This window comes from Neogemmobacter tilapiae (genome assembly GCF_014652215.1).
GTDB classification, from domain to species: Bacteria; Pseudomonadota; Alphaproteobacteria; order Rhodobacterales; family Rhodobacteraceae; genus Neogemmobacter; species Neogemmobacter tilapiae.
The window spans coordinates 55,261-111,665 of sequence record NZ_BMYJ01000006.1 but is presented as its reverse complement, the minus strand read 5'-3'; the positions used below and the strand labels follow the sequence as shown (position 1 = coordinate 111,665).

56 protein-coding genes, 1 tRNA gene and 1 pseudogene (2 of these 58 only partly in view) are annotated in these 56,405 nt (G+C 62.2%); 25 read left to right on the top strand and 33 right to left on the bottom strand.

Annotation, left to right across the window (positions count from 1 at the left end; genetic code table 11):
* From IE095_RS11015 to IE095_RS11005, 3 genes are all read left to right on the top strand, one after another.
* Window positions 1-467: the 3' portion of a phosphoadenylyl-sulfate reductase gene (locus tag IE095_RS11015; protein ID WP_189411712.1), read on the top strand. 301 nt of this gene lie to the left of the window's left edge; only the last 467 of its 768 coding nucleotides appear in the window; its start codon lies off the left edge, out of view; it ends in the stop codon at window positions 465-467.
* Window positions 464-871 carry a DUF934 domain-containing protein gene (locus IE095_RS11010; RefSeq protein WP_189411711.1) on the top strand — a complete coding sequence of 136 codons (408 nt, stop codon included), beginning with the start codon at window positions 464-466 and terminating at the stop codon, window positions 869-871. Before IE095_RS11015 ends, IE095_RS11010 begins: the two co-directional genes overlap by 4 nt.
* Before the next feature lie 68 nt (window positions 872-939).
* Entirely contained in the window at window positions 940-1,746 is an 807-nt protein-coding gene (locus IE095_RS11005; RefSeq protein ID WP_189411876.1) for a ferredoxin--NADP reductase, read from the top strand.
* 68 nt (window positions 1,747-1,814) lie between these two features.
* Here IE095_RS11005 and IE095_RS11000 read toward each other — a convergent pair whose 3' ends face one another.
* Window positions 1,815-2,486, bottom strand: a complete 672-nt coding sequence (locus IE095_RS11000) for a hypothetical protein (protein ID WP_189411710.1) — start codon at window positions 2,484-2,486, stop codon at window positions 1,815-1,817.
* Between the two features lie 198 nt (window positions 2,487-2,684).
* On the opposite strand from IE095_RS11000, the gene infC reads away from it, so the two are divergent.
* The gene (gene infC, locus IE095_RS10995) at window positions 2,685-3,233 is read left to right on the top strand and encodes a translation initiation factor IF-3 (RefSeq protein ID WP_308428896.1); all 549 of its coding nucleotides are present in this window, start codon (window positions 2,685-2,687) and stop codon (window positions 3,231-3,233) included.
* Window positions 3,234-3,290: 57 nt separating this feature from the next.
* Here infC and IE095_RS10990 read toward each other — a convergent pair whose 3' ends face one another.
* The 7 genes from IE095_RS10990 to IE095_RS10960 form a co-directional block, all read right to left on the bottom strand.
* Window positions 3,291-4,259, bottom strand: a complete 969-nt coding sequence (locus tag IE095_RS10990) for a molybdopterin-binding protein (RefSeq protein ID WP_189411709.1) — start codon at window positions 4,257-4,259, stop codon at window positions 3,291-3,293.
* Window positions 4,256-5,233, bottom strand: coding sequence for an XdhC family protein (locus tag IE095_RS10985; RefSeq protein ID WP_189411708.1), 978 nt, complete (start codon window positions 5,231-5,233; stop codon window positions 4,256-4,258). The genes IE095_RS10990 and IE095_RS10985 overlap by 4 nt, the downstream gene beginning before the upstream one ends.
* 170 nt (window positions 5,234-5,403) lie before the next feature.
* Window positions 5,404-7,341, bottom strand: a complete 1,938-nt coding sequence (locus IE095_RS10980) for an OmpA family protein (protein ID WP_189411707.1) — start codon at window positions 7,339-7,341, stop codon at window positions 5,404-5,406.
* A gap of 96 nt (window positions 7,342-7,437) precedes the next feature.
* Window positions 7,438-8,673, bottom strand: a complete 1,236-nt coding sequence (locus IE095_RS10975; protein ID WP_189411706.1) for a vWA domain-containing protein — start codon at window positions 8,671-8,673, stop codon at window positions 7,438-7,440.
* 65 nt (window positions 8,674-8,738) lie between these two features.
* A complete protein-coding gene (locus IE095_RS10970; protein ID WP_189411705.1) occupies window positions 8,739-9,626 on the bottom strand; it encodes an AAA family ATPase in 888 nt (295 codons plus the stop codon).
* Between the two features lie 56 nt (window positions 9,627-9,682).
* Window positions 9,683-11,098, bottom strand: coding sequence for a hypothetical protein (locus tag IE095_RS10965; RefSeq protein WP_189411704.1), 1,416 nt, complete (start codon window positions 11,096-11,098; stop codon window positions 9,683-9,685).
* Entirely contained in the window at window positions 11,098-11,958 is an 861-nt protein-coding gene (locus IE095_RS10960; RefSeq protein WP_189411703.1) for a glycosyltransferase family 32 protein, read from the bottom strand. Before IE095_RS10960 ends, IE095_RS10965 begins: the two co-directional genes overlap by 1 nt.
* Before the next feature lie 116 nt (window positions 11,959-12,074).
* Between IE095_RS10960 and IE095_RS10955 the strand changes: the two genes are divergently transcribed.
* Both IE095_RS10955 and IE095_RS10950 read left to right on the top strand, forming a co-directional pair.
* On the top strand, window positions 12,075-14,354 hold the full coding sequence (locus IE095_RS10955) for a glycosyltransferase family 2 protein (protein ID WP_229804721.1): 2,280 nt from the start codon (window positions 12,075-12,077) through the stop codon (window positions 14,352-14,354).
* The gene (locus IE095_RS10950) at window positions 14,355-15,389 is read left to right on the top strand and encodes a glycosyltransferase family 2 protein (RefSeq protein WP_189411702.1); all 1,035 of its coding nucleotides are present in this window, start codon (window positions 14,355-14,357) and stop codon (window positions 15,387-15,389) included.
* 18 nt (window positions 15,390-15,407) lie between these two features.
* On the opposite strand, the gene IE095_RS10945 is transcribed toward IE095_RS10950, so the two are convergent.
* The 3 genes from IE095_RS10945 to IE095_RS10935 all read right to left on the bottom strand — a co-directional run bounded on the left by IE095_RS10945 (window position 15,408) and on the right by IE095_RS10935 (window position 18,471).
* On the bottom strand, window positions 15,408-17,489 hold the full coding sequence (locus IE095_RS10945) for an RCC1 domain-containing protein (protein ID WP_189411701.1): 2,082 nt from the start codon (window positions 17,487-17,489) through the stop codon (window positions 15,408-15,410).
* A 236-nt stretch (window positions 17,490-17,725) separates the two neighbouring features.
* Window positions 17,726-18,118: a lysozyme inhibitor LprI family protein gene (locus IE095_RS10940; protein WP_229804719.1), complete on the bottom strand. Its 393-nt coding sequence runs from the start codon at window positions 18,116-18,118 to the stop codon at window positions 17,726-17,728.
* Window positions 18,115-18,471, bottom strand: coding sequence for a GFA family protein (locus tag IE095_RS10935; protein ID WP_189411700.1), 357 nt, complete (start codon window positions 18,469-18,471; stop codon window positions 18,115-18,117). The genes IE095_RS10940 and IE095_RS10935 overlap by 4 nt, the downstream gene beginning before the upstream one ends.
* A 99-nt stretch (window positions 18,472-18,570) precedes the next feature.
* On the opposite strand from IE095_RS10935, the gene pyrC reads away from it, so the two are divergent.
* The 15 genes from pyrC (at window position 18,571) to IE095_RS10860 (ending at window position 33,277) form a co-directional block, all read left to right on the top strand.
* The gene (pyrC, locus tag IE095_RS10930; protein WP_189411699.1) at window positions 18,571-19,611 is read left to right on the top strand and encodes a dihydroorotase; all 1,041 of its coding nucleotides are present in this window, start codon (window positions 18,571-18,573) and stop codon (window positions 19,609-19,611) included.
* A 10-nt stretch (window positions 19,612-19,621) separates the two neighbouring features.
* A complete protein-coding gene (locus tag IE095_RS10925; protein ID WP_189411698.1) occupies window positions 19,622-20,302 on the top strand; it encodes an orotate phosphoribosyltransferase in 681 nt (226 codons plus the stop codon).
* A gap of 193 nt (window positions 20,303-20,495) precedes the next feature.
* Window positions 20,496-21,998 carry a replicative DNA helicase gene (locus IE095_RS10920; protein WP_189411697.1) on the top strand — a complete coding sequence of 501 codons (1,503 nt, stop codon included), beginning with the start codon at window positions 20,496-20,498 and terminating at the stop codon, window positions 21,996-21,998.
* A 177-nt stretch (window positions 21,999-22,175) separates the two neighbouring features.
* Window positions 22,176-24,803 carry a DNA gyrase subunit A gene (gene gyrA / locus IE095_RS10915; protein WP_229804743.1) on the top strand — a complete coding sequence of 876 codons (2,628 nt, stop codon included), beginning with the start codon at window positions 22,176-22,178 and terminating at the stop codon, window positions 24,801-24,803.
* A complete protein-coding gene (locus IE095_RS10910; protein WP_189411696.1) occupies window positions 24,803-25,000 on the top strand; it encodes a hypothetical protein in 198 nt (65 codons plus the stop codon). The genes gyrA and IE095_RS10910 overlap by 1 nt, the downstream gene beginning before the upstream one ends.
* Window positions 25,001-25,051: 51 nt before the next feature.
* Window positions 25,052-25,402, top strand: a complete 351-nt coding sequence (locus tag IE095_RS10905; protein ID WP_189411695.1) for a DUF6614 family protein — start codon at window positions 25,052-25,054, stop codon at window positions 25,400-25,402.
* 73 nt (window positions 25,403-25,475) lie between these two features.
* Window positions 25,476-26,522: an alanine racemase gene (gene alr / locus IE095_RS10900; protein ID WP_189411694.1), complete on the top strand. Its 1,047-nt coding sequence runs from the start codon at window positions 25,476-25,478 to the stop codon at window positions 26,520-26,522.
* Window positions 26,519-27,301 carry an MlaE family ABC transporter permease gene (locus tag IE095_RS10895; RefSeq protein WP_189411693.1) on the top strand — a complete coding sequence of 261 codons (783 nt, stop codon included), beginning with the start codon at window positions 26,519-26,521 and terminating at the stop codon, window positions 27,299-27,301. The genes alr and IE095_RS10895 overlap by 4 nt, the downstream gene beginning before the upstream one ends.
* Window positions 27,298-28,044 carry an ABC transporter ATP-binding protein gene (locus IE095_RS10890; RefSeq protein WP_189411692.1) on the top strand — a complete coding sequence of 249 codons (747 nt, stop codon included), beginning with the start codon at window positions 27,298-27,300 and terminating at the stop codon, window positions 28,042-28,044. Before IE095_RS10895 ends, IE095_RS10890 begins: the two co-directional genes overlap by 4 nt.
* Window positions 28,045-28,069: 25 nt before the next feature.
* Entirely contained in the window at window positions 28,070-28,429 is a 360-nt protein-coding gene (locus IE095_RS10885; protein ID WP_189411691.1) for an ADP-ribosylation/crystallin J1, read from the top strand.
* A complete protein-coding gene (locus IE095_RS10880; protein WP_373295411.1) occupies window positions 28,422-28,877 on the top strand; it encodes a paraquat-inducible protein A in 456 nt (151 codons plus the stop codon). Before IE095_RS10885 ends, IE095_RS10880 begins: the two co-directional genes overlap by 8 nt.
* 90 nt (window positions 28,878-28,967) lie before the next feature.
* A complete protein-coding gene (gene radA, locus IE095_RS10875) occupies window positions 28,968-30,326 on the top strand; it encodes a DNA repair protein RadA (protein ID WP_189411689.1) in 1,359 nt (452 codons plus the stop codon).
* A 24-nt stretch (window positions 30,327-30,350) separates the two neighbouring features.
* A complete protein-coding gene (locus IE095_RS10870; RefSeq protein ID WP_189411688.1) occupies window positions 30,351-30,995 on the top strand; it encodes a CvpA family protein in 645 nt (214 codons plus the stop codon).
* A gap of 78 nt (window positions 30,996-31,073) precedes the next feature.
* Window positions 31,074-32,543 carry an amidophosphoribosyltransferase gene (gene purF, locus IE095_RS10865; RefSeq protein WP_189411687.1) on the top strand — a complete coding sequence of 490 codons (1,470 nt, stop codon included), beginning with the start codon at window positions 31,074-31,076 and terminating at the stop codon, window positions 32,541-32,543.
* Window positions 32,544-32,623: 80 nt separating this feature from the next.
* A complete protein-coding gene (locus IE095_RS10860) occupies window positions 32,624-33,277 on the top strand; it encodes an SDR family oxidoreductase (RefSeq protein ID WP_189411686.1) in 654 nt (217 codons plus the stop codon).
* A 66-nt stretch (window positions 33,278-33,343) separates the two neighbouring features.
* Here the strand turns inward: IE095_RS10860 and IE095_RS10855 are convergent, their stop codons facing one another.
* The 4 genes from IE095_RS10855 to IE095_RS10840 form a co-directional block, all read right to left on the bottom strand.
* Window positions 33,344-34,774, bottom strand: coding sequence for an aldehyde dehydrogenase family protein (locus IE095_RS10855; protein WP_189411685.1), 1,431 nt, complete (start codon window positions 34,772-34,774; stop codon window positions 33,344-33,346).
* Window positions 34,775-34,895: 121 nt separating this feature from the next.
* Window positions 34,896-35,720, bottom strand: a complete 825-nt coding sequence (locus IE095_RS10850) for an isocitrate lyase/PEP mutase family protein (RefSeq protein WP_229804716.1) — start codon at window positions 35,718-35,720, stop codon at window positions 34,896-34,898.
* On the bottom strand, window positions 35,720-36,655 hold the full coding sequence (locus tag IE095_RS10845) for a PHP domain-containing protein (RefSeq protein WP_189411871.1): 936 nt from the start codon (window positions 36,653-36,655) through the stop codon (window positions 35,720-35,722). Before IE095_RS10845 ends, IE095_RS10850 begins: the two co-directional genes overlap by 1 nt.
* An 8-nt stretch (window positions 36,656-36,663) precedes the next feature.
* Window positions 36,664-37,611: a magnesium transporter CorA family protein gene (locus IE095_RS10840; protein WP_189411683.1), complete on the bottom strand. Its 948-nt coding sequence runs from the start codon at window positions 37,609-37,611 to the stop codon at window positions 36,664-36,666.
* A gap of 114 nt (window positions 37,612-37,725) precedes the next feature.
* Between IE095_RS10840 and IE095_RS10835 the strand changes: the two genes are divergently transcribed.
* Window positions 37,726-38,196, top strand: coding sequence for a flavin reductase family protein (locus IE095_RS10835; protein ID WP_229804715.1), 471 nt, complete (start codon window positions 37,726-37,728; stop codon window positions 38,194-38,196).
* A 3-nt stretch (window positions 38,197-38,199) separates the two neighbouring features.
* Here IE095_RS10835 and IE095_RS10830 read toward each other — a convergent pair whose 3' ends face one another.
* From IE095_RS10830 to IE095_RS10805, 6 genes are all read right to left on the bottom strand, one after another.
* Complete coding sequence (locus IE095_RS10830; RefSeq protein WP_229804714.1) at window positions 38,200-39,021, bottom strand: hypothetical protein; 822 nt, start codon at window positions 39,019-39,021, stop codon at window positions 38,200-38,202.
* 101 nt (window positions 39,022-39,122) lie between these two features.
* Window positions 39,123-39,860: an SDR family oxidoreductase gene (locus IE095_RS10825; protein ID WP_189411680.1), complete on the bottom strand. Its 738-nt coding sequence runs from the start codon at window positions 39,858-39,860 to the stop codon at window positions 39,123-39,125.
* Window positions 39,853-41,526: a glycosyltransferase family 4 protein gene (locus IE095_RS10820; protein ID WP_189411679.1), complete on the bottom strand. Its 1,674-nt coding sequence runs from the start codon at window positions 41,524-41,526 to the stop codon at window positions 39,853-39,855. The genes IE095_RS10825 and IE095_RS10820 overlap by 8 nt, the downstream gene beginning before the upstream one ends.
* Window positions 41,523-42,308: a class I SAM-dependent methyltransferase gene (locus IE095_RS10815; protein ID WP_189411678.1), complete on the bottom strand. Its 786-nt coding sequence runs from the start codon at window positions 42,306-42,308 to the stop codon at window positions 41,523-41,525. The genes IE095_RS10820 and IE095_RS10815 overlap by 4 nt, the downstream gene beginning before the upstream one ends.
* A gap of 109 nt (window positions 42,309-42,417) precedes the next feature.
* Window positions 42,418-42,493: transfer RNA gene (locus IE095_RS10810), tRNA-Thr, on the bottom strand.
* A gap of 55 nt (window positions 42,494-42,548) precedes the next feature.
* Complete coding sequence (locus IE095_RS10805) at window positions 42,549-44,192, bottom strand: ABC transporter permease (RefSeq protein ID WP_189411677.1); 1,644 nt, start codon at window positions 44,190-44,192, stop codon at window positions 42,549-42,551.
* An 88-nt stretch (window positions 44,193-44,280) separates the two neighbouring features.
* On the opposite strand from IE095_RS10805, the gene IE095_RS10800 reads away from it, so the two are divergent.
* Window positions 44,281-45,156, top strand: a complete 876-nt coding sequence (locus IE095_RS10800; RefSeq protein ID WP_189411676.1) for a hypothetical protein — start codon at window positions 44,281-44,283, stop codon at window positions 45,154-45,156.
* A 5-nt stretch (window positions 45,157-45,161) separates the two neighbouring features.
* Here IE095_RS10800 and IE095_RS10795 read toward each other — a convergent pair whose 3' ends face one another.
* Window positions 45,162-45,416, bottom strand: a complete 255-nt coding sequence (locus IE095_RS10795; RefSeq protein ID WP_189411675.1) for a DUF2312 domain-containing protein — start codon at window positions 45,414-45,416, stop codon at window positions 45,162-45,164.
* Window positions 45,417-45,535: 119 nt separating this feature from the next.
* On the opposite strand from IE095_RS10795, the gene IE095_RS10790 reads away from it, so the two are divergent.
* Entirely contained in the window at window positions 45,536-45,751 is a 216-nt protein-coding gene (locus IE095_RS10790; protein ID WP_189411674.1) for a hypothetical protein, read from the top strand.
* A gap of 5 nt (window positions 45,752-45,756) precedes the next feature.
* On the opposite strand, the gene IE095_RS10785 is transcribed toward IE095_RS10790, so the two are convergent.
* The 4 genes and pseudogenes from IE095_RS10785 to IE095_RS10770 all read right to left on the bottom strand — a co-directional run bounded on the left by IE095_RS10785 (window position 45,757) and on the right by IE095_RS10770 (window position 47,921).
* Window positions 45,757-46,188, bottom strand: a complete 432-nt coding sequence (locus IE095_RS10785) for a protein tyrosine phosphatase family protein (protein ID WP_189411870.1) — start codon at window positions 46,186-46,188, stop codon at window positions 45,757-45,759.
* 36 nt (window positions 46,189-46,224) lie between these two features.
* Window positions 46,225-46,626 (bottom strand): annotated as a pseudogene (locus tag IE095_RS10780) (DUF6691 family protein); the annotation flags it as partial.
* Window positions 46,626-47,048 (bottom strand): YeeE/YedE family protein, encoded by a 423-nt coding sequence (locus IE095_RS10775; protein WP_189411673.1) that lies wholly within the window; start codon window positions 47,046-47,048, stop codon window positions 46,626-46,628. The gene IE095_RS10775 and the pseudogene IE095_RS10780, both read right to left, overlap by 1 nt.
* 9 nt (window positions 47,049-47,057) lie before the next feature.
* The gene (locus IE095_RS10770; protein ID WP_189411672.1) at window positions 47,058-47,921 is read right to left on the bottom strand and encodes an MBL fold metallo-hydrolase; all 864 of its coding nucleotides are present in this window, start codon (window positions 47,919-47,921) and stop codon (window positions 47,058-47,060) included.
* A 70-nt stretch (window positions 47,922-47,991) separates the two neighbouring features.
* On the opposite strand from IE095_RS10770, the gene IE095_RS10765 reads away from it, so the two are divergent.
* Entirely contained in the window at window positions 47,992-48,318 is a 327-nt protein-coding gene (locus IE095_RS10765) for a TraR/DksA family transcriptional regulator (protein WP_189411671.1), read from the top strand.
* A 112-nt stretch (window positions 48,319-48,430) separates the two neighbouring features.
* Here IE095_RS10765 and IE095_RS10760 read toward each other — a convergent pair whose 3' ends face one another.
* The 7 genes from IE095_RS10760 to IE095_RS10730 form a co-directional block, all read right to left on the bottom strand.
* Complete coding sequence (locus IE095_RS10760) at window positions 48,431-49,399, bottom strand: FliM/FliN family flagellar motor switch protein (protein ID WP_229804713.1); 969 nt, start codon at window positions 49,397-49,399, stop codon at window positions 48,431-48,433.
* Window positions 49,400-49,465: 66 nt separating this feature from the next.
* Window positions 49,466-52,150, bottom strand: coding sequence for an ATP-binding protein (locus IE095_RS10755; protein WP_229804707.1), 2,685 nt, complete (start codon window positions 52,148-52,150; stop codon window positions 49,466-49,468).
* The gene (locus tag IE095_RS10750; RefSeq protein WP_189411669.1) at window positions 52,147-52,428 is read right to left on the bottom strand and encodes a hypothetical protein; all 282 of its coding nucleotides are present in this window, start codon (window positions 52,426-52,428) and stop codon (window positions 52,147-52,149) included. Before IE095_RS10750 ends, IE095_RS10755 begins: the two co-directional genes overlap by 4 nt.
* A gap of 1 nt (window position 52,429) precedes the next feature.
* A complete protein-coding gene (locus tag IE095_RS10745; protein ID WP_189411668.1) occupies window positions 52,430-52,804 on the bottom strand; it encodes a response regulator transcription factor in 375 nt (124 codons plus the stop codon).
* A 247-nt stretch (window positions 52,805-53,051) separates the two neighbouring features.
* On the bottom strand, window positions 53,052-54,317 hold the full coding sequence (locus tag IE095_RS18595; protein ID WP_189411667.1) for a helix-turn-helix transcriptional regulator: 1,266 nt from the start codon (window positions 54,315-54,317) through the stop codon (window positions 53,052-53,054).
* Between the two features lie 72 nt (window positions 54,318-54,389).
* Window positions 54,390-56,036 (bottom strand): calcium-binding protein, encoded by a 1,647-nt coding sequence (locus IE095_RS10735; protein WP_189411666.1) that lies wholly within the window; start codon window positions 56,034-56,036, stop codon window positions 54,390-54,392.
* Between the two features lie 157 nt (window positions 56,037-56,193).
* A protein-coding gene (locus tag IE095_RS10730; protein ID WP_189411665.1) for an ABC transporter substrate-binding protein crosses the window boundary here: on the bottom strand, window positions 56,194-56,405 show its 3' end. 769 nt of this gene lie beyond the right edge of the window; 212 of the gene's 981 nt are visible here — the last part of the coding sequence; the start codon falls outside the window, past its right edge; it ends in the stop codon at window positions 56,194-56,196.

The window sequence follows — 56,405 nt, the reverse complement described above, 5'->3', positions numbered from 1 at the left end:
GCACCATCCGCGCCGATCAGGCGGCGGTGGATTTCGATGATCCGGATGGCACGCTGCACCAGTTCAGCACCGATTCTTGCTGCAACCTGCGCAAGACGGTGCCCTTGGAAAAGGCCTTGGGTGGCTTTGATGCCTGGATCACGGGGCGGAAACGCTTTCAGGCCAGCACCCGTTCGACGCTGAATTTCTTTGAGGAAGACGGCGAGCATCGGATGAAGATCAACCCGCTGGCACATTGGGGCCGGGAAGACATCGAGGAATATATCGTCAACAACCGGCTGCCACGGCATCCGCTGGTGGCGAAGGGCTATCCCTCGATCGGTTGCGCGCCTTGCACCAGCCCGGTGAAGCCGGGCGAAGATCCGCGCGCGGGCCGTTGGCGGGGCAGCGACAAGACCGAATGCGGCATCCATTTCATCAATGGCAAGGCCGTTCGGATGGTTCCGGCGAAGGAGAGCGCAGCATGAGCGTGATCATCACCGATCAGGGTTTCAGCAAGGCGGAGCCCGCCCCGGAACCCGTGCCCTTTGCCGAGCGTGAGGCCCATCAGGGCAGCGTGACCATGGCCTCTACCGATGATCCGGTGGCGTTGCAGCCCTATTTCGCGGGACTGCGGCTGGTGCATGTGGATTTCCCGGCCTTTAGCGACGGGCGGGGGTTTACCATCGCCCGCCGTTTGCGGATGCTGGGTTACAAGGGCCATCTGCGGGCCCAGGGGCATATCCTGCCCGATCAATATGCGATGATCCGCCGTGTCGGCTTTGACGATGTGGAGATCAGCGATGAACTGGCCCAACGGCTCACCGAAGACGCTTGGAAATTCCGGGCGGACTGGCAGGCCAATGATTATCTGGCGCGGATGCGGGGCTAGGCCCCCTTCCCTGCCCTTTGCGCCGGGTCTGTCCCGGCGTTTGCATTACAGGAACGATGATGAGTGACATGACCTCTGCACCTGCCGCCAAACTGACCCTGCCCGATGCGCAGACCGTGACCGCCGTCACGCATTGGACGGATTCGCTGTTTTCTTTCCGCGTGTCGCGGCCGGCATCCTTGCGGTTCCGCTCGGGTGAATTCGTGATGATCGGGCTGATGGGCGACAATGGAAAGCCGCTGCTGCGGGCCTATTCCATCGCCTCGCCGTCATGGGATGAAGAGCTGGAGTTCTATTCGATCAAGGTGCCGGATGGGCCTTTGACCAGCAAGTTGCAGCATATCAAGGTGGGGGATGAAATCATCCTGCGGCCAAAGCCGGTGGGGACGCTGGTGCATGATGCTTTGCTGCCGGGGAAACGGATGTGGTTTCTGGCGACGGGGACGGGGCTGGCGCCCTTTGCCAGCCTGATGCGCGACCCTGAGACCTATGAGAAATATGAGCAGGTGATCATGATGCACACCTGCCGGACGGTGGCCGAGTTGGAATACGGGCGGCGGCTGGTGGAAAGTCTGGCGGATGATCCGCTGATCGGGGAAATGGTGGCGGGCAAGTTGCTGTATTACCCGACAACGACGCGGGAAGAATTCCACCATATGGGCCGCGTGACCGACAACCTGTCGTCGGGCAAGGTATTTGCTGATCTGGGCCTGCCGCCGATGGATCCAGCGACGGATCGGGCGATGGTCTGCGGGTCGCTGGCGTTCAACGTGGATGTGAAGGCGATCCTGGAGGGCTTTGGCCTGCGGGAAGGGGCGAATTCCGAGCCGCTGGAATATGTGGTGGAAAAGGCCTTTGTCGGCGACGGGGTTTAAGACCACCACAGAATAAGAAACCGCCGCGAGCCGTCTGGTTCGCGGCGGTTTTGTTTGTCAGGGTCTGATTACAGGCCCAGACCTTCTTTGACCGTATCCACCGTCAGCTTGACAATCGCCGGGTTCTTGGCGGCAGCATCGACAGCCTTCTTCAGCGCGGCTTTCGTCTCATCCGAAGCGGTCGAAGCGTCGATCAGCGCATTGACCTGCGCCGCATCGAACTTTGCCGGGTCCAGCACGGTGGCCGGGTCCAGAGCAGCCGGGGCGGCCTCGGTGGTCGCAGCAGCAGCTTCGGTGGCGGCTTCGGTCGTCGCGGCGGCGGCATCTGTCGCCGCTTCGGTCGTGGCTTCGGCAGCGCCTTCGGCGGCCTCGGTCACAGCGGTTGCAGCCTCGGTGGCGGCTTCGGTCGTCGCGGCGGCGGCGTCGGTGGCAGCCTCGGTCGTGGCTTCAACAGCGCCTTCCGCGGCCTCGGTCACAGCGGTTGCAGCCTCGGTGGCGGCTTCGGTCGTCGCGGCGGCGGCGTCGGTGGAAGCCTCGGTCGTGGCTTCGGCCGCATCAGCCGCCTCATCGGCCAGCGCAGTCGGCAAGACCGACTCGGTCGAGGCGGTGCCTTCGGTCGTCGCAGCAGCCCCCTCGGTGGTCGCGGCTACTGGCGCTTCGACCTTTTGGTTCGAATACACGTAAAAGCCCAACGCGGCAGCAATCACCACCACTGCACCAATGATAAGGTTCCTGTTCATCTGTCCATCTCCTTGACCATTTCAGCCAAATTCACACCCCGCGAGATAGTCTTGTTTCCCCTGAAAGAAAAGCGTTTCACGCCAGAAACACGCCGAGGGCCTCGTTTTTCCACGTTGCGGTGTGATCGGGCTTGCATTGCGGGTTGAACAATACCGCGCCGAGGTCTATTTTCCGCTCGCATTCAAAACTGAAAAAGGATTGCCACCCTGGCTCGTCGTCCCCACAACGCCCCTCCGCAACGCGAGACGGGCCCGCGCATCAATGATCGCATCCGTTCCCCTGAAATCCGCCTGATCGGGGCTGACGGCGAAAATGTCGGGGTTGTGACCCCGGCCCGCGCCCTGCAAATGGCCGAGGAAGCAGGGCTTGATCTGGTCGAGATTTCGCCAAACGCGGAACCGCCGGTTTGCAAGATCATGGATTTCGGCAAGTTCAAGTATGAACAGCAAAAGCGTGAAGCCGAGGCGCGCAAAAAGCAGCATGTGATCGAGATCAAAGAGATCAAATTTCGTCCGGGGACCGATACCCACGATTACGACGTGAAGATGCGGTCGGTGCTGAAATTTCTGGGCGAAGGCGACAAGGTGAAGGTGACGCTTCGTTTCCGTGGCCGGGAAATGGCGCACCAGCAATTGGGTCTGGAACTGCTGAACCGGGTGGCCGCGGATGTGGGCGACAATGGCAAGGTCGAATCGATGCCCAAGCTTGAGGGCAAGCAGATGGTGATGATGATCGGGCCGAAATAAGCCGCTGATCCTGTTGCGCGTCGGAAAAAGGGGGCTGCGGCCCCCTTTTGCATGGGATCAGGCGGTGCGGGATCGGGGGCGGGAGGGGGGTTCCTTGAGCAGACCGCCAAGACCCATCTGGGCCACATCATCGGCGGTGACGGGGATGCCGCAGATCAGCCGCTCCATGACCCAATCCGCGCCGTTCAGGGCGGGGGAACGGGCACAGCCGGGCAGGCCGATCACCGGTCTTGCGCCCAAGTCCCCCACCACCAGCAAATTGCCGGGATCGACGGGCATGCCAAAGCGTTCGACATGGCCCCCGGCCTGATGCAGGGCGGCGGGCATGACATCCATCGGGTCGGATGTGGCGGAAGCCGTCAGCACAAGAAGCAGATCCTCGGGCGCTTGGGCCAACGACTGGGCCAAGGCGGCGGTTTGATGGGGGCAAATCACGCGGGGGGCGAGAGAGACGCCCAGCCGCGCGAGACGCTGGCGGATGGCATCGCGGCCCTTGGGTGGGGGAATGGACCCGTCCACTGTGGTTTCGATCAGGCAGGCACTGCACAAGACGGGTGGGGCCAGACGCAGGGCCCCCTGCGCCGCCGCGACGGCCTGCGCCACATCGGCGGCGGGCACGCCATAGGCGATGATCTTGACGGTGGCGACCATCGCCCCTTGGGTCAGGCGGGCGTGCTGGCCCAGCGTGGCCAAGGTGATCAGGGGGTTGATGCGGTTGATCCGGGCGATCTTTTCGGCATCGGCCAGCAAAAGGCCTGCCCCTTGGGCCATCAGGTTGACGCGACCCGTCGCGGCGCGGCCTGCCACCAGCCCGGCCCCGGCCAGCGCCGTGCCGATGGCAGTGGCGGCGGCATCCTCGCCCAGATCCTGTGGATCCAGTCGCGCGACGATCACCTGATCAACCCCCGCCGCGCGCAGTTGCGCCAGCGCCGGATCATCCAGCAACTGCCCCTTGCGCAGACCGGCCATGGAATGCGCCAGAACCGCCCCCAAAGCCTGATCAAGGGGAACGGGGCCGAACCTCATCCGCCCTGCCGCAAGACTTGGGTGATCTGGGCCATCACCGACAGGGCGATTTCCCCCGGATTGGCGGCTCCGATATCCAGCCCCACGGGCGCATGGATGCGAGCGATTTGGGATTCGGACACGCCTGCCGCTCGCAGACGGTCGAGCCGTTTCGCCTGCGTGCGCTTGGAACCCAGACAGCCCAGATAAAAGCAATCGCTGGCCAAGGCGGCATGGATCGCGGGATCATCCAGTTTCGGGTCATGGGTCAAGGTTACCACCGCCGTCCGGGCATCGGGGGCAAGGCTTTCCAACGCCTCGTCCGGCCAACTGTCCAGCAGGGTTTCGCCCGGAAAGCGGGCTGCCGCGCCAAAGCTGGTGCGCGGGTCGATCACCACCGGGGCCCAACCGCACAGCCGCGCCATGCCAACCAAGGCCTGCGCGATGTGGACGGCCCCGACGATGATCAGGCGAAGGGGCGGGTTGTAGGGCAGGATAAAGCGTCCATCCTCGGCCATGCCCGCGCGGTCAAGCCGTAGGGATTCAGCCAAGGCAGCGTCATGGCCCAAGGACCGTTTCCAGCTTTCCAGGTGCACGGCATAGGTCAGCGCCCGCTTTTCCGCGCGAGCCGCGACGATGCTTGCCAGCATTTCGGCAGGCAGGCCTGTCGGGCCAATCGGTTCCACCAAAACGCGGATCGTGCCGCCACAGGCCAGCCCGACGGCAAAGGCATCGGCATCGCTGACGCCAAAGGTCAGAACGCGGGCTTGGCCATCGGCCAAGGCCAGCGCGGCCTCTTCGACCACAGCGCCTTCGACACAGCCGCCCGAGACGGAGCCCATGATCAGCCCATCGCCCGAGACGGCCAACTGGCTGCCCGCGCGGCGGGGGGCGGAACCCCAGGTTTCAATCACGGTCGCCAAAACCGCGCCGCGCCCGGCCTGATGCCAGCCAAGGGCTGCTTCGGGGATTTGTTCATGGGCCGCCTGTTCCATGCGCCCATCATGCCGCCGAATGGCCGCATCGCAAACTGTTCTTTGGTCTGCCCATCTTTTCTTTGAAAAGATCCGCAGGGGTGCGGTGGGGCAGTCCCCGCGGGAAAGCAGAACCCCGCCAAGGTTTCCCAAGGCGGGGTTCCATCTTTACGGCGCAAGCGGCCGTTTGATCAGTCGGCCCGCGTCAGCAGCCCGGTGATCAGGCGCACGGCCGTCCGCCGGTTGCGGGGTTCGTCGCCTGCGCTTTGCACCAGCAATTCGCTTTCGCCATAGCCCTGCACCACCATGTTTTCCGGCGGCACACCGAAATATTCGGTGAGGGCCAAGGCGAGGCTTTCGGCGCGGCGGTCCGACAGCGAAAGGTTGTAACCGCCATTGCCCACCGCATCGGTGTGGCCTTCGATCAGGAAGACTTCACGCGGGTTCTTGCGGATCAGATCGGACATCAGCAGACCCAGTTCGCGCAGCTTTTGCGCCTCGGAACCCCGGATCGCCGCTGAACCGGTGTCAAAGGTCATGCGTTCGACGTTCAACTCGGGGGCCAAGGCCCGGACCTGCGGATATTCGCGGATCTGGCGCAGGCTGAAGCGGCGACCGACATCATCGGCCTCCAGCGCGGCCATGGCGGCGGCGAGTTCGGCATCCTGCCCACCAATGACACGACCGGGGCCGGGTTTCGGCAGGGTGGTGACGTCGATGCGTTCGACGGGAACGGTGTCGTCGATCAACCGCACCTCGTTGCCTGCGGCATCATAGCGCGAACGGCGCAGGACGCGGCCGGCGGCATCGCGGATGGTGACGATGCGGCTGCCGTCGGTATAGGTCACGACCGAACGGGTGGAGCCATCGTCAAAGGTTTCGGTCTGCACATTGCTGCCCGGACGGCGGATCAGCGTGTCATCGTCTTTCAGAACGACATACTGGCCGTCAGGCTGTTGAACCACAACGCGGTCGCCGGTGTTGGAGACGACCTTGTTGCCGTTGTTCAGGACGGCCCCGACAACCAGCGCGCCGACGACAGCCAGACCGAACTTTTCAAGATCGGACATGCCCTTGTCGGATTTCTTTTCGACCGGAGTTTCGCCGCCGATGATCACCTTTTCGGCGAAATCCTCGTCGCTTTTGCGGACATCCTTTTCGGTCACGTCAATGACAACCGGCTTTTTCTTTTTCTTCTTTTTGGTGGGGGTTTCGCCGCCTTGGGCACCGCCCTTGTCGGCATCGACGACCACGGGTTTGCCGTCCTTATCACCACCGATGACGATGGGAGTTTCGCCGCCTTCGATGACCAAGGGTTCGGCCATCGACAGCGCCTCGGGCACGATCACCGCTTCGGGGCTTTCGGCCCCGGCGGGGTCTTCGTCCAGAATGCCGGTCAGCACATCGACCTGTTCGGCGGTCGGCGCTTCGGCACCCTCGGCGGGGTCGATGAGGGTGATGAGTTGTTCTTCGCTGACCGCTTGGGCCTTGCGCTTTTTCTTGCGCTGCGGGACGGGTTCGGCGGTTTCGCCAGCGGTCGCCTCGGCCTCGATCTGCACGGGGTCGGACTGTTCGGGTTCGATCACGACCTCGGCCTCTTGCGCGGCGGCCTCGGCGGCTTTTTCAGCCGCTTTTTCGGCCTGACGGGCTTCTTTCTCGGCAGCTTTCTGCGCGGCCTCTTCGGCGGCGAGCCGTTCCGCCTCTTGCTCGGCGGCCTTTTCGGCTTGGCGCGCGGCTTTTTCGGCGGCTTCCTGATCGGCTGCGGCCTGGGCTGCGGCTTCTTCCGCGGCCTTCTTGGCGCGACGTTCTTCTTGGCGGGCGGCCTCTTCAGCCTCGACCCGCGCAGCCTCGGCTTCGGCCGCCGCTTCGGCCTCGGCGGCTTCGATCACTTCGGGTTCAACGGCGGGGTCTTCGGTTGCGGTCACGCCCAGTTGATCGCGGGCCTTGGCGCGGCAGTTCTTGGGATTCTTGGCCACAACGCAAAAGGCCCCGTCGGGGCAATCGGCTTTCTTGTTGGGCAGGCAGATCACCTCTTGCCCCTTTACCGTGATCGTCGTCTGCGCGACGACCGGCAGCGGCCCGCTGAGCGCGACCGCGAGGGCCGTTGTTCCGATCAAAATCCGTCTCATGGGATCAGTCCCTTTCATGCCTGTTCGACCCGACACATGGGGTCGTTGCCCGCCTTTTGCCCGAAAACCGGGATGATATGCGATAGCGGAACGCTGTCAGCCCTTAGCGGGTTCCCTGATGGGCGGCTTCTTGCCCGGCTGGGACAGAAGGTGGGCGATGTCTTCCAAGGCGGCGATGTTATGGGCGGCGTGGAAGTCATCGACATGCGGCAGCATGGCGCGGACGCCGCGGGCCAGCGGCTGGAATTGGTCAAAGCGCAGCAGAGGGTTCAGCCAGATCACGCGGCGGGCGGAAAGATGCAGACGCTCCATCGCGCGGGACAGGGCTGTGGGATCGTCGCGGTCAAGGCCATCCGTGATGAGCAGGACAATGGCCCCCTGCCCCATGACGCGGCGGGACCAGTCGCGGTTGAAATCGGTGATGCATTGGCCGATGCGGGTGCCGCCCGACCAATCCTGCGCCTGCTGGCCCGCGGCGGCGAGGGCCTGATCGGGGTCGCGGGCGGCAAGGTGACGGGTGATGTTGGTAAGCCTTGTGCCAAAGGTGAAAGCATGGACATGGGCCCAGCCCTGGCCTTTGGCGTTCATCACCGCATGGACGAAATGCAAGACCATGCGGGAATACTGCGACATAGAACCGGAGATGTCGCAAAGGACGATCAGATTGGGCCAGCGTGGGCGGGGGGCGCGATGGGCGAGGGTCAGGATTTCACCGCCCTGCCGCAGGGCGCGGCGCAGGGTGCGGCGGGGATCAATGGGGCCAAGGGCAGCACTTTGCAGGCGGCGTGAGGCGATGGGGGGGATGGGCAGGCGCAGATGGGCGAGCAGGCGTTTGGCCTGCGCCTGTTCGTCGAGCGACATCTGTTCAAAATCCAGATGGCGCAGGCGTTCGGTCACGCTGGCGGTTTGGCTGGCGTCGATTTCGACGCGGGTTTCGTCAGGGCTTTCGGCGGGCGGCGGGGGCGGCGGCAGTTCATCGCCCAAAAGCGCCTGGGCTGCACGCATTTCGGCGGCATGGGCGGCGCGTTCGTCTTGCACGCCGCGGATGGCGGGCAGCATGAGAGACATCATCTGTTCCATCAGCCGGGGATCGCGCCAGAACAGGCGGAAGATCTGAGCAAAGACGGGGCGCTGTTCGGGGCGGGAAACGAAACAGGCGTGGAGTGTCCAGTAAAAATCGGTGCGGGAGGTGAAACCGGCAGCTTGGACCGCGTGAATGGCATCAAGGCTGCGGCCCGGTCCGATGGGCAGGCCCGCCCGGCGCAGGGCGCGGGCGAAATAGAGGATGTTGCGGGCGAGGGCCGGGTTTTCGGGGGTGTCGAAGGGGGCCATGGCCAAAGCCGGGGGGCTTCACGCCCCCCGGACCCCCCGTGAGATAATTATGGACAGAAAATGCATCATGGGGAGAGTTCCTTGCGGATATCTTCCAGCAGGCGGCGAGCCTCAGACCCCTGGATGCGCTGGATGTCATCTTGATATTTCAGGATCGCGCCAAGGGTGTCGGCGATCACCTCGGGTGACAGGGTCAACACATCGAGGGCGAGCAGGCATTTGGCCCAGTCAAGGGTTTCGGCGACGCCGGGTTTCTTGAACAGATCCTCCATCCGCAATTTTTGGACGAAGGCGACCACTTCACGCGACAGAGCGGGGGCGAGGCCGGGGGCACGGGCGTTGAGGATGTCGAGTTCGCGCGCCGCATCGGGGTAATCGACCCAATGGTAAAGGCAGCGGCGTTTCAGGGCGTCATGCACCTCACGCGTGCGGTTCGAGGTGAGGAGGACGATGGGCGCTTCCGGCGCGCGGATGGTGCCGAGTTCGGGGATGGTGACTTGGTAGTCGGAAAGGGCTTCGAGCAAGAAAGCCTCAAACGGTTCATCGGTGCGGTCCACTTCGTCGATGAGCAGCACCGGAGGGCCGCCATCCTGCGGGCGCATGGCGGCGAGCAGCGGGCGTTCGATCAGGAACTCTTCAGTAAAAAGATCAGCGCGGTGGGTCGCCTCGGCCCGGATGGCGATCATCTGGGCGGCAAAGTTCCATTCGGCGACGGCGCTGGCGGCATCCAGCCCCTCATAGCATTGCAGGCGGATCAGGCGGCGGCCCAAGGCGGTGGCGAGCGTCTTGGCGATTTCGGTTTTGCCGGTGCCCGCCTCCCCTTCCAGAAACAGGGGGCGGCCGAGTTTTAGGGACAGGAAGGTGACGGTGGAGAGAGCGCGGGGGGCGACATAGCCGTTGTCGGCCAAAAGCCGTTCGGTGGCGTCGATGCTGGCGGGCAAAGGGCTGACCATCGGGTTATCATGGCGCGTGACGGACTTGGGTCAAGGGCGACGCGGGGGGCTTGCGACTAAAGGCTGGCCAAGGCGCGGCGGAAAAAGCGGCTGTCCCCACGCGCAAGCGCCCAACGGGCGACGCGGGCAGCAAGATCGGGGCGGTTGCGATCCAGACAGCGTTTGAACAATTCGCGCTGATAGCGGGTGAATTGGTGGCGGGCGCGCAAAAGGCGATAGAATTGCGGCTCGGTCAGGGTGCCGTTCAGGGCGGCCAGGGTCACCTCTTGCAAGATGCCCATTTGCAAGAGGCTGGAGCCGAGGCGGTGGCCCAGCATGAGGGCGCGCAGGAAGGTGACATTGGGGGCGGTGAAGCGTTCGGCATGGCCACGGTCCAGCTTTTCAAACGGATCATAAAGCAGGATCACGCGATGGGCGGAGGCAGAGGCCTTGGCGGCATCACCATAGCGACCGGAATAATCCTGGCCCCAGGCGGTGCGATAGCGGGTTTCCCAAGGGACGATGGTTTTGTCGAGGGTGGATTGCGGGGAAATCGCCACCACATCGGCGCCGGGACAGGCGGCGGAAAAGGCCGCCGCTGCATAGCCGCCCATCGAGGCACCATAGAAGACGACACGCTGGAATCGGGCGAAAAAGCCGGAGGCAGCGAGTTCGTCGAATTGGTCCCAGACCCAAGGGTCGCGATACCATGTCCAGCCATTCGCCATGGCCCCCAGCATCGACCAGCCCTGCTTTTCGATGAAGGAATAGCCCCAGGGGCGGCGATCGACGCGCTTTTCCATGGCGATGTCGAGATTGTCGAAAGTGACGACGAGGGTGTCAGAGCGGGGGACGAACAGAAAGGAATGGCGGCCGTTGTCGCGGAAAAAGCCGTCAGGCCCGGCAAGGTCGCGGGCGAGTTCGGCCCAATCGCTTTTGTCAGTGGTTTGGGTGGGTTTGGGGGCGGCGCGAAGTTTTGTGGCGTCGGCCTGAAACAGGGCGCGGGTGACGGTCTTGCCGCCGACCATGGCCTCGGCCAGGGTTTCGGCTTTGCCGAGGCGGTTGAGTTCGGGATAGCTGCCGGAGCCCTTGCGGATGTCGGTGAGCATCCGGCTGCCGGGGTGGAGGATTTGCGGTAGATGAGGAGAAAGAAGGGCGATCTTGGCGCTGTCGCCAAAGCCCGCAAGATTGGCGATCAGGTCATAGGAGCGCAGGTCGTCAGGGGTCTTGATCAGCAGGATCTGATCTTGCGGGACGCCCCCTGCGCGTAAGGCGGCGATATAGGCGCTGCGGTCGGCGTCCCAAGTGCCTTTGGGCGAGAGGCAAGCGATGGAAAGGGGGCAGCGCCATTGCCGCCAAAGCGCCAAGGCCAAGGCGGGGGCGGTGCCTGCCACATCCAGAAAGCTGGCCACCGAAGCACCGCCGAATGCGGCCAAAAGCGCCCGTGCCGCAGCATCCGTCAGGGGGGCGGATGGCGCGGACAGGTCAGACACTATTCATCCCCATCCGTCAGATCGACAGTGCCACGGGGTTTGATGGGGGCGAGTTTCGGGTCGATCTTGTGCTTTTTCAAAAGCTTGCCGATGACGGTCTGTGGGCGAGGAATGCCGCCCGGCTCACGCTCCAGCACACGCGCGCGCATCCGGCGGCCGTAGAAATGGATAGAGGTGGTGTCGGGTTTCACGAACTGCGACGCGTCCAGCCCCGGACGCAGCATCAGTTGGCGGTCGCCATAGGCAAAGGGGTAAAGGACGTGCATCGGCAGGGCGTGTTCCACCTCGCCCGTCTTTTTCAGGAAATGGGTGAGGGCATGGGGCCCCCAGACGCCCCATTTCATTTCCGAGACATGCATGGGTTGGCCCGTTTCGTGGCTGCGGCGGATCTTGGCCTTGGTCGCCTCGTCATACCATTCCGGCACCGGAAACTCCTCACGCGTGAAGTCCAGCAGGGCGGCAAGGGTGGCGCTGTCTTGCGGCAGGCCAAGGACGCCGCCGTTCAGGCCGTGGTCGGATTCCCAAGCGTAGTAATGGCCGGTTTCGGTGGTGAAGGGTTTGACGCAATAGGCATCGGTATCGGCCCAGATCATGTGATCCTGCTTGGCCAGCATGTGATAGCGGAAAAGGTCGGAATGCAGGGCGGGGCTGCCGGTGCGTTCATGGCGCAGAAAGCCGGTCTGGGGCAGGATGTCGCTGGCATCGACCTGTTTGACGCCTTCGGGGGCGTTGGTGACGCCTTCATAGGTGTAAAGGATCACCTCATGGCCAACATCGACAAAGGATTTGAGGCAAAGCTGTTCCAGAAAGGACAGATCGCCCCCGATCCACAATGCGCCAATGCGGTAGTCCAGTGCCATGATGCGTCCTTGTCTTTTCGTCCTTTTGACCCAAGGCGGGGCAAGGGGCAAGGAATTCCGGGGCATGGGGATGCTGGCCCCTTGCATCGGGGGCTTGAGCCGGGGAAAACCGGGGGATGAAGGAAGCGGATGCCCTTGACCCCACGCCCCCCTTGCCCCGGCTGTATCAGCGGCGGCTAAAGCGGTTGGATTTGGGCGTTTCGGGTGTGGGGCCTTTGCTGGGGGCTGTCGATTGCGACGATGGCAAGACGCGCTGGTTCTTTGGCAAGGGCGGCTCTGTCGCGGCGGTAGAGGCGGCGGGGCTGCGGGGACTGGATGTCTCGGGTGCGGTGCTGGCCTATGGGCCGGTGCCCGCGGGGGGGCCGGACAGCATGGCCGCCGAATGCGGGCTGATGGCCGGTTTGAATTGCCTGCTGGCGCTGCGGGCGGAGGAGACGGCGGGGCAAGTGGCACAGATGCTGACCTGGCATGTGCTGGCGCATGGCTTGCAGGCGGCGCTGATTGTGAACCGTGTTCCCGAAGCCTCGGGCGCGGATTTCGTGGCGGAATTGCGGGGTCTGCTGGCGGGGGTGGATCTGACGCTGGTGCTGGTGGAGGCGGATTTTCCGCTGGGGGATGCGGGGGGGATTGCGGAAAGCCATGTGATGGCGGCCCCTGATGCGCCCGGCAAATCGCGGATGGAGATGCCTGCGCCCGACCCTTGGCGTTCGGCGGTGGATGAGCCGTTGCTGTTTGAATGGCTGAAATGGCGCTTTCTGGCGCGGGCGCGGGCGGTCTTGCGGCTGGATCCTTGCGATTTTCTGGCCCCGCGCGCGGCGGGTGCGCCCAGCGCCTTTGACCTTTGTGCTGCGGCGCGGCGGGGGGTGGTGCATCTGGTGGGGCGGCGGATCTATCCTTGGCGGGTGCGGGATGGGCAAGAGGCCGGTTTCGGCGACCATATCTGCCGCTTGTTCGAGACGCGGCGCAGTTTCGCGCGCTGGGGGGTGGCCCCGGAAAAGGCGGGGCTGGACAACATCTGGCGGGGGCATCGGATTTCCTTTGCCAAGCCCGAGGCGGCGGTGGCCGTGCCCTTTTATCGGGCCATGGCGATCAAGGTGCCGGGTCAGGCGAGCGCAAGGCTGGCCCCCAAGACCGGGCTGGTGGAAGATCCGGCGTTGTTGGCGCTGGCGGTGGATCATTTCGGGGCAAAGCCGGTGCGCCCCCCCCCGTCAGAGGAGCGGGCAGAGGTTCGGCCGGGCGATGCAAGGCCGCTGCGGACGGGGATCGTGACGACGATGAAGAATGAGGGGCCGTTCATTCTGGAATGGCTGGCCTATCATCGGGTGATCGGGGTGACGGATTTTCTGGTCTATACGAATGATTGTTCGGATGGGACCGATACGATGCTGGATCTGCTGGCCGCCAAGGGCTTTCTGCGGCACAAGGACAACCCCTACCGCGCGGTCGGGCTAAAGCCGCAGCATGCGGCCTTGCAGGATGCCGACAAGGACAGCGATTTTCAGGCGCTGGATTGGATGATCTGCATTGATGTCGATGAATATATCAACATCAGGCTGGGCGATGGGCGTCTGACAGACCTGTACGCGGCGATGGGCGATGCGAATATGATCAGCCTGACCTGGCGGCTGTTTGGCAATGCTGGGGTGCATGAATACCGTGACACGCCCATCACGGAACAATTCACCGCCTGCGCCCCGGAATACACCCGCAAGCCGCATCAGGCCTGGGGGTTCAAGACGCTGTTCCGCAATGACGGGATTTTCCGAAAACTGGGGGTGCATCGGCCGAAGGGGCTGAAGGCGGACCTTTGGGAAAAGATCCGCTGGCTGAACGGATCAGGCCGGGCCATGCCGCCCGAGATGTTCCGCAATGGCTGGCGTTCGGCGGTGGACACCTATGGCTATGATTGGGTGCAGTTGAACCATTATGCGGTGCGTTCGGCGGAAAGCTTTCTGGTCAAACGCGACCGGGGCCGGGTGAACCATGTGGACCGGGATCAGGGGCTGAACTATTGGTTCCGCATGAATTTCAACGCCGTGCAAGAGCATTCCATCCAGCGGATGCTGCCGGAATTGCGGGCGGAAATGGCGCGGATGCTGGCCGATCCTGAGATTGCGGCACAGCAGGAGGCCTGTGTGCTGGCCCATGTGGCAAAGATAGGGGAATTGCGGGGGCAAGCGGTGCCTGCGGCCTTTTACACCGAATTGACCAGCGCGCGGATGGAGGAATTGTGCCGTTTGCAGCGGCATTTTGGTTCCGCCGTCTTTGCCGAAGGTCCGCAGGTGGTGCCGGACTGGGTGCAGGAGGGGGCGGTCGCGGCCGACTTCTTCTGGACGGTTTCGCCTGAGGCGGAAGCGGCGGCCGAGGCGGCGGAACTGGCAGAGAAAGCGCCTTAGATGAAAACACTGGCGATCCTGACGGTGCGGAACGAGGGGGCCTTTCTTCTGGAATGGCTGGCGCATCATCGGCTGACAGGGTTCACGGATTTTCTGGTGCTGTCGAACGATTGCACCGATGGCAGCGATGCCCTGCTGGACCGTCTGGCGGCGATGGGCGTGCTGGCGCATGTGGCAAACCCTGCCCCCCACGCCAAAGGCCCGCAGTGGAGTGCCCTAGCCTTGGCCGAGGCGCATCCGTTGCGGCAGGCGGCGGATTGGGTGGCGGTGATTGACATTGATGAATTCGTCAATGTGCGCGTGGGCGATGGCACATTGTCCGACCTGATCGGGGCAGTGCCCGAGGCCGATTGCTTGGCCATGACTTGGCGTTTGTTCGGCAATGCGGGGGTCGTGGTGCATGAGGGACCGGTGACAGAGGCCTTTACCCATGCGGCCCCGGAAAACCTGCCGTGGCCTTGGCGGGCGCATCTGATCAAGACGCTGTTCCGCAATGATGGGGCCTATGGCAAGCTGGGCGTGCATCGCCCGCGTGCGCCGGTGGCGGTGCGGGTGGATCAGGTGCGTTGGGTGGACGGTTCGGGGCGGGCTTTGCCAAGGGCTTTCCAAAAGGCACGGCTGTTCACGCCACCAGGGGCGGCCCCTTATGGGCTGGTGCAGTTGAACCACTATGCCCTGGGGTCGATGCAGAATTACGTGCTGAAATGCGACCGGGGGCGGGCGAACCGCGAATCCTCGACCTTTGATCTGTCCTATTGGATTGACCGGAATTTCAGCGAGGTGGAGGAACGTAGCATCCTGCGCCACGCCCCGGCGCGGGCGGCGATGGTGGCGGATTGGCTGGCCGATCCGGTGCTGGGCGAATTGCACCATCAGGCCTGTCTTTGGCGCAAGAACCGCTTTGCCGATCTGATGCGGCAGGATGAAAGCTGGCGGAGCCTTTATGGCCGTCTGATGCTGACCGGGCCTAGCCGGGTTTTGCCGCAAAAGACAGCGCATCAGATCTGGGCCATGGGTGCGGGCGGCGAGGACTGACCCCGCCGCCGCTTTGGTTTACAGGATGAAATCATCCGCGATCAGCTTGGCGACACCATCCAGACGCAGCAGGATGTCAGCCTTGCCATCGCCGTTCAGGTCGCCTTCCAGCCGGACAGCGCCGTCGAGTTTGACAAAGCGCAATTCCCCGGCCTTGCCGTTGAAAGCGGCGGCCCCGATGAAGTTGAAGGCCTGATCGCCCGCCTTGCGGCCATTGGCATCGACACCGGCAAGGTCAATCTGATCGCCCTGCCCGCGGCGGAAGTCGGTGATCAGCTCGCGCCCTTTGTCATTGGGCGAGAAGTCGGCCTTGGCGGCAAAGACAAAACGATCCGCCCCGAGACTGCCGGTCATCTGGTCGATGCCGCGCCCGCCAGTCAGCAGGTCATCGCCATCGCCGCCCGAAAGGCTGTCACGGTCGCCGCGGCCATGCAGCGTGTCATTGCCCGTGTCGCCTGCCAGAAGATCACGACCAAGGCCGCCATCCAGACGGTCATCGCCCTCGCCCCCCGTCAGATTGTCATTGTCGCCACCGCCCAGCAGAAGGTCATCTTCGGTGCCGCCGTCCAGCGTATCGGCCCCATCACCGCCCGTCAGGCTGTCCGCCCCAGCGCCGCCTTGCAGCAGGTCATTGCCGAGGTCGCCGTCCAGCATATCGGCATCAGTGCCGGCATAAAGGCTGTCATCGCCTTCACCGCCCTGCAAAAGATCGGCCCCTTGCGCCCATTTCAGGATGTCATCGCCTGCCTGCCCCGCCAGCGTGTCGTCACCAACACCGCCGACCAGCATATCGGTGCCGGTGCTGCCCTCGATCAGGTCATTGCCGCCGAAACCATAGATGGAGAAACCGGTTTCCTCGCCCTGCAAAGCGCCGCCCGACAGCGAAGCATCGCCTTCAGTGGTGCCGATGACAACCTTGCGCTCATCGGGATCCAGCGGGATGAGGATCGGCCCCGAGGCCCAGGTGCCTGCGGCTTGGGTGGTGGCAAGGCGGGATTGGTTCATATTGCCCCAGCCCCAGACATTGCCTTCGCTGTCCACCGCCAAAGCATGGTTTGGCCCGCCGATGATGCTGACGATGTTAAGGCCTTCAAAGCCGGGAATGCGGGTCGGGGCGATCAGGGTTTCGATGGCCCCGGTCGAGGATTCAAGGCCAAGCCAACCTTCGTCATTGCGGCCCCAAGCCCAGACTTCACCGCTTTCGGTCAGGGCGATGACCCAGCGAGAGCCGACATGGATGTCGATCACATCGGCGGGAAGGCCCTGAATTTCCTGCGGAATGGCGGAATTGGCGTCGTCGGGGTTGGTCAGTTGGCCATCGACGATGGTGCCCTTCAGCAGTTGGCCATAGTCGGACTGGCCCCAGCCCCAGACCTTGCCATCATCCGTGATTGCAAAAGCGGTGTTGGTGCCCGAGGAGACATGCACGACATTGCCGGGAATATCGACCTCCAGCGGCACGGCGCTGCGGCGGATGAATGTGCCATCTTCGGCCACGCCGTTCGGGCCAAGCTGACCCTGCACATTGCCGCCAAAGGCCCAGACCTTGCCGTCATCCGTCAGCACCAGCGCGAAAGAGGTGCCATAGGACAGATCCACCACATCGGCCCCGCCAAAGGCCTCTTTCGAGATGGCGACCGGGGTGCCGGTGTTGGTCAATTCACCATTGCCCAACTGACCATTGGTGTTCTGGCCCCAAGAATACAGTTGCCCCTCGTCGGACAGGGCATAGCTGGCCCCGTTGGCCATCCAGATTTTGGTGATGTTTACCCCGTCCAAGGCCGCGACCTTGGTGGGAGTCAGGCTTTCATAGTTGGTGGTGGTGCCCTGCCCCAGCTTGCCCAGATTGTTGTCGCCCCAAGTGTAAACCTCACCCGAGGCGGTCAGGAACGCGCCGTGCAGCATCCCCGCCGAAATCGCCACGATTTCGCCTGTGAATCCGTCGGGCAGGTTCACCTGACCCATATCGGCAAGGCCCGTGCCCGTGGCCGTCACTTCGCCCCGGCCCAGTTGCGATTCGTTGTTTTCACCGACGGAAAAGACAACGCCATCCTTGAAGAACAGCGAATAGTGGTTTCCGGCACCAACGGCGGTGGTCATGGCAGATCCTTTACAGCGGGCGGGGGCAAGCATGCAGGACCGCCCCGCCCAAAGGCGCAGCCTGCCGAATGAGGGCATGACTTCTGCGCGGGACAAACCCGCTTGTCATTTTGCGATGGGCTGGAATTCGTCCGGCTGAGGCGCGTCAGGCGCCGATAGATTGAACCGCCGGGTTCATGTCTGGCCCCGCCCGGATAGGTCCGGGCGGGGGCAAGGTCAATGGGGCAAACGCCGGATCAGTAACCTTCAACCAGACCGCGCAATTCCTCGGTCCGGTTGCGCGTCACGCTGGCCAGACAGCCCGCCACCAGCATCGGTTCGGCGCTGCCGCCTTTCATGCGATAGCCATCCGCCTCACAGGTCTTGTCGCGGTAGTTGATCCAAGACCGTTGCGATTCCCGAAGGGCGTCTTCGGCCCCCTTTTCGCTGTCATCCAGATAGCTGTCGATTTCCTTCATCGTCGCCATCGCGTCCTTCCAGACGGCGTTCAACTCGACATCGGCGGCGTCATAATCCATGCTGGCGCATTGGTTCATATCGGATTGGGTCATGGCATTGTCGCAGTCAATGTCTTGCGCCCATGTGGGGGCGGCCAGCAACAGCCCCGCCAAAATCACTGCTAGTCTCACAACGCTCTCCCGTCATAGTGATAGGCCAATTTCGCAATTTCGCGCGGGTCTACATCGTCCAGACAGTTGATGTTCACCGCCGCCATCGGTGTGCCATCCGGCATTTTCCCATAGGAAAAACTTTCAATCCCGCAGGTTTTGCAGAACAGATGCTGGATGGCTTTCTTGTTGAAAAGATATTCGGAAAGTGCCCCCTCGCCCTTTTCCAGCGTAAAGGCCGAAAGCGGCGCAAAGGCCAGCACGGAACCCAAACGCTGGCAGCGCGAACAGTTGCAGGTCACGGGTTGGGAAAGGTCCACATCGACCCGATAACGCACCGCGCCGCATTGGCAACCGCCTGTGTATTCGCCCATTCTCGCCTCCGTGTTTTCGTCAAACTAGCGGGGCATTCTGGCCCCGTCCATGGCCCAAAGGGTCTGGAAAACCCCTCCTCAATCCGCTAGGGCAGGCCCATGCAGAACACGATCACAATCCGCCGCCCTGATGACATGCACCTGCACCTGCGCGATGGGGCGATGCTGGCCGCCGTCCTGCCGGAAACGACGCGGCATTTCGCCCGTGCAATCATCATGCCCAATCTGGTGCCGCCTGTCGTCACACTGGACGACGCCCGCGCCTATCATGGGCGGATCATGGCCGCTTTGCCTGCTGGGGCGGATTTTCAGCCGCTGATGGTGCTGTATCTGACCGAAGGCACCGACCCTGTCGATGTGGCAGCCGCGAAAGCCTCGGGCCTTGTTCATGCGGTGAAACTGTATCCGGCGGGGGCCACGACCAATTCGCATTCCGGCGTGCGGGATTTTGATAAAGTGATGCCGGTGCTGGAGAAAATGGCCGAAATCGGCCTGCCTTTGTGCGTGCATGGCGAAGTGACGGACCCATCGGTTGATATTTTCGACCGTGAGGCGGTGTTCATCGACACCGTGCTGGACCCGCTGCGCCGCCGCGTGCCGGGGCTGCGGGTGGTGATGGAGCATATCACGACATCGGAAGGGGCCGCCTATGCGATGGCGGGGGATGAGACGCTGGCGGCGACGATCACGACGCATCATCTGATCATCAACCGCAACCATATTCTGGCCGGGGGCATCAAGCCCCACTACTATTGCCTGCCTGTGGCCAAGCGTGAAAGCCATCGGTTGGCCCTGCGCCGCGCCGCCACCTCGGGCCATCCGCGCATCTTTCTAGGGACGGATTCCGCCCCCCATGCGGACCATCTGAAAGAACACGCCTGCGGCTGTGCGGGATGCTTTACGGCGACGAACACCATGCCGCTGCTGGCGCATATGTTTGAGGAAGACGGGGCCTTGGACCGGCTGGAAGGGTTTACCTCGGTCCACGGTGCGCAGTTTTATGGCCTGCCGCTGTCGGACCAGACGCTCACGCTGACCAAGGGCGATGCGGCGCAGTTCCCGGCGAAAATCCTGTCGGACGCAGGCCCCGTCACCGTTTTTGACCCCGGCTTCCCCGTGCATTGGCACGTTTCCAACTGAAAGAGCGCCCATGATCGCCGCCAGCTTTCCGCCGAAAGACGAAATCGCCCGCCTGACCGCCCGCGCCCTGCTGGAAATCAAGGCAGTGCATTTCAACGCGGAAACCCCGTTCACTCTGGCCTCGGGCCTGCCCTCACCCACCTATATCGACTGCCGCAAGCTGATTTCCTATCCGCGCATCCGGTCGATGCTGATGGATTTCCTGTCGGTCACCGTCCTGCGCGAAGCGGGGTTCGAGGCGTTTGACAACATCGCCGGTGGTGAAACGGCGGGCATTCCCTTTGCCGCGCTGGTCGCGGAACGGCTGGCCCTGCCGATGACTTATGTGCGTAAAAAGCCGAAAGGTTACGGGCGCAACGCGCGGATCGAAGGCGCGATGGCTGAAGGCCAGCGGGTGCTGCTGGTCGAGGATCTGACGACCGACGGCGGATCGAAACTGTCCTTTGTGCAGGCCATCCGTGATACGGGCGCCACCTGCGGTCATACGGCGGTGATCTTTTACTATGGCATCTTCCCGGAAACCGAACCGAACCTTGCGAAAGAGGGCATCGCGCTGCACCATCTTTGCACCTGGTGGGACGTTCTGGCCGAGGCGCGGGCGCAAGGGTCGTTTGATGATGCAACCCTGACCGAGGTCGAAGCTTTCCTGAACGCGCCCCGCGAGTGGCAGGCAGCGCGGATGGGCCAATAAGCGCCGAATTTAACCATCAGATGACAAAAGACGCGGGGCCTGCTACCCTATCTTGGGGCAGGCCTTCCCTTTTCCGCCAACTATGGTTTTTCCACAGGGTTATCAGCGCAAACATACATTTTGCCAGCCGCGCGGCTTGCGACTAATCAAGGGGCCGAACCGACATGAGATCGGGAATCGTCAGGGGGCAGGAATGAACGAAATCGCCACGCTACGTCCGAATTTGACGCCGATCAGCGCGGCCTCGGCGGAACCCGAAGCCCTGCCCCATAATATTGAGGCCGAACAGCAGTTGCTGGGCGCGATCCTGACCAACAACGATGTGTTTGACCGGATTTCCTCCCTTGTGCGGCCCGAGCATTTCTTTGACCCGGTGCATCAGCGCATCTTTGAAATCTCCGCCGCCCGCATCCAGAAGAACGCGCTGGCCAGCCCCGTGACGCTGAAAGCGTTCATGGAGGATGATCCGGGGCTGAAAGAACTGGGCGGCCCGGCCTATCTGGTGCGTCTGGCGGGGGCCGCGATTTCGGCCTTTGCGGCACGGGACTATGCGCAGATGATCTATGATCTGGCGGTGCGGCGGGAATTGATCGGACTGGGGCGCGACATCGCCGCGCAGGCGGCCAGCGTGACGGTGGAAAGCGAGCCGAAAGACCAGATTATTGAGGCGGAACAGCGGCTTTATAAGCTGGGTGAACAGGGGCACGCGGAAAAGGGATTCCAGTCGTTCCTGAAAGCCGTCACCGATGCGGTGAATGTGGCCAACGCCGCCTATCAGCGGGACGGCGGGCTTGCCGGGATTTCGACGGGGCTGGTCGATCTGGACAAGAAACTGGGGGGTCTGCATCCGTCTGACCTTTTGATCCTTGCCGGTCGTCCGTCGATGGGGAAAACCTCGCTGGCGACCAACATCGCCTTCAACATCGCCAAGGCCTACCGCCGGGGCCGCAGGCATGATGGCACCGATGGCGCGGTCGAAGGGGGCGTCGTGGGGTTCTATAGTCTGGAGATGAGCGCGGAACAGTTGGCGGCGCGGATTCTGTCCGAGGCCAGCGAAGTGCCCAGTGAGCAAATCCGGCGCGGCGATATGACCGAAGTCGAATTCCGCCGCTTTGTCGAAGCCGCCAAATCGCTGGAGGCTTGCCCGCTGTACATCGACGACACGCCCGCCCTGCCGATCAGCCAGGTCGCCGCCCGCGCACGGCGGCTGAAACGGACGCATGGGCTGGACGTGCTGATGGTGGACTATTTGCAGCTGCTGAAAGGTTCATCGAAAGAAAACCGGGTGCAGGAAGTTTCGGAAATCACCCAAGGTTTGAAGGCGATTGCGAAAGAGCTGAACATCCCGGTGATCGCGCTGTCGCAGCTTTCGCGTCAGGTGGAAAGCCGCGAAGACAAGCGCCCGCAACTGTCGGACCTGCGGGAATCGGGCTCGATTGAACAAGACGCTGATGTGGTCATGTTCGTTTATCGGGACGAATATTACAAAGAACGCGAAAAGCCGGGCGATCACGAGCTGGAAAAGATGGCGCAATGGCAGTCGATCATGGAACAGGTCCATGGCAAGGCCGAGGTGATCATCGGCAAGCAACGCCACGGGCCGATTGGCACGGTGGAACTGTCGTTCGAGGGACGCTTCACCCGGTTTGGCAATCTGGTGAAACCTTGGCAAAGCGGCAGCGAAAGCGCCTATTGAGGGTCTTGCGGGGGTGGGGTCATTGCACCCAAGCCATAGGATGTTGTAGGGTCAGCGCAACAAAATCTGGACCCCTTACATGAGGCGCGGCCCGAATTGAGCGATATAGAAGAACCGACCGGCGAGACCCCGGAAAAACCCAGCCATCACGGCCCGCAGGTGGACATCACCACCGAGATGAAGACGGCCTATCTGGATTACGCGATGAGCGTGATCGTCAGCCGCGCGATCCCCGATCTGCGCGATGGGCTGAAACCGGTGCATCGGCGGATTCTGTTCGCGATGCAGGAATCGGGCAATACGCATGACAAGGCCTATCGCAAATCGGCGCGACCGGTGGGCGATACGATGGGGAAATACCACCCGCATGGCGACGGCGCGATCTATGACGCCTTGGTGCGGATGGCGCAGCCGTTTTCGATGTCGCTGAAACTGCTGGACGGTCAGGGCAACTTTGGCTCGATGGACGGCGATGCGGCGGCGGCGATGCGCTATACCGAAGTGCGCATGGACAAGCCTGCGGCTTTCCTGCTGGCGGATATCGACAAGGAAACCGTTGATTTCCAAGACAACTATGACGGCAAGGACCGGGAGCCGACGGTTCTGCCTGCGCGCTTTCCGAACATGCTGGTCAACGGGGCGGGCGGCATTGCCGTGGGGATGGCCACGAACATTCCGCCGCACAATCTGGGCGAGGTGATCGACGGGACTCTGGCGCTGATCGAGAACCCGGATCTGTCCAGCGAAGCGCTGATGGAGATTATCCCAGCGCCGGACTTCCCCACGGGGGCGACCATTCTGGGCCGTTCGGGTGCGCGGAAAGCCTATCTGGAGGGGCGGGGTTCGGTGATCATCCGGGCGAAAACCCATGTGGAGGAAATCCGCAAGGACCGTTTCGCCATTGTGGTGGACGAGGTGCCCTATCAGGTGAACAAGGCGGCGATGATCGAAAAGATCGCCGAACTGGTGCGGGAAAAGCGGATCGAGGGCATTTCCAGCGTGGCCGACGAATCCGACCGGATCGGGATTCGGGTGGTGATCGAACTAAAGCGCGATGCGACGCCGGATGTGGTGCTGAACCAATTGTTCCGCTTTACCACGATGCAGACCAGCTTTGGCTGCAATATGCTGGCCTTGAACGGTGGGCGGCCGGAACAGTTGACGCTGCGGGATTTCCTAGCGCATTTCATCACCTTCCGCGAGGAAGTGGTGGCGCGGCGGACGGCGTTTGAACTGCGCAAAGCGCGGGAACGCAGCCATGTGCTGTGCGGTCTGGCCGTGGCCGTGTCGAACGTGGATGAGATTGTGGCGACGATCCGTTCGTCGGCCGATCCGGCGGAGGCACGGGAAAGGCTGATGATCCGGCGCTGGCCTGCGCATGACATTGCGCCCTATATCCGGCTGATCGACGATCCGACCCATACGATCAACGAGGATGGCACCTATAACCTGTCGGAAATTCAGGCCCGCGAGATTCTGGGCCTGCGCTTGCAGCGTCTGACGGCGATAGGGGTCAAGGAAGTCACGGACGAGCTGGAAGCCTTGGCCGGCCAGATCAAGGATTATCTGGACATTCTGTCCAGCCGCGACCGGATCATGGCGATCATCTCGGACGAATTGCGCGAGGTGAAGGCGGCTTTCGCCGTGCCACGTCGGACGGAAATCGTCGATTGGGCCGGCGATATGGACGACGAAGACCTGATCGAACGCGAGGATATGGTCGTGACGATCACCTCGGGCGGTTACATCAAGCGGACGCCTTTGGTCGAATTCCGCGCCCAGAATCGGGGGGGCAAGGGCCTTTCCAGCATGGCGACCAAGGATGACGATGTTGTCACCACCCTGTTCGTGGCGAACACGCATACGAACCTGTTGTTCTTTACGACCGACGGGATGGTCTACAAGCTGAAAACCTGGCGCTTGCCCTTGGCGGGGCGTCAGGCTAAGGGCAAGGCGATTGTCAACATTCTGCCCATCGAATTGGGTGTGTCGATTGCCGCCCTGATGCCGGTGGATGTGCCCGAGGATGAATGGGAAAGCCTGCAAATCGTCTTTGCGACCAGCGATGGCGATGTGCGGCAGAACGACCTGTCGGATTTCACCAATGTCAAACGCAACGGCAAGATCGCGATGAACCTGCCGGAAGGCGTGTCTTTGGTGAATGCGGCGATTGCCGATGAGAATGACGATGTGATGCTGGTGACGGCCTTGGGCCGGGCGATCCGGTTCCAGACAACCGAAATCCGGGTGTTCAAGTCGCGGGGTTCGACCGGCGTTCGGGGCATTCGGGTGGGCGCGGGTGACAAGGTCGTGTCGATGTCGATCATCCGGCATTTTGAGGCGGATCCCGCCGAACGCGCCGCCTATCTGAAACAGCGCCGCCTGATGGCGGGAGCGGTTGAGGATGAGGTTGAGGCGGATGAGGATGAAGAGGCCGTCAGCGGCGGGCAATTGTCGCCGGAACGCTATGCCGAAATGTCGGCGGCCGAGGATCTGATCCTGACGATCACCGCCAGCGGTTCGGGGAAACTGTCGTCGAGCCATGATTACCCCGTGCGGGGCCGTGGCGGCATGGGTGTCAAGGCGATGGATGGGGCGATGCGCGGCGGGCCTTTGGTCGCCTCCTTCCCGGTGGAGACGAGCGATCAGATCATGCTGGCGACCAGCACGGGCCAGTCGATCCGCGTGCCGGTGGATCAGATTAGCTTCCGTTCGCGGGGGGCTGGTGGGGTTCGGGTATTCAACGTGGGCGAAGGCGAAGAGGTCGTCAGTGTTGCCCGCGTGGCCGAGCAGGAGGAAGAGTAGTGGAACAAGCGGTCAAGTTGATTGCGGTCTGGGTTCCGTTCCTTGTGATTTTTGGCGGCCTGTTCCTGTTTCTGCGCCCCTTGGGCAAAAGGAACAACCGGATGCTGGAGCTTTGCAAAGAGCAGACCGAGGCGCAAAAGCAGATGGCGGCATCCCTGGCGCGGATTGCCGACGCTTTGGAAGCCCGCAAGCCTTAACGCGATCCTCATGCTTGGCGGGCAATCTGTGTGAAACCAGAGGGCCCGCCGATGATTCTTTACCACTGCCAGATCGACCTGCATGACGGGGCCAAGGCTTTGGCCTTTGCCAGTGCTGTGCAGGGCTGGATGACCCATCTAAAGGCCAATGGCCAGATCAGCGGCTGGCGGCTGATGCGGCGCAAGCTGGGTCTGGCGTCCGGCGCGCAGCGTGATTTCCTGCTGGAGATTGAATTGCCGGGGCTTTCGGCTTTGGACAATCTGTTTCAAACCTTGTCCGAAACCGACGATCTGGCGCAGCGGCGCTATGATCAGATGCATCAAATGATCCAACGGGCCGAGGTGGGGCTCTACCGCCCCTATCCCGATGCCGCGCAAAGGGAGCGTATTGCACTTGTTTGACGCAAGTCCCTTCAATCCGCCGGTTTCCGCCTGCGGGGCTTGACCTTGGCCCCTCAACTGGCAAAAGGGCGGGATGGGCAGCGCAATCCTCTCTATCGACCTTGAAGCCATCACCGCCAACTGGCGGGCCTTGGATGCCATGTCGGCCCCCGATTGCCAAACGGCGGCGGTGGTCAAGGCCAATGCCTATGGCAGCGGCATTACCCGCACGGCGCGGGCCTTGGCGCAAGCGGGGGCGCGGCGGTTCTTTGTGGCGACATCCGAGGAAGGGGCGACGCTGCGCACTGTTTTGGGCGCGGGTCCGCAGATCAACATTCTGGGCGGGCATATGGCGGGCGACGCCGAGATGATCCGCGACCGGCAATTGACCCCGATGCTGAATTCCATCGAACAGATCATGCGGCATCTAGAGGCCCTGCCCGGCCATGCCTTCGGTGTGCAACTGGACACGGGGATGAACCGTTTGGGGCTAGAGCCTGCCGAATGGCAGGCGGTGGCGGAGCTGGTGCTGCAAGCGGGGCCGGAACTGGTGATGAGCCATCTGGCCTGCGCCGATGAACCCGACCATCCGATGAACGAGGCGCAGCTTGCGACCTTTCTGGCCATGACCGATGGTATCGAAGTGCCGCGTTCGCTTTCGGCGACGGGGGGCATCCTACTGGGCCCGGCCTATCACTTTGACCTGACCCGCCCCGGCATCGGGTTGCATGGGGCCGCCCCCTTTCACGGGCACAACCCCTATCATCTGGCGCTGCCGGTCATTCAGACGCGGCTGGTCGCGGCGGGGGAACCTGTCGGCTATTCCAACACCTGGCACGCGCCCGAGGATCGGATTATTGCTACGGTGTTGTCGGGCTATGCCGATGGGCTGCATCGCAAGCTTTCGGGCAAGGTGCGGCTGTGGCATGGCGATACCCCCTGCCCTGTCGTGGGCCGTGTTTCGATGGATCTGATCACGGTCGATGTGACGCATCTGCCGGAAGTGCCCGACTATCTGGATATGATCGGCCCGCATCAGACGGTGGATCAACTGGCCGAAACTGCCGGGACCATCGGCTATGAGCTGCTGACGCAGCTGGGGGCCCGCTACAACCGCCAATATCACGGGGCCCGCGCTTGAGTTTGCTTTCGCCCATTGCGGCCCTTGGCCGTGTCACCCTGTCCGGTCTGGCGCAGGTCGGCCGCATCACGCTTTATGCGGCGGCAACCTTGGCGCATCTGGTGCGCCCGCCGTTTTACCCGCGTGAATTTCTGTCGGCGCTGCTGAACGTGGGCTGGCTGTCGCTGCCCGTCGTCGGCCTGACCGCCCTGTTCACCGGGGGCGCGCTGGCGCTGCAAATCTATGCGGGCGGGCAAAGGTTCAGCGCCGAGGCGGTGGTTCCGCAGATCGTGGCCATCGGCATGGTGCGGGAATTGGGCCCCGTGCTGGTTGGCCTGATGATCGCCGCAAGGGTGACATCGTCCATCGCCGCCGAGATTGCGACGATGAAGGTGACGGAACAGATCGACGCGCTGGTCACGCTTTCGACCCATCCGATGAAATACCTGACCGTGCCGCGCGTGCTGGCCGGATTTCTGACTGTGCCCTTGCTGGTCGGCGTGGGGGATATCATCGGGATTCTGGGCGGTTTTACCGTGGCCACTGGGCAATTGGGGTTCAACAAGGCCAGCTATATCCAGAACACCGTTGATTTTCTGGAATTGCCGGATGTCGTGTCGTCGCTGATCAAAGGGGCGTTTTTCGGGTTCATCGCGACCTTGGTCGGCTGCTATCACGGCATGAACTCGGGCCGCGGGGCGATGGGGGTGGGGCAAGCCACCAAGAACGCCGTCGCCATGGCCTCGATCCTGATCCTCGCCGCCAACTTCCTGCTTACATCGGTGCTGTTCGGATCATGATTACACTCTCGGGCGTGCATAAGGGTTTCGGGGCGAACAAGGTTCTGCAAGGGGTCGATCTTACCATTGCCAAAGGCACCTCGATGGTGATCATCGGCGGGTCGGGCACGGGCAAGTCGGTGACGTTGAAGTGTATTCTGGGGTTGGTCACGCCGGATCAGGGCACGATCACGCTGGACGGGCAGGATGTGGCACGGGCCGAGCGCGAGGCGTTTCTGGCCCGTTTCGGGATGCTGTTTCAGGGCGGCGCGCTGTTTGACAGCCTGAAGGTCTGGGAGAATGTCGCCTTTCGCCTGCTGCGCGGCGCGCTAAAGCGGCCCAAGGCCGAGGCGCGCGAGATTGCCATCGAAAAACTGCGACGTGTGGGGCTAAAGCCCGAGGTGGGGGATCTGTATCCGTCGGAATTGTCCGGCGGGATGCAAAAGCGGGTGGGTCTGGCGCGGGCGATTGCGGCGTCACCCGAGATCATCTTTTTTGACGAGCCGACGACGGGTCTGGACCCGATCATGGCGGGGGTGATCAATGAATTGATCCGGGAAATCGTGGTGGAGATGGGCGCGACCGCGATGACCATCACGCACGATATGTCCTCCGTCCGGGCGATTGCCGACAATGTGGCGATGCTGCATGGTGGGGTGATCCGCTGGACAGGTCCAGTGGCGGATATGGACGCGACGGACGATCCTTATGTTCAGCAGTTCATTCACGGGCGGGCGGTGGGGCCGATTGAGAGTGTGAGGTAGTCTTCTAAACCCCTAGGAATTTGAAATGATCCTGTATCGCCCGACCGGACAGAAAGAACTTGATCTGGTTTCAGCTTCTGGCTTCAAACGTTGGCCTCCACGTCTGATAGACCAACCGATTTTCTATCCTGTCACGACTTTTTCTTACGCGGAAAAGATTGCCCGCGATTGGAACTCCATCCTCCCAGCACCGAATAACTTCGGTTATGTTTTACGCTTTGAGATCAACAGGGAAACGGCGGATCGCTATTCTGTGCAGCAGGCAGGTGGGCGGGATCACGAAGAGCTTTGGGTTCCCGCCGATGAACTTGAACGTTTTAACGATGGCATTCTTGGCGTGATGGAAGTCGTGGCCATTTATCGGGATGGACAGCGTGTTGAATAGGCAAATTCAAAGATACGGCGAAATCCCTCTCAAACTCGCCAACCTCTCCCTCCTCATCCTCTTCCCCATCGCCTGGTTCGCCCCCCTCCTCCGCGCGGGCCTCATGCCTTTATTCGGCTTGGATGAAATCTCGGTCCTCACGGGCCTGCAATCCCTCTGGGGTTCCGACATTCCCTTGGCGCTGGTTGTCACGGCGCTGGCCTTGTTTGCGCCTTACCTCAAGACCATCGGTCTGGCGCTGGTGCATTTCCGCCTCGCCTCGCCGCGCATTCTGGCGGCGCTGAACATCTTGGGCAAACTGGCGATGGCCGATATTTTTCTGATCGCGCTTTATATCGTGATCGTGAAAGGCGTGGGCTATGCGACGATTGAGGTGGCTTGGGGGATGTATCTGTTCACCGCCTGTATTCTGGCCTCGATTGCGATTTCCTACCTGACAGAAAAGTAGGATGGGCCATTGGCCCATCTGTGGGGTGTGGATGATGGGCAGATTGCCCATTCGACTTGCCCCCTGCCCCCAGACAGGCGAAGAAAGGCCATGGCCAAACCCACATTCCAATTCACCTGCCAAGCCTGCGGTGCCGTTCACAAGAAATGGGCGGGGCGCTGCGATGCCTGCGGCGGCTGGAACACCATTCAAGAAGAAGCCCCCCTGTCGCAGGGCCCCCGCGCCTTGGGCAACAAGGGCCGCACCATCCAGCTGACCGATCTTGCGACGCAAGAACCCCTGCCCCCGCGCGCCAGTTCGGGCATTGCGGAATTGGACCGCGTTTTGGGTGGCGGATTGGTTCCGGCCTCGGCCCTGTTGGTGGGGGGCGATCCCGGCATCGGGAAGTCGACGCTTTTGTTGCAAGCCACCGCAAGCTTTGCCCGGCAGGGGATGAAGGCGCTGTATATCTCGGGCGAAGAGGCCACCGCGCAGGTGCGGATGCGGGCGCAGCGCCTTGGGCTGGCCGATGCGCCGGTGGGCTTGGCGGCGGAAACCAACCTGCGGGACATTCTGACGACGCTGGATCAGGAACGCCCCGGTCTGGCGGTGATCGATTCGATTCAGACCATGTGGCTGGACAATGTGGAAAGCGCGCCGGGGTCAGTGGCGCAGGTGCGTGCCTCGGCGCATGAGCTGGTGAATTTCGCGAAAAAGCGCGGGGTTGCGGTTGTGATCGTGGGCCATGTGACGAAAGAGGGTCAGATCGCCGGACCGCGTGTCGTGGAACATATGGTTGATACCGTGCTTTATTTTGAGGGCGAGCGGGGCCATCAGTTCCGTATCCTTCGGGCGGTGAAGAACCGTTTTGGGCCTGCGGATGAAATTGGTGTGTTTGAAATGACGGGTCAGGGGTTGTCGCAGGTGACGAACCCTTCGGCGCTGTTCCTGTCAGACCGGGGCAATCCCGTGCCGGGCAGCGCGGTGTTTGCGGGGATTGAGGGCACGCGGCCCGTACTGACCGAAATTCAGGCTTTGGTGGCCCCCACGACTTTGGGCACGGCCAGACGCACCGTTGTCGGCCTGGATTCAGGCCGCGTGAGCACGATTCTGGCGGTGCTGGAGGCGCGCTGTGGCATTCCTTTCGCGGGGCTCGACGTGTTTCTGAACGTGGCCGGGGGGCTGCGGGTCAGCGAACCGGCATCGGATCTGGCGGTGGCGGCGGCCCTCCTTTCCGCGCGTGAGGATGTGGCAATTCCGCCAGAAAGCGTGCTTTTTGGCGAAATCAGCCTGTCGGGGGCGCTGCGTCCGGCGGTTCAGACCGAAAACCGATTGAAAGAAGCGGCGAAACTTGGTTTTACCACGGCCATAGCGCCAGCCGGATCGAAGCTGGGACAGACAGAGGGAATTGGGGTGCGTGCCTTTTCCGACCTGACCGCCTTTGTGGGCGAGATGTTCGGCGCGGGCTGACCCCAGGCAAACGGAGTAAGACGCATGGAAGGCTTCACCTACGTGGACGGCGTGGTGGCTGTTGTCATCGTGCTTTCGGCCATTTTGGCCTATTCACGCGGTCTGGTCCGCGAATCAATGGCCATTCTGGGCTGGGTTGGGGCCGCTGTTCTGGCCTTCATCTTTGCGCCGCAGGCGCAGCCCTTGGTCAAGGAAATCCCGGTTCTGAACGAATTCCTGGATGGAAGCTGTGAATTGTCGATCATCGTGGCCTTTGCCGGGGTCTTTGCCTTGGCTTTGGTGGTGGCGGCGCTGTTCACACCTTTGTTCAGCTCGGCCATCCAGCGCACGGCGCTGGGGGGCATTGATCAGGCGCTGGGTTTCCTGTTCGGCGTGGCGCGGGGTGTGTTGTTGGTGGCCGTGGCCTTCATCGTCTATGACCGGGCCATTGCAGCCAATACTGTTCCCGCCATTGACGAAAGCCGCACGGCGAAACTGTTTGCCACCGTGCAGGACAAGGTTGATGCGATGATCCCGGATGATGCGCCGGGTTGGATCGTGTCGCAGTATCAGGTGCTGGTGAACAGCTGTGAAGCCGATGCCACCGTGGCCCCGGTGACGCCGGGCGATGAAACCGCACCCGCGACCGAAGGCACGACGCAAGACGGTGCTGCAACGCAGAACAACTGACCTCTTCCGGGGGTGACAGCGGCGGGCAATCGGCCTAAAGGGATGCTGCCCGCTGCCCACAGATTCGGAGGCCCGCCTATGCAGTTCCGTCACCCGTTCGACCCGGAAACCGACGGCGACAAACTGCGCGAGGAATGCGGGATCTTCGGCGTGGTGGGGGCCAAGGACGCGGCCAACTTTGTGGCGCTGGGTCTGCACGCGCTGCAACACCGGGGGCAAGAGGCAGGCGGCATCGTCAGCCATGACCCGGAACACGGGTTCAACTCGGCCCGGCGCTTTGGCTATGTGCGCGACAATTTCACCAATGCCGCCGTGATGGACACCCTGCCCGGCCCGATTGCGATTGGTCACGTGCGCTATTCGACGGCGGGTTCCAAAGGGGCGACCGCGATCCGCGATGTGCAGCCCTTCTTTGGCGAATTCTCGATGGGCGGCTGTGCGATTGCGCATAATGGCAACATCACCAATGCGGTGGCCCTGCGACGGGAACTGATCGAACGGGGTTCGATTTTCCAATCCTCGTCGGACAGTGAATGCATCATCCATCTGATGGCGCGGTCGATCCAGAAAACTTTGGCCGAGCGGATCAAGGACGCGCTGCGGCGGGTGGAAGGCGCGTTCAGCGTGATTGCGATGACGCGGACCAAGCTGATCGGCGTGCGCGACGCGCATGGGGTGCGGCCCTTGGTTCTGGGACGGATCGGCGATTCGGGTTGGGCGCTGTCGTCGGAAACCTGCGGGCTGGACATCATAGGGGCGGATTTCGTGCGCGAGATTGAACCCGGTGAGATGGTGGTGATCGAAGGCAACCGGGTGGAAAGCACCCGCCCCTTTGTGCAGGCGACACCGCGGTTCTGCATCTTTGAACAGGTCTATTTCAGCCGTCCAGACAGCATTCTGTTGGGTCGTTCGGTCTATGAAACCCGGCGGATGATCGGTGTGGAACTGGCGCGCGAAGCCCCGGTCGAGGCGGATCTGGTCTGCCCGGTGCCGGACAGCGGCACGCCCGCGGCGATTGGGTTCAGTCAGGAAAGCGGCATCCCCTATGCGATGGGCATCATCCGCAACCAATATATGGGACGGACGTTTATTGAGCCGACCGAGCATATCCGCAACATGGGCGTGCGGTTGAAGCTGAACGTGAACCGGGCGCTGATCAAGGGCAAGCGGGTGGTTTTGGTTGACGATTCTGTTGTGCGGGGCACGACAAGCCGGAAGATCAAAGAAATGATCCTTGAGGCTGGGGCGGCGGAGGTTCACTTCCGCATTGCTTCGCCCCCCACGGCTTGGCCTTGCTTCTATGGGGTGGATACACCGGAACGGTCGAAACTGCTGGCAGCGACGATGTCCGAGGACGAGATGCGCGACTGGATCGGGGTGAATTCGCTGAAATTCATCTCTCTGGACGGGCTTTACCGCGCGGCGGGCGAGGCGCAGGGGCGAAATGCAAAAGCACCGCAGTTCTGCGACGCCTGCTTCTCGGGGGAATATCCGGTCGTGCCTTCGGACAAGATCGAGGAAGGCTTTCAGATGAAGGCGGCGGAATAGGTTTGCCAACAGACCGAATTTCGACGCCCGTCTGAAGAAATGGTCCCGATGGACCGCCCTGCCCTACTGAAAGGCCTATCATGTCCCTTGCCCTTGTCACCGGTGCCTCACGCGGCTTTGGCGCGGCTGTGGCCGATCAACTGGCGTCGCGTGGCTGGGATGTGGTGGCAGTGGCCCGCACCGTGGGCGGGCTGGAAGAGTTGGACGACCGGGTGAAAGCCCGACGCCAGCCGGGGGCGGGTGCGCTGACGCTAGCCCCGATGGACATCACCAATGACGATGCCATGCGGCATCTTTGCCGTTCGATTCATGACCGCTGGGGCGGGTTGAAGCTTTGGGTCCATGCCGCCATTCACGCGGCCCCCTTGGCCCCTGCCGCCCATCTGGATGGCAAGGATTGGGACAAATCGGTGAACATCAACCTGCGGGCCACGGGTGTTCTGATCCCCATGATCGCACCTCTTTTGGGTGCCGATGGCATCGCCGTCTTTCTGGACGATCCGCAGGGCGGCCAGATGAACTTTGGCCATTATGGCACGACCAAAGCTGCCCAGATCGCCTTGGCTCGGTCATGGCAGGCCGAAACCGCCCGCATCGGCCCTCGCGTTGTCATCCACCAGCCCGCCCCGATGCCCACAGCCACCCGCGCACGGTTCTGGCCGGGGGAAGATCGCAGCGCCTTGGCGAATGTCGGGGATGAGGCCGAGCGCTTGCTGAACACAATCGCGCTCTGACGCGCCGCTTTCATTTGGCCAAAAATAACGCGGGGGGTCAGGGGGGCAGATGCCCCCCCGCTTTTTTCAGGCCTCATAGCCCACGATGACTTTCGTCTCGCAGAAGTCGTGAATGCCGAAATCGGCATATTCCCGACCATTGCCCGATTGCTTGTAGCCGCCGAAGGGTGCGTTGGTATCCCAAGCCGGATAGTTCAGGTTCACCGTGCCCGCCCGCAGATGGCGTGCTACGGCGCGCGCCTCATCCAAGGGGCCGCTGACATAGGCGGCAAGGCCGTAGACGGTGTCATTCGCCTCGACAATGGCCTGTTCCAGCGTGTCATAGGGCAGGATCACCAGAACCGGGCCAAAAACCTCTTCCCGCGCGATGGCCATGTCATTCGTCACATTGCCAAACACGGTCGGACGCACGAACCAGCCCCGGTTCACGCCGATGGGGCGGCCGACGCCGCCCGTCACGACCTGCGCGCCTTCGTCGATGCCCTTTTGGATCATCGCCTGCACCTTGTGGAAATGCGGGCCTGAGATCAGCGGGCCGTGGGTGGTCGCCGGATCCAACGGATCACCGGGGCGCATGGCTTCGCAGGTTTCGCGGGCCACAACGCAAGCACGGTCATGCAGGGCGCGGGGCACGAACATGCGGGTCGCCGCATCACAGCTTTCGCCGGTGTTCGACATGCAGCCTTCGACACCGCCCTTCACGGCTGCATCCAGATCGGCGCTGGCCAGAATGATGTTCGGCGATTTGCCCCCCAATTCCTGCGCCACGCGCTTGACCGTCGGCGCGGCTGCTGCTGCCACGGCGGTCCCGGCGCGGGTCGATCCGGTAAAGCTGACCATATCCACCTCGGGGTGGGTGGAAAGCTGCGCGCCGACAACGGGGCCGGTGCCGTTCACAAGATTGAAGACCCCTGCCGGAACGCCCGCATCATGCAGGATTTCGGCAAAGATCAGCCCCGAAAGCGGGGCGATTTCCGAAGGTTTCAAGACCATCGTGCAGCCCGCCACCAAGGCCGGGGCCACTTTGCAGACCATCTGGTTCATCGGCCAGTTCCAAGGCGTGATCAGACCGCAAACCCCAATGCCCTCGCGGATGATCAGCGAGGTGCCGCGCTGTTCTTCCCAATGCATTTCCTTGGCGGCCTTGATAGTGCTTTCCAGATGCACCTGCCCCGCCCAGGCCTGGGCTTCACGCGACCAAGCGACGGGGGCACCCATTTCCAGACGCATCGCATCGGCCACATCATCGAAACGCTTGTTGTATTGGGCCAGCACTTCCTCAAGCAGTTCGATCCGCCGGGCAGTGGGCCATTGGGTGAAGGGCAGGAAAGCGGCACGGGCGGCGAGGATGGCGCGGTCGGTGTCTTCGACCGAACCCAAGGCAATCTGGCAGATGATCTCCTCGGTCGCGGGGTTTTCCACGTCCAGACGTTCCGATGACAGGGGCGTGACCCATTCCCCGTTGATGTAGAATTTCAGCGCATTGGGAAAGTTCATCGCGGCACCTTTGCTTGGGTTGGCCCCAGCCTGCCCGATGGGGCGCAGGCGTCAAGGGCTTTGCTTGGGGATAGCCTTGGGCGTTCACCGCCCAAGGTCATTTTGCGCCATCTTGCAGGTGTCAGGCGACATCCGCGCCTTTGGCCAGCAGGGCATCGACATCATCCCCGGGCATCGCGCCTTTCAGCAGGGCAAAGCTGCCGTCCTGCAGCATGGCGCTGACCGAGTCGCGGATTGCGGCATGGGTGAGGCGCGCAATCTGCGACCCGGTGGAAATACGCCTGACACCCATCGCGGCCAGTTCGCCGATGGTCATGGATTTGAGCGGCCCCGCCGCCAGCGCGTTGACGGGTTTCGTGACACTGGCCAAGACCTGCGCCAGTTCAGCGCGGCCGGGGGGCACGGGCAGATACAAAAGGTCGACGCCCGCCTGTTCAAAGGCCTGCAAGCGGCGGATGCCTTCGGCCAGATCATAGGCCCCATTCATCACCCCATCGGCCCTTGCGCAGAATACGAAAGGCCGCCCCAAGGCGCGGGCGGCGCTGGCCCCGGCGCGGATGCGTTCGACGGCCAGATCGAAATCATAGGCGGGGTTGCCCTTGACCATCTGCGTGTCTTCGACCGAACAACCGGACAATCCCACAGAAGCCGCCAGACGCACGGTTTCCGCGACACCCTCCGGATCATCGGCAAAGCCGTTTTCAAAATCGCCTGACACGGGCAAAGCGGTCGCGGCCACGATCATTTCGGCATGGGCCAAAGCCTCATCCCGACTGACCCCGCCCATATCCGCCCGTCCCATGACAAAGGCATGGGCGGCGGAGGAGGTCGCCAAAGCCTGCGCCCCAAGCCCAGCCATCATGCGGGCGGACCCCACGTCCCAAGGGTTGGGGATCACGAAACAACCCGATTGATGCAGATCCCAGAATTGTTGATGCCGTTCCATCACTGCTCCCATTCATCCCGGAACACCGGATTTGACCAAGCCCGTTTGCCTGCCGCATCAACCACCGTCACGCGGATCCAGTCGGAACTCTTGAACCGTGCTAACGGCAGTTGCGCCCGTGTCATGGAATGGCCATGCACCGCTTTCGCCGCTGTCCCAGCGCCCTGCACGATCATCGAGGAACAGGCCGACATTTCGACCACCACCCGGTCAGGATAGACCTGCACATCCCGCAGTTCCGGCCCTTGTGTGCTGTAAAATTCGCCGGCCTTCAGCGCGGCGAGCAGAGCGTCCGGTTCGTTTTCCGACGCCTTCACCATCACCCAGCCGCCGAAATGGTCCGGTTCGGTGAAATGCGCGTCATCCGTTGCAATCATCGAAAGCCTGCGCCCTTCGCTGAGCAAAAGGTCGGCAATGGCAAAGCCATCGGGCCGGTCGCAGCCCACAGCACAGCCGTGATTGTAGATTTCCACCGCATGGGCGGCGGCAATGCCCCGTGCGTCGGCCAAGGTCAGGCCTGACCATTGCGGATGGGCAATCGCCACGAAAGCGCCCGCCGCTACGGCCCGCGCGGCCAGCTCCGCCCCGGTTTCCTGCCCTTCGATGGGGTGAAAAACCGGCGTGTTCGACGGCGCGAAGTCCAAGGGCAGGCCCACCGCCAGAATATGCCACAGCTCACCATTCGCCATCGCCCCGGAATGCAGTTCCGCCCCCAGAAGCGTGGTAAAGCCACCATCCCGGAACCCGCGCGTATCAACCAGCGGATAGCCACATTGCCCGATGAAATGATCGGTCAACGCCAGAAAATCATAGCCTTCGGCCCGGTATCGACGCACCACTTCGGCAGGGTCCAAGACCCCATCCGACAGGTTGGAATGCGTGTGCAGGTTGCCCCGCCAGAACCGTCCCTTTGCCGCAAAAGCCGAAAGCTGCATCTCGCCCCCTAAAGCCAGTTTTTCCATTTGAAAAACAGATAAGTCACCACGGCCGAAGCCAGCATCAGCAAAAGCGCCACCGGATAGCCGAAAGACGTCTCCAACTCGGGCATGTGCTTGAAGTTCATCCCATAGACGCTGGCGATCAGCGTGGGCGGCAGGAACAGCACAGCCACCACCGATACGATCCGAACCGTCATGTTTTGTGACAGGTTGATCATCCCCAGCGTCGCATCCGAGGCCAGTCCCACGCGCTGCGACAGAAAGTCGCAATGCACCTCCAGCGCCTGAATGTCGCGCATCAAGGCCTTGAGCGTGACCTTGTTCTTTTCGCCCCGCGCTTGGGTATAGAACGACAGGGCGCGTTCGATGGTCAAAAGCGACAGCCGCACCCGGCCCACCAGATCACCCTCGCGCCCGACCTGTTCCAGATGCGCTTGCAATTTCTCGGGCCGTTTCGGCGCGCCGTTCGATTGAAAGACCCCGGCGCTCACCTCGTCCAGCGATTTGCCCGCCCCTTCCAAAAGATCGGCCAGCCGCCCGATGATTTCATCGACCAGCCCAAGGAAAATCTGATCCGGGTTCGCGCAGCCGATGCCGGATTTATCGGCCCGTTCGGGAAAGGTTTCAAACGGGCGGGGCGCATGGTGGCGCACGGTGACCAACCTGTCGGGCGTGAGGATAAAGGACACCGGGCCGGAAATGGGCGTTTTCGACAGCGAGAGGCCGGGCAGCACCACCGTCATCACATCCATGCCGCCTTCGCGGTAAAGCCGGTTCGAGATTTCGATCTCTTCCATGTCGGAAAGGGTGGGCACCTCGACCCCCATGCCGATCAGACGCGCCGCCTGCACATCGGTCGGGCGGTAAAGATCGATCCAGGCCGCCCCCTCCAGCGGTTCGTCGACATTCATCCGCCGCAGGGCGGCCCCGTTCAGGGCATAGGCAAACAGCATGGCGACTCCGCATTCTTGCAGGGGCTTTGTGCCAAGAATTTCCGAAAAGGTATAGGACTTCGGGTTGATCTTGGGGGGCAGCGGGTTAGGTTGCGGGCCAGATGCGAGGGAATGATGGCTGATCTTGATCCGACCGAGTTGCGCAACGCTTTGGGCCAGTTTGCGACGGGTGTGACCGTCGTCACCATTGCGGGGCCGCAGGGGTTTACGGCCAACAGCTTTGCTTCGGTGTCGCTCGACCCGCCGTTGGTTCTGTGGTCGCCCGCCCGTGCCTCGGCCCGCTTCCCAGCGTTTTCCAGCGCGCGCCACTTCGCCATCCATGTGCTGGCCGAGGATCAGTTCGGCCTGTCGCGGCATTTCGTGCGCGGCGGTCAGGGGTTTGAGGGGGTGGAGCACGAGGTTTCAACCGAAGGCGTGCCACTGCTGTCGGGCACGCTGGCCCGGTTCGAATGCGTGCAAGAGGCGGTGCATGAGGGGGGGGATCATCTGATCATCGTGGGCCGGGTGGTTCGCTTTGCGACGGGTTTGGGGAAGCCATTGGTGTTCGCGCAGGGGGGGTATGGGGCGGTGAGGGGGTTGGGGTGAGGATTAATGGGCGAAAGGAGTTTCGGGAAAAATCCTGCCCATAACCGCCCGGCGCATCGCCTTGGCAAGTGGATCGTGAAAGATGTTCAAGGCTCGTTTGGCATCCGTTGGTGAAAGCCAGCCATCCGCAAGGCGCCAATGGCGGAAGAAGAGCTCATCCAGCTGGATTTTGCGGTCGAATTGGATGCCGAAAGCGACCTTTTCGCGCGTTAGTGACAAAGTTTTGGTCCTGAATAGTGTTAACCCATTCGTCCGCTGAGGAGGGTTTTCATGGGCGTTTCTTTCCCTCTCCATAGCCGCATCCAGAGCGACCTCGTCAATCCTTGTTAGTTTGTCCAGTTCAGCCTGAATATCCGGGGGCATGGTTTCGATTGCAGTTTCGACTGCCCGTTTGAACATGGGATGTCCGACGACATCCAAGTTCCACTCAGATGGATTTTCGCGCCAAAGAATGGCTTCGGCATGTTTTGTCCACTGACCATTTTCCAGCAAACCAAGTGCGGTCATTGCAGCCGTGGCTTTTGCGCTCGCATGCGCAGAGCCAAGTCCATGGGAAGCCGCGATGTTTGGCGCTGGGGGTGCCGGGCCGCCTATCGGCGTGATGACGAATTGGGCATGTGATGCCGGGCGCTTTAGAATGCCTGTTGGAAGATAGTCTATTTCATTATGTTGGTCGGCCAAACCCAAGACAACCGAACAAATGTCATCCCAACGCGGTAAAACAGCTGGTATTTTTGGCGCAGCCCTTGGGCTGGCTCCCCATGCTTCGAGCTTGGCTTGCCCCAAGGCGGCCAAGGCAGAGCATCCCATTTCATAGGCCGACATTGCCATGTCACTCCAACCTGATCGGTGATCTCCGGGCAATTCGCTAAGAATGTGGTCGATGACCGGCTGTGCCCATCCGTTTTTTGGCCCGTCTGCGCCCATCACCCCCGCCCCACAAACGGCATCTTCGTCGCCATGATCGTCATGAACTGCACATTCGTCTCAAGCGGCAGGCCTGCCATATGCCAGACGGCATCCGCCACCTGCGTCACGTCCATCAGCGGTTCCACCGCGATATGGCCATCCGCTTGCGGCACGCCCTTGGCCTGTGCTGCGGCCATATCCGTCGCCGCATTGCCAATGTCGATCTGCCCGCAGGCGATGTTATAGGCCCGCCCGTCCAGCGACAGGCCCTTGGTCAGCCCCGTCACCGCATGTTTCGACATCGTATAGGGGATCGAGCCCCAGCGCGGGGCCGTGGCGCTGATCGAACCGTTGTTGATGATCCGCCCACCTTGGGGCGACTGCCGCCGCATCCGGGCAAAGGCCGCGCGGGCGCAAAGGAACATGCCGGTGATGTTGACCTGCGACAAAGCCAGCCAGTCATCGACCGCGATCTCGTCAATCATCCGCCCCGGCAAGCCCATGCCTGCGTTGTTGAACAGCGCATCCAGACGGCCCCATTCCGCCATGGCACGGTCAAACCCGGCCTCCACCTGCGCGGCATCGCCCACATCCATCGGCAGGATCAGAGCACCCGGTGCCTCGCCCGCCGTTTCCTGTAAGGCTTCCGCCCGCCGGCCGGCCAGACCGACCTGCCAACCCTGCGCCAGAAAATGCCGCGCCACGGCCCGCCCGATGCCCGAACCCGCCCCGGTAATCAGGATGGTCTTAGTCATCGGCTTCCTCGGCAAAATCATATTTCAGCAGCCACATCAGAATGCGTTCCACCCGCCGCGCTGGAAACCCGGTAATCTGGACAAGATCGGCCAAGGTTGCCCCTGCCGTCCGGCGCTCTGCCAGCAGTGTCAACACGGCGGCCACATGGTCCGGTGCTTCGAACATCCGCCGTGTCGCACCATAGTCGCGCAAGGTCAGCATCGCTTTGACATCCAACGCAGCTTTGGGCAAAACTTTCGCCCGCCAGACCGTCGATTTCGGTTCAAATATCTCTGTCGGATAGCTGGCATAAACATGGCCTGCCGCCGGCAAAACCGGCACCGCCCACGCCGGAACCGGCGGATGTTTCGCCACTTTGGCCGCCCGTCTTATGCGCGTCAGTTCCACCCACAGGTTTTGCATCCGCGGCACCACTTGCGCCCAATCAAAACGCGTCGTCGCCCGCTTCAGCGCCGCGGCCCCCAACCGCGCCCGCAAATCGGGATCCCGGGCCAGCGTCACGATCGCCTGCGCCATCTTCCCGACATGCACCCGCGTAACGGCAGAAATTTGTGACAGATACTGCTGATAATTGTCCGTGCCCCCCAGATAACGCTGGGTCGTCGAGGTCATCAACTCGCCTTTGACCATCTGCGTCGGGATCAAAATTCCCACATCTTCGCTGACGGTATCACGCAAACCATCCCAATCGGTCGCCACCACCGGCAACCCTGCCGCCATACCTTCAACCGGAGCCAGTCCAAAGGTTTCCTGAATATTGTCGATTGGAAACAGGAACATGTCGCCGCCCGAAAGGGTCGCCAGTCTTTCTTCGGCGCTGGCACCATCCAGCAAATACAATGGCACATCCGGCATCAGCGCCTTGGCACCGTTTTGCGTCACCGATTTGCTATTCTCACCGGCAAAAATTCCACACATCGCAAGATGCAGCTTAGTCTGGCCCAAGGCCGATTGGGCTTGGCTCATCGCCAAAAACAGCGGCAACGGATCGAATTTCTCATTGACCGAAAGGCGGGCGACAATGACGCAAAGAACATCGTCTTTGCCGACCCCCAGCCGCTCGCGCAAAGCGGTTCCCGCAGCCTGATCACGGGCGAAATCGGCGGTGTTGATGCCCAGTGGGATGATCGGCAGTTGCGGACGGCGTGGCGGAGGCCCAGCAAAGCGCGCGCGGATGAAATCGTCAATCAAATCCATCTGGCGCAAAACCGAATCTTGCACCGCACGGCTGGTGCAGATCACAGCGTCCCACTCTTGCTGCCCGGCCATCCGCAGGTCGAAAAACGCCTGCTGGACGGCTTTGGTGCAGGTTGTATGGGTTATCCCACAGATCGAATACCGGGTGGCCCCAAGCACAGACCGCCGCCAAAGCTCGGGTGAGATTCCGGGGCTAGAGTAAAGCAGCGTTTCGACAGGAGGCAGCTTGCCCATATCGTCCAAGCGCACGAAGCGCTGCGGCTTCGTCACGCCTTCCTCTTCCGCCACGGCCCTAAAGGCATCGAAATCTCCACCGGCATGCGTGGCACAAACAAATTCCGGCACGTCGGCGTTGCGAAAAAATCCGCGCAGCAAGCTTTCGCCCGCCATCCGCCGCCCGTTGATTCCCTTTGCTTTGGGATTGAACCCATCGGACGAAAACCAGATCGCCGCATTCTTGTCGCTCATTTCCGTTCCATCCAAAGCCAGGGCGTCGGCACCGACCGCCATTCCCACAACAACAACAGCCGATCCAGATCGGACAGGCCCTCACACCAGGCAGGCAGGGCGCTGTCATTCACCTGCCGGTTCAATTGGGTTACCCGATGGGTGGCCGCAAAGCGTTCGGCGATCCGCTTGACCACGCCGGGGCGGAACCCCTCATGGGCCTCAACCAGAACATCGGCCTCCAGCAGGCCCGGTGCGCGGGACGGATCGAGCAATTCATCCTCGGCCCCTTCGATGTCGCACAGGACCAACGATTTCTGGCCCTTGCAGATCGCAAAATCGGCATGGCCAAACTCACCGCCGATTTCCACGCGGTCGGCCACGCCGTTCACCCGCACCATTTCGCGGCACAGGGCCTGCGCCTGTTCGCTGATGTCGCGCGCCAGAACCTTTGCGCCCGGCATCCGCAGGGCAAAGCCCACCGCATAGTAACCCTCGGCGCAGCCAACATCGACGACCAGATCATAGCCGCGTGCAATGATCCCCTCGATCACCGGGATCAGGCTTGCCTCATAATTCCCCAAAAGCCGCGTCGTGCGCGACCCTTCCGCCGCCCGCACCGGGTAATCCATGCCCTGAAACGGCCCCGTCAGCACCTTTTGCCCCGACCGGGCCACCAAGGTCTGCTCCAGCACCTGTGACCGCCATTTGCACAGAAAGCGCAAGGTTCCGGCCAGAGTCTCGGGCGCGGGCGGGTTGTCCTGCAACATCCGCAACGCGCCTTCGGTTGCGGCCCTGGTCAAGGGTGATGGTGGCGGTTTTTCTGACATATTCCCCTCATCCTGCTGGCGCGCAGTCTCTGCACCCGCCCAAAGGGAAGTCAAGCGGTGCGGCCGATGTAAGGATGGAAAATGGTGCCCCCAGCAGGACTTGAACCCGCGACCCCCTGATTACAAATCAGGTGCTCTACCAACTGAGCTATAGAGGCACTGGCTAGCAAATAGCGCCCCGACGCGACCCTTGCAAGGGGGCTGCGCAGGCGGTTAACGGTGATCACCCCGGATCAATAGGACAACGGCACAAAGCCCGACGGCCATCACCAACAGCGCGGCGGGGGCGGCGTCATGCAACCGCTCAAGACTGGCCTGTTCAAACACGCGGGTTGCCAATGTGTTGAAATTGAAGGGGCGCAGCAGCAAAGTTGCGGGGAGTTCCTTAACACTGTCGACAAAGACCATCACCAAAGCCGTTGCCAAAGTACCTCGCATGATCGGCAAATAGACGCCAAACAATGCCCCGCCCTGCCCTCGCCCCAACATTCGGGCGGCCATCGGCAAACTTGGCGCCACACGGCCCATTCCAGCGGCAATACCGCCCTGTGCGACGCCAAAGAACCGCACCACATAGGCCAAAATCAGCGCTGTGGCAGTGCCGGTCAGCACTAGGCCAGGATCACGGCCAGTCACAACGGACACGAGGTCGGCCAGATGATGATCTAAGCTTGCAAGCGGAATCAGCAGGCCTAAGGCCAGCACCGCACCGGGTGTCGCGTATCCCAGTGCCGTCAAAGCGGATAGCCGCCCCGCCCATCGCCCCCGCGCGGATCGTAGCCCGAAGACAACCACCAGTGCCAAAGCCACGGTCACAAGAGCCGCGAGGCTGGCTACCAGCAAAGTATGGGCGAGGGCCCGACCCAGATCCGGCGATAGCCAGCCCGATGGGGCTGCCCAAGCATAGTACAGCATGACCGCCACGGGCAGCAGAAAGCCGCCAGCGAATGGCAGAAAGCAGAACAGAAACGCAAAACCACCGCGCCACCCTGCCAAGGGGATGGGCCGAATTGGCCGGTCGGCACGCGACAGTCCATGATGCCGGGCCTGAGCCCGCCCTGCCCGCTCCACCCACATCAGCCCGCTGACCATCACCAGCACCACCAAGGCAATCTGCGCCGCGCCGCCCGCATTGCCTGCCGTCAGCCATGTCGTAAAGATACCGGTGGTCAGCGTCTGAACACCAAAGTGCTGGACCGTCCCGTAGTCAGCAAGCACCTCCATCAGTGCCAGCGCCACACCTGCCGCGATCGCAGGGCGGGCCAAGGGCAGTCCTACGCTCCAGAACAATCGGTAAGGGCCGGCCCCCAAGGCACGGGCCACATCGTGGATCGTTCCAGACTGTTCGCGAAAAGCCGCCCGCGCCAGAAGATAAACATAGGGATAAAGCGCACCGCCCAGCACAAGGCTGGCCCCCCAGGCATTGCGCACGTCAGGAAACCAATAGTCCCGCGCCGACTGCCACCCCATCGCTTGGCGCAACCAGCTTTGCACAAGCCCCGGATAGTCAAGGATATCGACCAGCGCATAGGCACCGACGTAAGCAGGCACTGCAAGCGGGAAGAATAGCGCAAGATCCAACCAACGACTGCCCGGAAAGCGGTGAACCGTGACCAGCCACGCCGCTCCGGTGCCTGCCACGACGGCAAGAACAGTCACCCCCAGCATCAGCCGCAGCGTATTCAAAAGATAGCGCGGCAGAACCGTCGACAGAAGATGCGGCCAGATGTTCTCGGTCGGATGAAAGGCCAGCCAGACGACGGACACAACAGGCGCCAAAATCAAGAGCGCCAGCACCCCTGCAAAAAGGGGCCAGAATGGCAGCGCGCGCCGCGACAAGTAAGGTGCAAGGGTCATCCTAAAACGCAGCCCTATCGCATGGGTGTTTGCCTGTCCAGAAATCCCCCTGTAAGATCGCAACAATGGAAATGAACGGAAAGGTCGCATGCGCATCGTCTATCATCTTGGCGCGCATTGCACCGACGAAGAACGGCTCTTGCGCTGCCTGCTCAAGAACCGTGGCCCTCTCGCAAAGCAGGGCATAGCTGTGCCGGGTCCGTCGCGCTATCGCAATCTGCTGCGCGAAACGGCCAATGGTCTGGGGCGCGGCACGGCCAGTCGAGAAGCGCAGGCCTATGTCTTGCAACAGATTCTGGAGGGAGACGACAAGGCCGAGCGCGTGATTCTGTCTTGGGAAAGTTTCATGGCCTATCCACAATGGGCCTTGCATGGCGGTCTCTACGCCCGCGCGGGTCAGAACTTGCGCAAACTGCACGATGTGCTGCCTGATTATCCTGTCGAATTCCATCTCTCGATCCGAAATCCGGCAGGATTCATCCCGGCGCTGCTGCAACGGCAGCGCGACAAGACCTACGCCGAGTTGATGCAGGATTTGCATCCCCAAGATCTCTTGTGGTCGAATGTTCTGCACGCCATTCGCGACACGAACCCCGACGTGCCAATTCACGTATGGTGCGACGAGGATTCCCCGATGATCTGGCCCGATGTCTTGCGGATCGTCACGGGGCATCAACCGGGGATGACGCTGGACGGACAAGATGATCTGCTGGCAACGCTGCTGGCGCCGCCCGATCTGGCACGCCTGCAACAAGAACTAGGCGTCCGCACCAAAGGCGATACGACGCTTCGCCCCATGATCATTGCCGAATTTCTCGAGGCTTATGCACTACCAGATAAGATGGAAACAACGGTTGATCTGCCCGGCTGGAACGTCGAACTGGTCGAAACCCTGACCTTGCAATACGATCAGGACTTGAACCGCATCGGCCGCATTCCAGGCCTGACCTTAACCTTGCCCTGATTGCCCTAGCCCATCCCAAGCGCGGCTTTGTACATCTCCAACACGGCCTCTTCCTCAGCAATGTCATCTGGCTTGCGCTTACGTAGCGCGATGACCTTTTTCATGACCTTCGTGTCGTAGCCCCGCCCTTTGGCTTCCGCCATCAGTTCTTTTTGCTGTTCCGTCACATCTTTTTTTTCGGCCTCAAGCTGTTCAAAACGTTCGATGAACTGCCGCAATTCGTCTGCGGCAACGGCGTAATTGTCGGATGCGTCGGCCATGATGTTCCCCTTCGGTTCGCAACCCTGATACCCAACTGCTCCGCCCTGTTCAAGCCACCCCACCCTTGCATAACGCCCCTTCCGGCGCTAACCCGCCACGACCAGGCAAAGGGGATTCCATGCAAATTCTTATCTGGGGCGGCACCGCCCTGACCCTGCTGGGCGTAGCCCTGCTATTCTTTTGCGTTTTGCAAGTGGCCCGCGCACGGCGCACCGCAACGTCGGATGAAGAATTGCGCCTGCGGATGCAAAAGGCAGTGGCCCTGAACCTCGCGGCGCTTGGCCTGTCGGTTCTGGGCTTGATGATCGTCGTTCTTGGAATTTTCCTGGACTGAGCCCCTCAGACCTTATCGCCAGCCAAGGCGTGAAGCTGCGGCCTTAGATGGTCCAGTTGATAGCCATAGCGCGCAGGGATACGAACCAGATCATCGACGGGCATCGTGCCAGCTTGCGCCAAGGCCCAGACCACCGAACAACGGTTGCCGCTGGCGCAGTAGGCAAAGACCGGGCCCGTCGCAGACTCCATGGCCTGCCGTTGCAAGGACACGTTTTCCATGGTCAGAGCCCCGCCGATCACCGGGTTGACCACAAAGGTCAGGCCCAAAGCCTCAGCTGCCGCTTTCATGACTGGCGTGTGCAGATCGGGCGGAATTTCCCCATCCGGGCGGTTGTCGATCACCGTGGTGAAACCGGCCGCTTTGATCGCTTGCAAATCCTCAACCGCGATCTGCGGCGAAACGGCATAACTGTCGGTCAATCTGCGAATGTCCATCTGCAACCTTTGGCTGGCAAGGCGGTTGGTCAGGCGGGTAGCCTGCGGTGCCAGAACCATACCCGCCCCCATCGCCAGAAGAAAGACCAAACCCCCCGGTCCGGCAAAGGAAACCACGGCCATGGCAGGGCCGGGGCAAAGGCCCGAAAGGCCCCAGCCGACGCCAAATAGGATGGAACCCAGCACCAAGGGTCGGTCGACCCCGCGCCGCATCGGTGGAAAGGGTGTGCCCAGTACAGAAACCTTGCGCCGGTCGGCGACAACCCAAGCCAAGGCCATCGGCAGCATTGCCCCACCCATCACAAAAGCCAGCGTCGGGTTCCACGCGCCAAAGATATCCAGAAAACCCTGAACGCGGGCGGTGTCGGTCATGCCGGAAAGCATCAACCCACCGCCAAAAAACCCACCGGCCAGCGCCGCAAAAACCAGCCGCAGCATCAGAGCCACCCCAAACCGTGGCGGAACAGGGCAACTGTCAGCATGCCAACCCCCACATACAAGACCGAGGCGACGATCCCGCGCGGCGACAGGCGCGATATTCCGCAAACGCCGTGGCCCGAGGTGCAGCCGTTCGCCATGCGGGTGCCGATCCCCGTCAGAAAACCCGCGACAGCCAGCAGCGCCCAATGGCCGGACAGATGCGTCTCTGCGCCAAAGGCAAGATAGAACACCGCCGGAATAGCAATCAGCGCCGCCAGAAATACCAGCCGTTCCGCCCAAGTCTTGCCCGCCGTCCCATCCAGCATCTGCCCGACGATCCCCGAGGCCCCCATCACCCTGCCATTGACCAGCAAATACAGCGCCGCGGCACTGCCAATCATCAGCCCGCCCAGCAGGCCCATCAGCCATTCCATCGGCATGTTTATCCCCTAAAGCCCGTTCAGGGGCACTTTCAGATAGCTGATCCCGTTGTCATCCGGTTCGGGCATCCGTCCCGCTCGCATGTTCACTTGCAAAGAGGGGATGATCAACCGGGGCATCGCCAAGGTCGCGTCCCGCGCCTCGCGCAAGGCAACGAAATCGGCGCGTGATCGGCCCGCGCCCACATGAATGTTCAACGCCTTTTGTGCGCCGACGGTGGTTTCCCAGGCATATTCCTCACGGCCCGGCGCCATGTAATCGTGCCCGACAAAGATGCGCGTGTCGTCCGGCAGGGACAGGATTTTCTGCACGGAATCAAACAGATCAGCGGCGCTTCCCCCCGGAAAATCACAGCGGGCGGTGCCAAAATCGGGCATGAAAAGCGTATCCCCCACGAAAGCCGCATCGCCGATGACATAGGTCAGACAGGCAGGCGTGTGGCCTGGCGTGTGCAGCACCCGGCCCGTCAAAGCGCCGATCTGGAACGTGTCACCCTCGGCGAAAAGCTGGTCAAACTGCGAACCGTCGCGCTGAAACTGGGTGCCCTCGTTAAAGACCTTGCCAAACGTGTGCTGCACCACGGTGATCCGGTCGCCAATGCCGATCTTTCCGCCCAGTTCCTGCTGAATATAGGGCGCGGCAGACAGGTGGTCGGCATGGACATGGGTTTCCAGCACCCATTCCAGCGTCAGTTGGTTTTCGCGGATGAAAGCGACGATGGCATCGGCAGAACGCGTGTCGGTCCGGCCCGAGGCATAGTCAAAATCCAGCACGGAATCGATGACAGCACAGGCTGTGCTTTCCGGGTCGCGCAGCAGATAGCTGATCGTGTTGGTGGCTTCGTCGAAAAAGGCGGTGATGTCAGGCGTCATGGCTTGATTTGGGTCAATGCGGGACAGGCCGGGATGACCTATGCAGGAAACATAATACATGGGGGAAGACATGACCACCATCGTCGAACGCAAAGCGCAATTGCAGGCCCGGCTGGCCGAGTTGCAAGGTCGCCTCAAGAACATCGCGGATGAATTGGACAATCCGGCAAACCCGGATTGGGACGATCTGGCGATCGAACGTGAGGGGGATGAGGTGCTGGAGGGGCTGGGCCTCTCAGGTCAACACGAAATTCGGCAGATTGACGCGGCGCTGGCGCGGATCGAGGCTGGGGAATACGGCATCTGCACCCGCTGCGGGGCCGAAATCGCCGAACCGCGGCTGGTACTGATGCCCGAAACGCCGTTTTGCCAAAGTTGTGCGGGGGCGGTGGCATGATCGGGGCGCATAGGCCAGCGGATCTTGCCACGCTGCTGAAAGAAATGCAGGCGTTGCAGCAGATGATGCCGGGCCAACCACGGCCCACGACCCAAACCGCATCGAAGCAACGCTAGCCAGCTTTGCGCAGGCTCGGAACTGTTGCGCCCTCTGATATTGGCAGGTCGACCGGCGCGGTTTGCGCCTCTTCCCGGATTTCCTGAATGCGCAGGGCGCGGTTTCCACGCGCCTGCCCCATCCGCCCGCTGGCCAGCACCCTTCCCTCAACCGTTTCCAGATGAACATGGCCCAGACCAGCCCCGCCCAAGGGCAGGATCAGATGCGGCATCAACTCCATCACCTGCCCCAAGGGCAGGCGCAGGCGGCCGATCACGGCGGTCAACTGGCATTCGGCGGACAGGATCTGTTCATGCAACTGCGCCTCGAACGGCGGTGGTGGTGGTGGGCGCTTGCCCTCCTCCTCGGCCCCAATCGGTTTGCGCCCCCGCCCCTGTGCCGGAAGCACAAGCAGCAATTGCCCCTGTTTGGTGCCCCGCGCCACATCGACATCGGCCAAAAGCATCCTATGCGGCGCATCCTCCAGCAGCAGGCCCAAGGGCCGCGCCTCATCCAGACAAGAGGCATAGCGGAAGCCGTCAGTCCAGATCAGATCCTCATCCGCCAGCAGCGCATTTTCCAACCCTTCCAACGCCGTATCCAGCCACCCCGCCACCATCGCCGCATCGGTCCGCGTCGGACGACGGGCCAGTGCCGCACCGGGCAAAACCTTGCCCAAGGTCTGCACCTCGATCAGCCCGGCCAGCAGGTCGGGCGACAGGACCATCACACCCAAACCCTCTCCCGGCCCTTCCAGCAGGCAGATCAAGGATCGTTCGGGAATGCGTTCCACCACCTCGGCCACGGAAACGGCACCGGTCTGCATCCGGCTGCAATCCAGCGCCAAGGCAAAGGCATCCCGCGCCGCCCGCGCCAAGGCCAAGGGCAGCGCCTTTTCCGCCCCCGTCCCGCGCGGATCGGCCAGACGGGCGGCGTTGTCACGCGCCAACCCCAGTTTTCGCCGGATCACATCACCCTGTGCCATGGCTTCCTCATGCTTCCTGCCCAGATGTCGCATGGAAAGCCTTGCCAAAAGGTTAGCGCCAATCCCTCATGCGGGTTTTTTCATCCGCAGCGGCAAGGTCACACGAAAGGCCGCCCCGCCCTGCCCCGGCAGATAGGCGATACTGCCACCCAGATTTTCCATGATCTCACGGCAGATCGCCAGACCAAGCCCCGCCCCCCCGGCGCGGGTCTGATCGGTCAGACGCGCGAATTTTTCAAAGATCAGCGCCTGCTTTTCCTTGGGGATGCCAGACCCATTGTCGACCACATCCAGGGTCACATGCCCGCCCTTTTGCCGCACCACCAACCGCAGTTCCGGCAGCAGCGCATCGCAGTATTTCAGGGCGTTGCTGACCAGATTGATCACCACCTGCACCAACCTGTCAGCATCGGTGCGCAAAAAGATCTGTTCCGCCTCAGCGTCCCGCGTCACCACCACCTGTCGGCCCGCCCGCCCCGCCTCGGTCGCGGCCAAGGCCCGATCCAGGATCGTCTGCACCGACACCAGCCCGACGTTCAACTGCACGGCCCCCGCCTCCAGCACCGAAAGGTCCAACAGTGCATCCAGCAGCCGCGTCAGGCGGATCGCCTCGGTGTGGATAATTTCCGAAAACCGCGCGGCTTGATCGGGCGGCAGGTCTTGTTCCATCAGCATTTCGGAAAAGGCGCGGATCGAGGTCATGGGCGTGCGCAATTCATGGCTGATCTGCGATAGGAACCCATCCTTCTGCACTGAAAGCTGGGTCAGCTTTTCATTCGCCTCGCGCAGCGCGCGGGCGGTGCGCGTCAGTTCCGCCTGTTGGCTTTCCAATTGCGCCGAATGTTCCATCATCTGCGCTGATTCACTGGCCACGGCGATCAGATCCTCGACCGAAACCGCCGCCCGGCCCGCCAGTTGCGACAGCATGGCATGGGCCGTGGCGGCCCCCACCGACCCCGCCAGCCGCATTTCCAACCCGTCCAGAAATTCGGGGGCCGGATCGGGCAGATAGCCGCCCTTGCCCTGTGCTTTGGCCTGCTCCTGAAAATAACCCAGCGCCGCCTCGTCCCCCAAAATGCGTTGGGCCGTGATCAGCAGGGCTTCGGGGTCGGCAGTGCCTTTCGACCAGCCTTGCAGCCCTGCCCCGCCATCAAACACATTCACAAAGGCCACCGCCTGCGCCCGTTCCACAGGTCCGGGAAAGGTCAGGACGGAACCAAGGCAAAAGGCGATGATGTTCAACGTCAGAGACCAGAAAACCGCGTGGATCAGCGGGTCCAACCCAATAACCCCGAACAGCGCATAGGGTCGCAGCCAGCCGATGCCAAAGGGCCCTTCTGCCATGACGCTGGCCGACAGCACCGCCCCCGGCCCGAAACTGGGCAGCAGCAGGCAATAAACCCACAGCGCCGAACCAACCCCCAAGCCCAGCGCAGCGCCCATGCGGGTGGCGCCACGCCAATAGATGCCCCCCAGCAGCGCAGGCAGAATCTGGGCCACCCCGACAAAGGCGATCAGGCCGATGGCGGCCAGGGCCGAGGATCCGCCGGACAGCAGGAAATAAGCATAGCCAAGGCCCAGAACCCCACCGATCGACATCCGCCGCGACATCAGTACGACGCCCCGCACATCGCCGGTGACCGCCGCCCGTGGCCCCAGCCGCAGCCAGATGGGCATCACGATATGGTTCGACACCATCGTCGCCAGCGCAATCGTCGCCACAATCACCATGCTGGTCGCACTGGAAAAGCCGCCCAGAAAGGCCAGCATGGCCAGCCCACCCCGCCCTTCGGACAGGGGCAGCGTCAGCACGAAAAGATCAGGGTTGCTGCCCCGCGGCATCAGCTCCATCCCCATCACGGCGATGGGGATCACAAACAGGCTCATCGCCATCAGATACAGGGGAAAGGCCCAGCTTGCCGTCGCCAGATGGTTTTCATCGGTGTTTTCCACAACCGTCACATGGAACATACGCGGCAGGCACAGCACCGCCGCCGCCGAAAGCCCCGTCAGCCCGATCCAACGCGCCGGATCCACCTCCCAGCCCGCCATGGGGCTGGCGGCGATCCGGTCCAGCATCGGGCCGATGCCGCCCCCCAGCGTGAAAACGACGAACATCCCCACCGCCAGCAGGGCCACCAGCTTCACCACCGCCTCAATCGCGATGGCAATCACAATGCCCGTATGCTGTTCGCGGCTGTCCAGATTGCGCGTGCCAAACAGAATGGTGAACACCGCCAACCCCACTGCCACCCAAAGCGAAATCACCGCCGGGTCGTTCACCGGGCTCGCCACCGCACTGGCGCTGGCAAAAACCTGAAAGGACAGGGTCACCGATTGCAGTTGCAGGCTGATATAGGGCGTCGCCGAAGCGACGCAGATCAGCGTGACGACCACCCCCAGAAAAGGCGACTTGCCATAGCGCGACGACACCATATCCGCGATAGAGGTGATGTGCTGCTGCCGCCCGATCCGCACCAGCTTGCGCAGAACCCACCACCACCCGATGAAAACCAAGGTCGGCCCCATGTAGATCGTCGCAAATTCCAGCCCCGAACGCGCCGCATAGCCGACCGCGCCGAAAAACGTCCAAGCGGTGCAATAGATCGACAGCGACAGGGTATAGACCCAAGGGCTGCGCAGCCAGCCCGCCGTTCGGTTGGCATTGCGGCGTTCCACCCAGAAAGCCACAAGGAACAGGAACAAGACATAGGCCAGACAGGCCAGAACCAGCAGGCTGAAGGGGATCATTCCGCGTCCTCAGCACTCGCCGGATCATCGGCATCATTCCCCGCCGCCCGCAGCCGCGCCGCGATCAGCGCGGTCAGGCCGATCAACACCCCCCAGGCCAGGAACAGATAGACCGCATCCCGCGCCAGATCACGGGTCTGACCGGTTGGCACCCACAACAGCGGCAGCACATACAAAAAGGCCCCCAGAAAGGGTAACATCCGCGCCCCATCCCGCAGGCGGCGCAGACGGTAGGACCGTTTGGCGACAAACATCGGACGAAGGCGGCGCGTCGCCATGCTAGGCCCCCAGCAATTGCCGCACCGCCGCCATCAGCTCGGCATTGGCAAAGGGTTTCGCCATGAACAGGCTCGCCCCCGCCTTTTCCGCCGCCTCACGGTCGCGTGCCTGGCCTTTGGCCGTCAGCATCAGCACCGGCACCCCGCGAAAGGCCCTTTCCCCCCGCATCGCCGTCAGGATTTCCAAGCCGCTGATGTCGGGCAGCATCAGATCCAGAATGACCAGCGCTGGCACCTTTTCCCGCATCACCGCCATCGCCTTGGCCCCATGATCCAGCACCGTCACCGACAGCCCATCGCGCGACAAAAGAAAGCGGATCGCCTCGGCGATGTTCGGTTCGTCTTCAATCAGCAGGACATGGGGCGTTGCGGACAAGGGGCCTCCTTTGTGGCTCTTGTAACATTAGGGCCGCTGGTCCCCATCTGTCAAAACTTCATCCCTGCCCCCATCTTTTCTTCAAAAGTATCCTGGGGGGTGAGGCGCGCCCGGAAATCGGTCCAGTGGACCGATTTCAGCGCCGAACACCCACGCAAGCCTGCGCGGGCCGGGGAAGAGCGGCAGCGAATAGGGGGCAAAGCCCCCTCGAACGCATGGCCTTATGGCCAAAGGCCATTCCGCCGGATCAGAGAGGGGCCAAAATCGACCCTTCCCGCCGCGCCGGGCAGGCCGGTTTTGCGCAGACAGCACAGGTGCTGCCGATTTCCGGCACCTCCTCGGCCACCTGTCCCAAGGGCGTGATCAGCATCGCCGCCTCAACCAAAACCGGATCGCCAAACCGCGCCCCCACACGTGTTTCGGCCACCGCCCGCAGGTGAAAGCCGCCCTCGCCCCCCCGGCCCGCCAGACGCACCCGCGCCTCGACCGGCTGGCCTGGGCGCGTCAGCGCCTGAAACAGCGGCCACAGCGCGCAGGCGGCACCAAAGCGCGGCAGGGCAAAGCCCCGCGCGGGTTTGCGAAAGGTCAGCGCCCCCGCCCCGTCGCAGATCACCAACCCATGCACAGAGCCCGGCAGCCCCGCCATCCGCCGCAGCCCCGCCATCGGCCCCAGGCCAAAACCCGCCGCCAGCGCCAGGGGGTCGTCAAAGCCCTGCGCCTGTTCCAAGGGCATCGCCCGCGCCTCGGCCTGCGTTCGCACCGCCCAGACCCGCGCCAGATCGCGCGCCAGATGCGAGGTCAGGCCCGCCTCAATCTCCGCCTCAATCTCCGCCTCGGCCCCTTCGCCCCGCTCCAGCCCCGCCAAATGCCAGCCCTTCGCCTCCAGCCAGGCGTCGAATTCTTCCTGCGGGCTGGCCACCGCCTCGGCCCCGCCTTCGGCCCGGTTCAGCCAAGCCACCAGCGTTTCCGCCCCGATGGCCATGCGTTCGGCATCCTGATGCAGGTTCCGCTGGAACCTATCGCGCCATTCCGGCGCCAGATCGCCGGTTTCCGCCAAAATCCCCGCCGTCGCCCGCACCGCCGACACCGCCGTCAGCAATTCATGCAAGGCCTGCGCCAGATGCGGGTCATGCGCCATGCGGTCGTTTAGGACCATCACCGCCCGTTCCGCCTGCACCGCCCGCCCCGAGGCCTGCGCCAAGGCCCCGGCCCAGCCCGGAAAGCGTCCGACGAATTCCTCCACCCGGTCCAGTTCCGCCGCCGTGCCTGCACCCGCCGCCCGCAAATCATCCAGCAAGCCGCTTTCGCCGATCCCGCCCAGCGCCGCCGCATCCATCTGCAAGACCCGGGCCAGCCCCGCCAGAACCTCGCCCCCCACCCGGCGACGGTTGTGCTCGATCAGGTTCAGGAAAGAGGCCGAAATCCCGGCCCTGGCCGCCACATCGGCCTGTTTCAGGCCCAAAGCCTGCCGACGTTCCCGCAATCGACTGCCGATCAGTCTGGACAGGGCCATGACCAATCCCCTCTTTGCGCAAAGAATTTACGCAAAGAGTAAAGATTTACAGGCCCTGATCAAGGCCATAGATCAAAAGATAAAGTCGCCCTTCGTCAGCACGGCGTGATTGTCGATGGTCAGTGACCAGTCAACCCGGCCATCGCCATTCACATCGCCCTGCAACAGACCCGAGGTGCTGACATAGCGCACCTGATCCGCCTTGCCGCTGAACGCTTTCGCCCCGATGAAGCGGCCCCCATCCATAAAGGCGGACAGATCTATCTTGTCGATACCATGGGCAAAGTCGGCGATGTGGTCGCCGCGGGCTTCGGCCTTGCTTGCAAAGACAAAACTGTCGATCCCGTCACCACCGCTCAGGCTGTCCACGCCAGAGCCACCCCGCAGCCAGTCATCGCCCACGCCGCCGAACATCTGGTCAGCCCCCTTGCCGCCCAAAAGGCTGTCTTCTCCCGCGCCTGCGAGCAAAGCGTCACCGCCATCGCCGCCGGAAAGGCTGTCGTTCCCGGCCTCTCCGTTCAGAATGTCGATGTCAGCGCCGCCATCAAGGCTGTCGTTGCCATTGCCGCCAAACAGCTGATCGACCCCAGTCCCGCCCAAAACGCTGTCGCCATCAGCACCGCCATAAAGGAAGTCCTGCCCTGCGCCGCCATCCAGTGTATCGAAACCTTCGTTTTCCAATAGATGTGCAGCACCCCCGTAAAGAAAATCATCGCCCGCGCCACCGACAAGGCTATCATCGCCTAACTCGCCGGACAGATAATCGTCTCCATCGCCGCCGTTCAGCTTGTCATTCCCTGAACCGCCAATTGCGGTGTCGTTGCCTGTTCCACCTTGGAAAAGGTCGTTCCCCGCGCCTCCGTAGCCAGAAAGCGCGCCGGTGCCAGCAATGAACACATCATCCCCGTCCTCTCCTGCCACGTATAGGGGATCAGACGAACCAGCCGTGACAGTATCATTTCCACTGCCACCGAAGAAAGACGAATTGATTGAAGAAGCCACAAAGAAGTGATCATCACCACTTCCGCCATAGACGCCAACGCCACTGGCCGAGCCGCCATACAGCATGTCATTCCCAGCGTCGCCCAGCAAGCGGTTGCTAAAGCCGATGGCTGTAAGGTGATCGTCGCCGTCGCCACCATATAGAAACGCGTCATCCGCCCCTTGCAGCGTGTCAGCGCCTTTACCGCCGTAAAGATAATCCCGCCCCCCAGCCGCAATGATGAGGTCATTGCCGTCTCCACCACTCAGTTCGTCATTGCCGCTGCCGCCCTGAATCGTGTCATTGCCAGCTCCGCCACTGCCGGTGGCTTGACCGGTCCCAAGGAGGATGAGATCGTCGCCTTCGCCGCCAGAAAGAGCGACATAATTGTCGTCGCCATACAGGGTGTCGTTGCCATCATCGCCCGAAACCTGATTGCTGCCGCTGCCCGCATAGATCACATCATCCCCAAGGCCGCCTGACAGGGTATTGTTGCCATCACCGCCATCCAGCGTGTCGTTCCCGGTGCCGCCGGAAAGAACATCATTCCCGCCGCCCCCCAAAAGTGAATCATTTTGTGACCCGCCATAGAGGCTGTCGTTTCCCTCACCACCGTCTAGGGTATCATCCCCTTCGCTGCCTTCCAGAAAATCGTTACCGCCTAAACCAGTTAGAAGGTCGATTTCGGCGCTACCGGCCAATGTGTCATTGTCTTGGCTTCCGGAGAATATGGGCATCGGATTAGACCTTTCAACTATGGCTGCGGCATCGCTCAACCTTGACGACACAAGTCAGAGTTGAAACCAGATTACTTTGGGCTACAAGTGTTGAAAGTATAATTTCGCGCAGAGCACACCCGGATCTATTTCCGGGTGTGCTTATAGTTTGCTGATCTTATTCCGCCAAAGCCTTGTCCGTGATCGCCGAAGTCCAGGCGCCTTCCGGCGTCTTAGTGATCACGGGGTCGGAACCACCGGCCAGCAGCGAGGCGACAGTGCGATCCGCCGCCGACACATCCAGCGCGCCGTTGGAACCTGCGGTCAGTTTCGCCACTTCGCCCATCATCCGCTTTTGGTGGGCTTCGGTCTGGGCACCGGATTCATCGT

Coding starts and splice junctions, on each gene's coding strand:
- IE095_RS11010 (WP_189411711.1), top strand. CDS start 464: ATGAGCGTGATCATCACCGATCAGGGTTTCAGCAAGGCGGAGCCCGCC.
- IE095_RS11005 (WP_189411876.1), top strand. CDS start 940: ATGACCTCTGCACCTGCCGCCAAACTGACCCTGCCCGATGCGCAGACC.
- IE095_RS11000 (WP_189411710.1), bottom strand. CDS start 2,486: ATGAACAGGAACCTTATCATTGGTGCAGTGGTGGTGATTGCTGCCGCG.
- IE095_RS10990 (WP_189411709.1), bottom strand. CDS start 4,259: ATGAGGTTCGGCCCCGTTCCCCTTGATCAGGCTTTGGGGGCGGTTCTG.
- IE095_RS10985 (WP_189411708.1), bottom strand. CDS start 5,233: ATGGAACAGGCGGCCCATGAACAAATCCCCGAAGCAGCCCTTGGCTGG.
- IE095_RS10980 (WP_189411707.1), bottom strand. CDS start 7,341: ATGAGACGGATTTTGATCGGAACAACGGCCCTCGCGGTCGCGCTCAGC.
- IE095_RS10975 (WP_189411706.1), bottom strand. CDS start 8,673: ATGGCCCCCTTCGACACCCCCGAAAACCCGGCCCTCGCCCGCAACATC.
- IE095_RS10970 (WP_189411705.1), bottom strand. CDS start 9,626: ATGGTCAGCCCTTTGCCCGCCAGCATCGACGCCACCGAACGGCTTTTG.
- IE095_RS10960 (WP_189411703.1), bottom strand. CDS start 11,958: ATGGCACTGGACTACCGCATTGGCGCATTGTGGATCGGGGGCGATCTG.
- IE095_RS10955 (WP_229804721.1), top strand. CDS start 12,075: ATGAAGGAAGCGGATGCCCTTGACCCCACGCCCCCCTTGCCCCGGCTG.
- IE095_RS10950 (WP_189411702.1), top strand. CDS start 14,355: ATGAAAACACTGGCGATCCTGACGGTGCGGAACGAGGGGGCCTTTCTT.
- IE095_RS10945 (WP_189411701.1), bottom strand. CDS start 17,489: ATGACCACCGCCGTTGGTGCCGGAAACCACTATTCGCTGTTCTTCAAG.
- IE095_RS10935 (WP_189411700.1), bottom strand. CDS start 18,471: ATGGGCGAATACACAGGCGGTTGCCAATGCGGCGCGGTGCGTTATCGG.
- pyrC (WP_189411699.1), top strand. CDS start 18,571: ATGCAGAACACGATCACAATCCGCCGCCCTGATGACATGCACCTGCAC.
- IE095_RS10925 (WP_189411698.1), top strand. CDS start 19,622: ATGATCGCCGCCAGCTTTCCGCCGAAAGACGAAATCGCCCGCCTGACC.
- IE095_RS10920 (WP_189411697.1), top strand. CDS start 20,496: ATGAACGAAATCGCCACGCTACGTCCGAATTTGACGCCGATCAGCGCG.
- gyrA (WP_229804743.1), top strand. CDS start 22,176: ATGAAGACGGCCTATCTGGATTACGCGATGAGCGTGATCGTCAGCCGC.
- IE095_RS10905 (WP_189411695.1), top strand. CDS start 25,052: ATGATTCTTTACCACTGCCAGATCGACCTGCATGACGGGGCCAAGGCT.
- alr (WP_189411694.1), top strand. CDS start 25,476: ATGGGCAGCGCAATCCTCTCTATCGACCTTGAAGCCATCACCGCCAAC.
- IE095_RS10890 (WP_189411692.1), top strand. CDS start 27,298: ATGATTACACTCTCGGGCGTGCATAAGGGTTTCGGGGCGAACAAGGTT.
- IE095_RS10885 (WP_189411691.1), top strand. CDS start 28,070: ATGATCCTGTATCGCCCGACCGGACAGAAAGAACTTGATCTGGTTTCA.
- radA (WP_189411689.1), top strand. CDS start 28,968: ATGGCCAAACCCACATTCCAATTCACCTGCCAAGCCTGCGGTGCCGTT.
- IE095_RS10870 (WP_189411688.1), top strand. CDS start 30,351: ATGGAAGGCTTCACCTACGTGGACGGCGTGGTGGCTGTTGTCATCGTG.
- purF (WP_189411687.1), top strand. CDS start 31,074: ATGCAGTTCCGTCACCCGTTCGACCCGGAAACCGACGGCGACAAACTG.
- IE095_RS10860 (WP_189411686.1), top strand. CDS start 32,624: ATGTCCCTTGCCCTTGTCACCGGTGCCTCACGCGGCTTTGGCGCGGCT.
- IE095_RS10855 (WP_189411685.1), bottom strand. CDS start 34,774: ATGAACTTTCCCAATGCGCTGAAATTCTACATCAACGGGGAATGGGTC.
- IE095_RS10850 (WP_229804716.1), bottom strand. CDS start 35,720: ATGGAACGGCATCAACAATTCTGGGATCTGCATCAATCGGGTTGTTTC.
- IE095_RS10845 (WP_189411871.1), bottom strand. CDS start 36,655: ATGCAGCTTTCGGCTTTTGCGGCAAAGGGACGGTTCTGGCGGGGCAAC.
- IE095_RS10840 (WP_189411683.1), bottom strand. CDS start 37,611: ATGCTGTTTGCCTATGCCCTGAACGGGGCCGCCCTGCGGCGGATGAAT.
- IE095_RS10835 (WP_229804715.1), top strand. CDS start 37,726: ATGGCTGATCTTGATCCGACCGAGTTGCGCAACGCTTTGGGCCAGTTT.
- IE095_RS10830 (WP_229804714.1), bottom strand. CDS start 39,021: ATGTCGGCCTATGAAATGGGATGCTCTGCCTTGGCCGCCTTGGGGCAA.
- IE095_RS10825 (WP_189411680.1), bottom strand. CDS start 39,860: ATGACTAAGACCATCCTGATTACCGGGGCGGGTTCGGGCATCGGGCGG.
- IE095_RS10820 (WP_189411679.1), bottom strand. CDS start 41,526: ATGAGCGACAAGAATGCGGCGATCTGGTTTTCGTCCGATGGGTTCAAT.
- IE095_RS10805 (WP_189411677.1), bottom strand. CDS start 44,192: ATGACCCTTGCACCTTACTTGTCGCGGCGCGCGCTGCCATTCTGGCCC.
- IE095_RS10800 (WP_189411676.1), top strand. CDS start 44,281: ATGCGCATCGTCTATCATCTTGGCGCGCATTGCACCGACGAAGAACGG.
- IE095_RS10795 (WP_189411675.1), bottom strand. CDS start 45,416: ATGGCCGACGCATCCGACAATTACGCCGTTGCCGCAGACGAATTGCGG.
- IE095_RS10790 (WP_189411674.1), top strand. CDS start 45,536: ATGCAAATTCTTATCTGGGGCGGCACCGCCCTGACCCTGCTGGGCGTA.
- IE095_RS10785 (WP_189411870.1), bottom strand. CDS start 46,188: ATGGACATTCGCAGATTGACCGACAGTTATGCCGTTTCGCCGCAGATC.
- IE095_RS10775 (WP_189411673.1), bottom strand. CDS start 47,048: ATGCCGATGGAATGGCTGATGGGCCTGCTGGGCGGGCTGATGATTGGC.
- IE095_RS10770 (WP_189411672.1), bottom strand. CDS start 47,921: ATGACGCCTGACATCACCGCCTTTTTCGACGAAGCCACCAACACGATC.
- IE095_RS10765 (WP_189411671.1), top strand. CDS start 47,992: ATGACCACCATCGTCGAACGCAAAGCGCAATTGCAGGCCCGGCTGGCC.
- IE095_RS10760 (WP_229804713.1), bottom strand. CDS start 49,399: ATGGCACAGGGTGATGTGATCCGGCGAAAACTGGGGTTGGCGCGTGAC.
- IE095_RS10755 (WP_229804707.1), bottom strand. CDS start 52,150: ATGATCCCCTTCAGCCTGCTGGTTCTGGCCTGTCTGGCCTATGTCTTG.
- IE095_RS10750 (WP_189411669.1), bottom strand. CDS start 52,428: ATGGCGACGCGCCGCCTTCGTCCGATGTTTGTCGCCAAACGGTCCTAC.
- IE095_RS18595 (WP_189411667.1), bottom strand. CDS start 54,317: ATGGCCCTGTCCAGACTGATCGGCAGTCGATTGCGGGAACGTCGGCAG.
- IE095_RS10735 (WP_189411666.1), bottom strand. CDS start 56,036: ATGCCCATATTCTCCGGAAGCCAAGACAATGACACATTGGCCGGTAGC.